The organism is Streptomyces sp. O3 (assembly GCF_054788135.1).
On record NZ_JBTVYK010000007.1, the window covers coordinates 1 to 57,671 of the forward strand.

Genomic DNA, 57,671 nt, shown 5'->3' on the forward strand with positions numbered 1-57,671 from the left:
GGGGGGTGCGGGGGGTACCGCGGCCCCGCGGCGAGGTTCCCCACCCGCGACACCATGGTGTCGATCATCCCGACCCCCGCCCGGGTTCGGGGGGGGGGGGGGGCCGCCCCCCCCCCCGCGGCCCCAGACTGCACCCGCACGCCCCGAGCCCGCTCAGCCCTGTGGACTACCGGCCGGTTGTGGACAACCCCGTCACCCGTACGTACTGCTCGCGCACCTCCCGGTACCGCAGCAGCTCGGCCGCCACCGGATCGAGCACCCGTGCCCGCCCGCACCCGGACGCCGCCTCTCTGAGCCGCCGCTCCGCCTCCAGCCCGTACCGCCTGGCCGGGCCGCGCGCCGCCATCTTGCAGGCCCACTCGACGCACGGGCCGCCCACGATCCCCGCCAGCATGAGCAGCACCGGCACACCGAGGTTCGGCGCGCAGACCCCGACGATCTGTCCGACCAGCCACAGCCCGCCCACCACTTGCAGCAGCGTCATCGACGCCTGCAGCAGCACCGCCATCGGCCACCAGCCGGGCCTCGGCGGCCGACTGGCTGGCGCCGCGTCCCGCACCGCCAGCTCGTCCAGCGCCTCGGGCAGCCCTTCGGCGCCCCGCGCCGCGGCGTCCCGTACGGACTGGCCCCACGGCGCGGGCAGACCGGCCGCCGCCTCGTCGGCCACGACGCGTACCGCCTGCTCCACCCGCTGACGTGCCGTCGGCTCCTCGTCGGCCGGGGCGGCGGGCGCCGTGCGCGGGACGCCGCCGCCGGTGCGCTGGGCCTCGTACCAGCGCCACAGCCGCAGCCACGGGGTGCCGCAGGCCTTGCCCGCGTTCCGGCGCCAGGCCCGCTCCGCCGCCTCGCCCGCGGCCGTGGCGCCCACCGCGTCGGCGAGCCGGTCGGCGAAGTCCTCGCGGGCCCGCTCGCTGAGGCCGACCCGCTGCCCGGCCGCGTACACCGGGCGCAGCCGGGCGGCGGCGGCGTCCAGGTCGGCCGAGATCCGGCGGGCGGGCGCGGCGCGCTCGGCCACGAACCGGCCGAGCAGGTCGCGGAGTTCGCCGACCCCGTCGCCGGTGAACGCGGACAGCGCGAGGACGGTGGCGCCTGGCTCGCCGTGCTCGCCGAGTGCGACGCCGTCGTCGTCGAGCAGGCGGCGCAGGTCGTCGAGCACCTGGTCGGCGGCGTCGCCGGGCAGCCGGTCGGTCTGGTTGAGCACCACGAAGGTGACCTCGGCGTGACCGGCCATCGGCCGCAGGTAGCGCTCGTGCAGGACGGCGTCCGCGTACTTCTCGGGGTCGACGACCCAGATCACCGCGTCCACCAGGGTGAGGATGCGGTCCACCTGTTCGCGGTGCTGGACCGCGGCCGAGTCGTGGTCGGGCAGGTCCACCAGGACCAGGCCGTCCAGGGGCGCGCCCTGAGCCGGGCTCTGCACCGGCCTGCGGCGCAGCCGTCCGGGGATGCCGAGCCGGTCCAGGAGGCCCGCCGCACCGTCCGTCCAGCTGCAGGCGAGCGGTGCCGCCGTGGTCGGCCTGCGCACGCCGGTCTCCGAGATCGCCACCCCGGCCAGCGCGTTGAACAGGGACGACTTGCCGCTGCCGGTGGCGCCCGCGATGGCGACGACGGTGTGCCGGTCGGAGAGCTCCCGGCGGGCCGCGGCCTGGTCGAGCACCCGCCCGGCCTCGGCGAGGGTCCGGCCGTCGAGCCGGGTGCGGGACAGGCCGACCAGTTCGCGCAGCGCGTCCAGGCGGGCGCGCAGGGGCGCGGCGTACGCGGTGTTCCCCTGCGGGCCGTGCGCGGCGGACGGGAGCCGAGACCGGAACTGGCCCTGGCCCTGGTCCTGGTCCTGGGACGGCGGCTGGTTCCCGGCGCCGTCGCCCGCTCGGCGGGCGATCAGCCCGTCGTCCCAGGCCCGTTCGCCCGCAGTTCCCTCCTGCGCGCCGCCCGCGACGCGCACGTGCTCCTCATCGGCGGCCACGCGTGCGTGCTCGTCGTCGCCCGTCGCGCGCGCGTCGTTCGCGGGCTTGTGCCCGCCGGTCTGGTCAGTGACGGCAGTCACCGCGTCACCTCTCCTTCTGCAGTACGGACAGCGCGGCGATCAGTTCGGCCTGGGGTTCGGAGTGGACCGCGAGGGCGTGGAGCGGGGCGAGCCTGCGGACCCGTTCGGCCCGCAGGACCTTCTCCACATACGAGGTGAGCAGGCGGCCGCCGCGGTCCCGCAGCCGCAGCGCGCCGTGCGCGCCGATCCGTTCGGCGAGCGTCTCGCCCGCCGAACGGGCCCGCCGCCCGCCCAGCAGGGCCGTGGCCAGGAGTGCCGCGACCGCCTCGCCGTCCGGGGGGTTCTCCAGGTCCCGGAGCTCGTCTTCCGCGTACTCCTCGATGACGCGCCGCCAGCGCCGTACGGCCAGGCCGATGCGGTGCTCGGCGCTCTCCTCGTCGGGCTCCCGGCGGGTCAGTTCCGGTGCCCAGGAGGCGGGTTCGTGCCGCCAGGCCTCGTCGACGCGCTCGTCGGCCGAGGACACCGCGCACACCAGCAGCGCCGCCAGGCTCTCCACCACGGCGTCCAGGAGTTCGCCCGCGCCGCAGTCCAGGGGGTAGCTGCGCCACCGGCCGAGCGCGCCGCCGGAGAGCACCGCTCCGGCCTGGAGACGGCCCCGTACGCGCGCGTGCTCGCTGGCGTACGCCTCCTCGACGGCCGTGGTCAGCCGTACGCCCGCCGCGTGCTGCGCGGACACGGCACTCGCCAGCGCGGGCATCCTGGCGCCCAGTGACTCGATGAGCCCGTTCGCGGTACGGAGCAGGGTCTGGGCCCTGGCCGCGGGCTCCTGGACGCGGTGGGTGAGCCAGGCGCGCAGCGGCGCGACCGCGGTGGAGGGCAGCAGCCCGCCGCCGCCGGTGGACTCCGGCAGCTCGGGGATGGTGAAGCGCGGGACCTCGCCGAGACCCGCCTTGGTGAGCAGCGCCGCGTACTGCCGTGACACTTCGGCGACGACCTGGTGCGGCACCCGGTCCAGGACGGTGACCAGGGTCGCGTCGTACTCCTTGGCGGTACGCAGCAGATGCCAGGGCACGGCGTCGGCGTACCGCGCGGCGGTGGTCACCATGACCCACACGTCGGCGGCGCAGATCAGCTCGGCGGCGAGCTGCCGGTTCTCCGCGACGAGCGAGTCGATGTCGGGCGCGTCGAGGAGCGCGAGCCCGCGGGGCAGGGTCGCCGCGGTCTCGATCCGCAGCACCCGCTCACCGGCCGCGCCGCCCGCCGCCCTCCCCTTCCCGGCGGCCTTACCGGCGGCCTTCCCGACTGCCTTACCGGCGGCCCGGCGGGGCGCGCCGCCCGCCTCCTCGGCCCCCGCGCGGGCCCCGCCCTCTTCCGACGGCTCCCGATGCGGCATCCACACCCTGGTGAGCTCGGGCAGCACCCGCAGCCCCGCGAACCAGTGGTGGTCGTCGGGGTTGCAGACCAGCACCGGGGTACGCGTCGTCGGCCGCAGCACCCCCGCTTCGCTGACCTGCCGCCCCACCAGCGAGTTGACCAGCGTCGACTTCCCCGCCCCGGTCGACCCGCCGATCACCGCGAGCAGGGGCGCTTCGGTCTGGCGCAGGCGGGGCACCAGATAGTCGTCGAGCTGTGCGAGCAGCTCGTCCCGGTCTACACGCGCGCGTGCGGCCCCGTCCAGCGGAAGCGGAAGGCGCGCGGCGGCGACACGGTCACGCAGGGTGGACAGAGCGTCGAGCAGCTGAGGCCGTACATCCAAGGTCACCACATGCGAAGAATGCCCAATTTTGGCGACATTCTGAAGGATATAACCGCCCCTGCGCGCCGATCGGACACTCGAGACATGCGGGGTGACTGGGGCGCAGGCATAACGACTGCACAACACCCGTGGCACGAGGTGCCGAAAGCGATGCGAGATTCGCACCTGCCTGCGATTATCGGGACCGCTTCACCGAACCTCCACACCGTGCCGCGGAGGCGAAGCACCAGGGACAGGGCCTCGGGAGCCCTATCCTGGTCCCCGGCAAAGCCCCGGACCGGCCACACCGGAACCCACCGGGCCACCTGCCACCGTCCGGCCCCCGTAGCTCAGTGGATAGAGCAGGTGCCTTCTAAGCACTTGGCCGCAGGTTCGAGTCCTGCCGGGGGCGCTTTACCGCGGATTACCGCGGATCACTTGTTCCGTCCGGCCGAAGCCGGCCCTAAGAGGCCCCTGGCGGCCGTCCGGCCCGAAAGCGGCCCGAAGTCTCGGGGCGGCCCCCCTCGGTAGGAAAAAGGGGGACAAATCGGCATTCGGCTTGCAGCCGTGATCGCGCCCAGATCATCCTTACCCTCATGTCTCTCGCCTCCGCGCTCGACGTGTCACACCTGCCCGACTACGCGTACGACTGGGCTCTGGTCGACGTCGAGACGTCCGGCCTGATCGCCCGGCGTGACCGGATCCTCTCGATCGCGGTGCTGACCTTCGGGCCGGACGGGACCCAGACCGACGAGTACTCCACCCTGCTGAACCCAGGCTGCGACCCCGGCCCCGTGCACATCCACGGCCTGACCGCGGAACGGCTGAGCGGCGCCCCGACTTTCGAGCAGGTAGCCGGACGGATCGGAGCGCTCCTGCAAGGCCGCGTCATGGTGGCGCACAACGCGCAGTTCGACTATGACTTTCTGGCCCATGAGTTCGCCCGCGCCCGGCTCTGTCTCCCGGTCACCCAGCGACTGTGCACCCTGGCGTTGAACCGGCGTGTGGAGCCGCCCTCCGTCGACCTCAGCCTGGCGTCGCTGGCCGCTCACTACGGCGTGCCGCAGACCAGCGCTCATGACGCGCTGGACGACACGCGCGTCCTCGCGGGGATCTTCCGGTCGTCCCTCTCCGAAGCCGCACGGCTGGACGTCCCGCTGCCGCTGGTGCCCTGCCCGCCCCGGCAGGATCCGCAGTTCGCGCCGAATCCGCCGAAAACTCCGTGCGCCTACCGGAACCCGGGCCGCCTGACACCCGGCGGTCCGCTCGTCCAGGGCATGAAGATCGCCATCACGGGCAAGACGGCCGTCTCACGGGCCGAGCTAGTGGCCCGATCCGTCGCCGCCGGCCTGAACATCATGTCGTCGGCCAGTCGGCACACCAGCGCTCTCGTCACCAATGACGCGGCCTCGGGCTCGGCGAAGGCACGGCGTGCGATAGCCGAAGGCGTCACGGTCGTCGACGAACACACCTTCCTCAAGCTGTTGGAAGAGGTGCGTCCCGGAACACCGCACGAGAATCAGCCACCGAAGAAGACCCCGGAAGCGACGAACCCGGAAGCAACGGCTCCGGAAGCGACGAACCCGGCCGCGCCGCCCACTACGCCGACGCCGTCCCCCGCTGCGACCGCAGCTGTCGCGGACGTGCCGACGCCCAGGCGACCCGAGCCCACGCAGTCCGCTTCCGCCAAGCCGTTCGGCCGTCGACGGGTCCTGATTCTGGGCGGCACCCACGAGGAGGCGTCCGCCGCCCGGGCCAGGGTCGTCGAGCTGGGCGGGGCCGCCGCGATCAACCTCTCGGCGAGCGTCACCGACGTCGTCCTCTTCCCCGGAGGCGAACTCGACCGCCGCATGGCCCGCGTCACCGCGCTGAAACTTCCGGTCCACGCGCACGGATGGCTCGGAGCCCCCACATCCGAACCGGCCGACGTCCCCGCCCAGGACAGGGCGATGACCGAGGTCCTGCCGCGCGGCGGAGTCATCGATCTCCCCACCCTTCCCACCGCCGACCACTGGCACGTGAGTGCCTCCTGGGCGCAACAGACGAACTGCGAGATCGACGTCGTCGCCTTCGTCCTCGACGAGGACGAGCAGGTCTCCTGCGACGGGGACTTCGTCTTCTACAGCGCGCCGGAAAGCCCCGACGGAGCCATCCGTCTCCTGTGCGACGGCCCGACCGAGCAGACCATCGCCGTCGACCTCGCGGCACTGCCTCCCGCCGCCCACAGGATCGCGATCGCCGCCGCCATCGACGGTACCGCCGCCTTCGGAGACATCGGAGCCGTCCAGATGACCCTCGCACCGGGCGTCGACGCTCCGGCCACGGCCCAGGCCACCCTGGACGCCGCCACCAGCGAACGCACCCTGCTCCTCGCCGAGATCTACCGCCGAGGCCCGCGATGGCGCTTCCGCGCCGTCGGCCAGGGTTACGACCACGGCCTGGAGACCCTCGTACGCGGATACGGCGTCGACGTGGCGTAACCCTCGTCCCGGTCAGCCGAGATCGGCCGCTCTGCATTCGAGTCGACTCGGCGCGCCGCGTGCGAGATCCTCAACGTGAACCGAACCGAGGAGACAGGTTGATCACGGAGTATCAGCAGCGTCGGCGTGATCGCTACCTCGGCGCCCCCGTCATGCCGGCCCCGGCGCCCTGGCAGCCGGTCCTGGACCACAGGATCCCCGTCGGCGGCCTGCTCGGCATCGGCTTCGCGGTCCATCCGGACACCGGACACGACCTCGTCATGGTCGTATCCCACGACGGACACGGACTCTTCGACGCGGTCACCGGCGAGAAGATCGCACGCGACCGGGACCCCGACCCCGCCACCAGCACCCCCGACGCGCACCCGGACCTCGCCTGCCCCGGCCTCGGTCCCGTCGCAGGCACCGAGATCCGCGTCGCCGGTCTCTTCGGCGGCGGTCTGCACAGCACCACCCCGGACGGCTGGACGGTGGACGTCGTCAGCCCCGACTGGCCCCGCCACCGTGTCATCCTCTCCGCCGACGGCGGAGCGAACAGCGGAGCGGCGGGGGACACCTGGTGGCACGTCTTCCACTCCGATTACTCAGAGCTGCGCACCGCCGGTTTCTCGCCAACCGGTCTCACCCTGGCCGTCGCGACCAGTAGCGACCTCACCCTCTGGACCCGCGCCCAGTTCCCCAGCGAGGGCTGAACGGCCACCATCTCGTTCGGGCGCCCCGCCGTCCGCGTCTCGGGGCGCTTCGGCACCGGGCCGCTTCGGCACCGGGGCGAGACGGGTCAGGCGCGGGTGCGGCGCAGGCCGAGCGCGATGAGGAGGGCCGAGCCGAGGACGATCGCCACGTCGATCGCGATCACGGTGTGCACGCCCTCCAGGAGATCCCCGGTGGTGGTCGCCAGCACGCCGAGCAGCGGGATGCCTACGGTGATGCCGATCTGCTGCGTGGACGTGACCAGGCCGGTGGCCAGGCCCTGCTCTTCGTCCGGCACGCCCGACGTGACGGTCAGGCCGTAGGAGATGATGGCGGCGAGGTGGCACACGCAGGCCAGGGCGAGGCAGACGACGGCCACCCACACACTCCACCCGGCGGTCCCGACGCCCAGCAGTCCGGCGCAGAACAGGCCCTGGCCGACGAGGGCGCCGACGAGGGTCGGGCCGCTCCCGAAGCGTCCGACGACCTTCGGGATGAAGCCGCCCGACACGGCCGCGGCCGTGCCCTGGACGCCGAAGACGAGGCCCGTCTGGAAGGCGGAGAGGTCCAGGACCTGCTGAAGGTACAGGCCCATGACGAAGACGACCGTGCTCATCATCGACAGGGTGACCAGGCCGCCCAAGTTCCCCCAGGCGACCGTCCGGCGGCGCAGTGTCGCCAGTGAGATCAGCGGATCCGCCGTGCGCGACTCGACCGTCACGAACAGCACGAGCAGCAGCACCCCGGCGATCAGCGCGGCGATCACGTCGGCACCGCCGAAGCCTCGGTCGGCCGCGGTGGACAGGGCGTAGATCACGGCGAGCAGTCCGGCCGTGACGGTGACGGCCCCCGGAACGTCCAGGCGGGGACGGCGGGGGTTCGTCGACTCGCGGAGCACACCCGGTGCGAGCGGCAGCACGATCAGCGAGAAGAGGGCCAGCAGCCCCATCGTCGAGCGCCAGCCGAGCGTGTCGGTGAGCACCCCGCCCAGCACCATGCCGACCGTGAACCCGAGGGAGAGCAGGGTGCCCGAGATGGACAGCGCGCGGTCGCGCTGGGGCCCCTCCGGGAAGGTGGTGGTCAGCAGCGACATGGCCGTGGGCACGATCGCGGCGGCCCCCACACCCTGAAGGGCGCGGCCCGCGAGGAACGAGGCCGGGTCCCAGGCGAAGGTGGCCAGGAGCGAGGCCGCGCCGAACAGCGCCAGGCCGGTGAGGAATATCCTGCGCCGCCCGAAGAGGTCGCCCGCGCGGCCGGAGACGAGGAGGAAGCCGCCGGAGGGCAGGGCGAACGCGGTGATCGCCCACTGCAGGGCGGCCGGGCTCATGCCGAGGTCATCCCCGAGCGTGGGGAGGGCCACGTTCAGTACGGAGAAGTCGAGCGCGACCATGAACTGCGCGGCGCACAGTACGACGAGGACGAGCGCGGACTTGGCCGGTGCGCCGGTGGCTTCGGGCGGGGCACCGTCGATGGCGGGGGCGGTCTCGGTGCTCTGGGTCATGGGTCCTGGCTTTCCAACGGAGTTCGGGAGGGGGAGGGAGCGGGGGCAGGAGCGGGAGGGAGCGGGGTGCGGGTGGGGTCAGCTCGGCGGGCGGGGGGCCAGTGTGTGGAACCCGCCGCCCGCGAAGACGAGGGCCGGGACCGTGGCCGGGCGGAGCGTCTCGCACCGCTCGACGCCGCCGATGACGATGATGTGGTCCCCGGCCTCGACGAGCCGGTCGAGTCGGCAGGCGAAATAGCCGACGACGCCGCTCAGCAGCGGGCCCCCGCCGGGCGCCCCGGCCGTCCGGACCCGGCCCTCGAACCCGGCCGCGCCCGTCGGGCGGTCGGGGTCGGCGAACCAGCGGGCCAGCGGCTCCTGTTCGGCGGCGAGGAGGTTGACGACGAACGCGCCGGTGGTCTCGATCAGCCCTCGGATGCGGGCGCCGGACTTGACCGAGAACGAGACGAGCGGCGGGGTGAGGGAGAGCGTGGTGAACGAGCTGACCGTCATGCCGTGCACGGCGTCGCCGGTCCCGCTCGTCACGACGGTGACGCCTGCGGCGAGACGGCGTGCGACGGAGCGGAGCTCCTCGCCGGGGCCGGCCCCAGAGGCGTCCCCGGACCTCTCGACCTCCCCGGACCGGACGGCCTCCCCGAACCGCGTGGCGTCCCCAGGCCCCAAGGCACCCTCGGACCGGACGGCCGGGTCCGCGTCCGGAGGCGCGGCACCCGCCGAAGATACGGCTGCGGTCGGAGGCGCGGCACCCGCCGAGGGCACGGCCGCGGTCGGGGGTGTGGTGGTCGTGGTGGTCGTGGTGGTCAGGACGCTGCCTCCGTCCGCGCGGGCAGCGGTGCCGCGCCGAGCAGCACCGCGGCGAGGTGGGAGACGCCCGCGCCGAAGAGCGCCAGCGTGCCGTCCTCCGGCTCGGTGTGCTTCCGCTCCGCCAGCCGGTCGGCGAGGTTGATCAGCGGGTCGCTGCCCAGGCAGTGCGCGATACGGCCCACGTTGCCCCGGAACAGCCGGTCGCCGCCGAGGCGGACGTCGCTGAGGTAGAGCTCCAGGACGTTGCCCGCGAAGTTGCTGGGCAGCACCGCCCGCACATCGCCGACCCCGCCCTCGTCCCGCCGCCGGGCCGCGAGGCGGGTGAACAGCTCCCGGTGGGCGGCGACGCGGGAGAGGAGCTGCTGTTGGGGGGCCGCGGCCTGGTGGAGGCGGGCGTCCGAGTGGTGGGCCATGCCCAGGACGGGCAGGCCGCTCGCGGTGGCGGAGACCAGCACGGACGCCGCCGCGTCGCTGGCGATCGCCGCTCCCCCCGCGACGATCCGCTGGCCGCCCGTCGCCTGGGCGGCCAGGTCGCCGGAGAGGACGAGCACCTGGCGAGCCGAGCCGTCGCGGACGTAGGAGGCCGCGGTGCCCACGGCGACCATGGCGGTGGCGCAGTCCATCAGGCCCGTGGTGACGGCCGTCGCGCGCGAGATGCCCGTCTCCTCCAGGAGTTCGGCGACATCGCGGTGGGCGGAGCGGTCCCCGGGCAGCGAGTCGGTGGCCAGCAGCACCATGTCGATCTCGGAGGCCGGTACGCCGGACTCGGCGAGGGTGCCGCGGACCGCGTGGGCCATCAGCTCGGTGACGGGGGCGTCCGACCAGTGGTACGTGTGGAACCCGGCGTCCGGGGCGGTGAGTTCGGCGGCGGCCTGGGGGTCGGCCAGCAGCTCCGGCAGCTCCGTCACGGGTTCGGCGAACTCCCCCAGTTCGTACGCGGGGGCGCACAGTCGTGCGGTGATCACTGATCCACCTCCCGCGCGGCGGCGGCAGCCAGCGCGGTGAAGCGCTCGGCCAGGCCGCGTACGGTCGCCTCGTCGTAGCGGGCGGTGTCGAACTCCAGCCAGCCCGTGACGCCTTCGGGACTCGGGTACACGGCCAGGGTGAGGTCGTAGCGGGCCGTCGCCTTGTCGAGGTCCGCCGAGGTCGCGAGCGCGCCCTGGATACGGCGTCGTTCGCTGCCGAGGTTGTCGAAGACGAAGACGGCGTCGAGGAGCGGATGCGTGCCCGTCGGGCACCGGACGCCCTCGATCAGCTCGCCCGGATAGGCGGCGTGCCGCAGGCCGGTCCGGGTGATGTCGCGGGCGGCCCGCAGCCGGTCGCGGTGACCGCCGTCGCCGGGGCCCCGCAGGCGTACCGGCAGGACGTTGAGCAGGTAGCCCACCACGTCGTGGCTGTCGGGGGAGGTCCTGCCGGTGGTGAAGGTGCCGAGCAGGACGTCGTCACGGCCGCCGAACTCGGCGAGCGCCGCCCAGGCGACGGCGAGCCACCCGGCGTAGGCCGTGGCGCCCTCGCGCTTCGCGCCCGCGGTGATCGCGTCCGCGACGGCGGCGGGCAGCGTGAAGCCGACGCGGGCCCCGGCCCGCGTGGTCTCGTCCGTGCGCGGGCGGTCGGTGGGCAGCGGCGGCGGGGCGTCCGCGGTCTCGGCCGCCCAGTAGGCCGCCGCCGCCCGGCCCTCGGGGCCGCGTACCCAGGCGTGCTGATCCGCGGCGAAGCGGCCGAAGGCACCGGGAGCACCGGGAGCACCGGAGGTGCCGGGAGCGCCAGAGGTGCCGGAGGTGCCGGGGGGCGCGTCCGCCTCGGTCTCGGTGCCGGTCTCGCCGAGCGCGTCGAGCAGGAGCTCGAACGACCAGGCGTCGAAGACCAGGTTGTGCACGGCGAACAGCAGCCAGGACTCGTCGGGGGCGGGCCCGTCGGCCAGGGTCACGCGCAGAAGCGGTCCGGCCGCCAGGTCGAAGGGCTCCCCCGCCTGGCTCCTGGCCAGGGCGTGCGCCTCGGCCTCGTCCCGGCAGCGGGCGCGTACCAGGCGGGGCGGCAGCGTGTCGTGGACGACCGGCCGCACGGTGTCGCCGTCGGTCTCGAAGGTGGTCCGCAGCGCCTCGTGGGACGCGGCGAAGGCGCGCACCCGGTCGGCGATCAGGTCGAGGTCGACGGCGGCGCCCGTGAGGTGGACGGCCTGGCAGACGACGTCGACGGGCCGGCCGCCCACCTGGTGGTGGGCGCGCCACAGCCGCCGCTGGCCCGGCGTGAGTTCCGGCCGCCGCCGGGCCGCGGGGAGCGCCGCGCGCAGCCGGGCGCGCTGCTCGGGGGTCAGGGCCGCGACGCGCGCGGCGAGGTCGCCCGTCACGCGTACCGCCTCCGCAGCTCGTTCAGGTGCTCCAGGCTCTGGACGACGAGGTCCTCGTCGACGCCGAAGTCGATGAGGCAGGCGATCTCGTCGACGCCCATGCCGTGGAAGCGCTCGACGACCGCGCCGCACGAGTCGGGGGTGCCGAGGAGCGCGCCCTTCTCGAAGTACTTGTCGAAGGCGAACTTGATGAGCTCGTCCTGGTCGCTCTGGGAGATGTCGCGGACGCCCGCGCCGGGGGCGAGGTTCTTCTTCTGCGAGTCGATGACGGTGAAGAAGGACCGCAGATAGTCGCTGAACGGCGGCCAGACCGTCTCCCTGACCTCGTCGAGGTCGGTGCCGATGAAGGTGTGCAGCATCAGCGTGACGGTGGTGGAGTCGCGGTCGTGCCCGTACTCCTCCAGGGTCTTGTAGTAGAGCGCGAGCTTCTCCTCCAGCTCCTCGTTGGTCATGTCGATGAGCGCGGTGAGGACGTTGCAGCCGAGGCGGCCCGCGGTCTCGAAGGTGTCCGCGCTCTTGGTGCAGGTGAGCCAGACCGGCAGCTCGGGCTGGACGGGCTGCGGGTGCAGCTCGACCTCGACGTGGTTGCCGAGGCCGTCCTGTACGTAGACGGGGGCGCCCTCCCACAGCTCGCGGAGCGTGGTCACGGCGTCGAAGGTGCGGGTGCGCCGGTCCTCCCAGCCGGAGGGGTTGATCGCGAAGTCGAGCGGGCTGAACCCGGTGGCCAGGGCGATGCCCGCGCGGCCGCGGGAGAGGTTGTCGACGACCGACCACTCCTCGGCGACGCGGATCGGGCTGTGCAGGGGCAGGATGACGCTGCCCGCGCGGATCTGCAGACGCTGGGTGGCCATGGCGAGGCCCGCTCCGAGCACGGAGGGGTTGGGGTAGAGGCCTCCGAAGCGGTGGAAGTGGCGCTCGGGGGTCCAGATCGCGGTGAACCCGTTCTCGTCCGCGTACTTGGCCGCTTCGAGGACGAAGCGGTACTTGTTCTTCTCGTCTCCCGAGAAGAAGATCAGGCTGAAGTCCACCGTCAGTTCCCCTGTTCCGGGCCGGCGGCGACCGCCGGGTCCGTGTCCGTGTCCGTGCCGGCCTCGGCGGCCAGCAGTCGTTCCAGTTCCTCCGGGTCCAGTGCGGCCAGCTCGGCCGTCAGTTCGGCGACCTCGTCGCCCTCGCCGTGCTCGCCGTGCTCGCCGTGCTCGCCGTGCTCGCCGTGCTCGTTCTCGCGGTCGTCGTCCTCGCGTGCGGCGTCGAGGCGCTCCTGTACGAGCGCGGCCAGCGCCCTCGGGGTCGCCTCGCCCAGCACGTCGGCCAGCGGCACCTCGACCGAGAACTGGGTGCGGACGTTGGACAGCAGCCGCACGATGAGCAGCGAGTCGCCGCCGTACTCGAAGATGTCCGCGTCGAGCGGCATCTCCGGGGCGCCGAGCAGCTCGCGGACGAGGGCCGCGACCTGCTCGACGTGGTCGCCCGCGGCCGGGTCCCCGTCGGTCTGCGCGCGGACGGCGGAGACGCCCTGCGTCGGCCGGGTGACCTGGTCGTTGCGCACCCACTGGTCGAGCCGGTAGTCGATGTCCCAGGTCGAGACCGCGACATGGGAGACGTCGCGCAGGGTGAGCAGGCGGCGGATCGTCTCCAGGCCCTCGTCGGGCTGGATGGCCTTGTCGTCCATGCTGCGGCCGATCGCGGAGATCGCCCGCTTCTCGTCCTGGTGGTGCTGCCACACGTCCCAGGCGGCGCTGAGCCATACGGTGCGGTCCAGGCCCCGGTTGGCGCGTTCGGCCGCCGCGTCCATGAAGTGGTTGGCGGCGCCGTAGCCGAGCAGCCGCAGGCCGCCGAGTATGCCGGCCAGCGAGGAGAGCAGCAGGCAGAAGTCCACCGGGTGGTCGGCGAGTACCTTCTCCAGGACGATCTGCCCGTGGGCCTTGGAGACGAAGTGCCAGCGGCACTGCTCGACGCTCGCCGCCGTGATGGCGCGGTCCCACTGCTCGCTGGGCAGGCCGGCGGCGTGCACGACGCCGTGGACGTCACCGAACTGGGCCACGACCTTCTCGAAGGCGGCGCGCAGCCCGTCCTCGTCCGCGACGTCGGCGTTGACGAGGAACGGGGCCGCCCCCTCGGCCTCCAGGCCGCGCAGCCGGGTGATCCGCAGTGAGGTCTCGTCGGTGGCGGGGTGGCCCGCGAGCCAGTCGTCCCAGGTCTCACGGGCGGGCAGCGGCTCGCGGGTGAGGAGCGCGAGGCGGGCCCCGCACTCGCGGTGCAGCCAGCGGCCGATGGTGGTGCCGATCTCGCCGAGGCCGCCGGTGATGAGGTAGACGCCGCCCTCGCGGAGCCGGGACGCGGCGTCGGCGTTCCAGTCGGCCCGGATGGGCGCCAGCTCGGCGATCCAGCGGGTCGCCCCGCGGAGGGTGACGGCGACCTCGGGGGCGCGGTGGCCGGCGAGTTCGGCGGCGAGGGTGCGCAGCGAACGCTCGTCGGGCTCGGCCGGCAGGTCGAAGTGGCGGGAGCCGATGTTGCCGTGCTCCTGGCCGATGACGCGTGCGGCCACGGCGAGGGAGACGCGTTCGGCGGCGGGGGCCGGTTCGGCGGTGCTGACCGCGTAGGCGCCGGCGCTGACCAGGTCGAGCTGGAGCGGCTGGGTGACGTCGTGGGCGCTGAGGCCCTTCACGAGGGCGATCAGGCTGTACAGGCCGGACCGCTGCGCCTCCTCGAAGCGCTCGATGCCGTGCTCGGGCGGCAGGGGCGCGGTCGACCAGGCGTGCACGACGCGGGCCGGGAACGTGTCCTCGCCGAGCAGGTCGGCGACGAGCCGGGCGTGATCCTCGTCGGATTCGGGGCGCACGGTCCAGACGTCGCCGTCGCGGTCGTACCGCTCGCCCGCGTACACGGTGTACACCCGGCCGGTGAAGGCGTGCCGGGCGAGCCGGGCGGCGGTGCCGCCCTGGTCGGCGGGGTCCTGGTCGGCGAAGAGGAGGACGGGCTCGTCGATCGGGCTCGGGGAGGTGTCGGGGGTGCCGACGGCCTGCCGCCAGACGGGCGCCGACAGCCACGCGTCGAGGGGGAGCTTGGGGACGCCCGTGCTGGGTGTCCCGGAGGCGCCGGAGACGGTTCCGGCGCCGCGGTCGATCCAGTAACGCAGCCCCTCGAACGGATAGGTGGGCAGCGGTACCCGGCCGCGGCTGCGGCCCGCGTGATGGCCCGCCCAGTCGACGGGGAGTCCGGCGGCCCACAGGCGGCCCAGGGCGGCGTGCAGGGCGGTCAGGTCGGCGGCGGCGTCGCGGCCGCGGGCCGCGGAGGTGACGACGGGGACGCCCGTCTCGCGGTCCGGGTGGCGGCGCGTGAAGGTGGCCAGGGTCTGGCCGGGTCCCACTTCCAGGAAGGCGTGGTCGCCGTCGGCGAGTACGGTGGCGACGCTCTGCGCGAACCGCACGGTGTCGCGGAGGTGCCCGGCCCAGTAGGCGGGGTCGGCAGCCTCGTCGTCGCGGATCCAGGTACCGGTCCGGTTGGAGAGGAACGGGATTCGCGGGCGGCCGAGTTCGACGGTCCGCAGGATCTCGGTGAACGGCGCGACGGCCGGGTCCATCATCGCCGAGTGGAAGGCGTGCGAGGTGACCACCTTGCGGTGGGCGACGCCGTCGGCGGTGAGGCGGGACGTCAGTTCGCGGATCGCCTCCTTGGGGCCCGCGACGGTGCACACGGACGGCTCGTTGACGGCGGCGAGCGCCACGGCGTCGTCGAGGTAGCGGGTCGCCTCGTCGGGCGGGAGCATCACCGCGAGCATGGCGCCGCCCGGCAGCTCGTCCATCAGCCGGCCGCGTTCGGCGACGACCCGCAGGGCGTCCTGGAGCCGGAAGACGCCGGAGAGCGTCGCCGCGACATACTCGCCGACGCTGTGCCCGACGAGCGCCGCGGGCTTCACGCCCCACGCCGTCCACTGCCGGGCCAGCGCGTACTCGACGGCGAACAGGGCCGGCTGGGTGAGCCGGGTGCGGTTGATGTCGTGCCGCTCGCCCCGGTGTCCGCGCAGCTCGGGGTAGAGCGCGTCGCGCAGGTCGAGGCCCAGGTGCGGGCGGAGCAGTTCGGCGCACTCGTCCAAGGCGTCGCGGAAGGCGGGCAGGTGCTCGTACCAGCCCTGGCCCATGCCGACGTGCTGGGCCCCCTGGCCGGGGAAGAGCATGACGACCGGCCGGTCGGCGGGCTCGCCCGAGTCCTGGTGGAGGTGGCGCGGGTCGCCGGACCTGAGGGCCCGGACCGCGGTGGCCCGGTCCGGGGCCGTGACCACGGCCCGGTAGTTGAAGGTGCGGCGGGCGGTGGCGAGGGTGTAGGCGGCGTCGCCGAGGCCGAGGTCGCCCGACGGGTCGGTGTCCTGCGGGGCGGTGGCCTCCAGGTGGTCGGCGAGGGCCGCGCGGGCCTTCTCCAGTGCCGTGGGCGACTTGGCGGAGACCGGGAGGACCACGACCGGGGCCGCCTGGGCGCGGGCGTCGGCGGCCTTGGCCGGGGCCTCTTCGAGGATCACATGGGCGGTGGTGCCGCCCATGCCGGCGGAGGTCACGGCGCAGCGCAGCGGGCCCTGGTCGTCGTGCCACGGTTCGGTGGCGGTGCTCATCCGGAACCGGGTGCCCTCGATGGGGAGTTCGGGGTTCCACTCGGTGAGGTGCGGGGTGGCCACCAGGGTGCGGTGGTGGAGCATGAGGACGCACTTGATGAGGCCGATGACACCGGCGGCGACGCTCAGATGCCCGAGGTTCGCCTTCACCGAGCCGACCGTGAGCGGCTGCGCGCCGTCCGCGGCGTAGGCCTGGGCGGCGGCGGCCAGTTCGATCGGGTCGCCCATCCGGGTGCCGGTGCCGTGGGCTTCCAGGTAGCTGACGCTGCCCGGTTCCACCCCGGCGACGGCGAGGGCCTCGGAGAGCACGGCGGCCTGCCCGTTGACGCCGGGTGCGGTGTAGCCGACGCGGTCGGCGCCGTCGTTGCCGACGGCGGAGCCGCGGATCACGGCCCAGACGGTGTCGCCTTCGGCGACGGCGTCGGCGAGGCGCTTGAGCACGACGACGCCCGTGCCGTTGCCGAAGACGGTGCCGTCGGCGGCGGCGTCGAAGGGGCGGACCGTGCCGGTGGCCGAGGCGATGCCGTCGGCCTCGTGGAGGTAGCCGGCCTCCTGCGGGAAGCGCACGGCGACACCGCCGGCGAGCGCGACGTCGCACTCCTCCGACAGGAGGCTCTGGACGGCGGTGTGGACGGCGACGAGCGAGGTCGAGCAGGCCGTCTGCACGGAGATGCTGGGGCCGGTGAGGTTGAGGTGGTACGAGACGCGGGTCGCGAGGTAGTTGGGGTCGTTGCCCATCAGCGTCGCGGGGTCCTCGCGCATCCGGGCGACGGAGCCCTGGTAGCCCTTCTCCCCCGTGAGCACGTTGTCGAGGAGGTAGGTGCTGGCCAGTGCGCCGGCGAAGACGCCGATACGTCCGTCGTACTGCTCCGAGTCATGGCCGCTGTGTTCCAGCGCGGACCAGGAGGACTGGAGGAAGAGGCGCAGCTGCGGGTCCATCCGCTCGGCCTCGCGTGCGCTGAGGTAGAAGAAGGAGGCGTCGAAGAGGTCGGCGTCCTCGATGGCGGCGGCCCGGCGCACATAGCGGGGGTCGGCGAGCGTGGCGGCCGGGACTCCGGCGGTGCGCAGGGTGTCCTCGTCGACGTCGGCGATGCGGTCGGCGCCGTCGAGCAGGGTGCGCCAGAGTTCCGCTTGGTCGCGGGCGCCGGGCGTCCGGCAGTCGAGTCCGACGACGGCGATGAGGCCGTCCAGGGCCGAGTCGTCGTGCTTCGCGTCAGTCACGGGTCCCTCCAGAGGCGGTGGTTCGGTCCGCGCCTGCGGCGGGACGGTTCGTGGGTTGGGGTGTGCGGGGCGGTGCCGTGCGCCGGGCCCGCGCGGTGCGTCGCCGGGAGCCGCGGGTCTCGCCCGCGGTGGCGCCGGAGGCCGTCGGGGCGTCGGCGCCGGGCGCGGCCGAGATCAGGCGGGCGAGGGCGCGGACGGTGGGCGCGCGGTAGAGGTCGGTCATCCGTACGCCGGGGGCGACGGTGCGGGTGAGGCGCTCGTGGACGGCGGCCATCCGCAGGGAGGTGCCGCCGAGGTCGAAGAAGTTGTCGTCGAGTCCGGTCACGGAGACGCCGAGCACGTCCTGCCAGGCGTCGGCGACGGCGCGCTGGACCGGGTCACCGCGCCGGACGCCGTGGCCCGCGGCGGATCGGCCCGCGGCGGGTCGGGGCGCGGCGGCGGTGAGCGGGTCCGGGAGGGCCGCCCGGTCGATCTTGTGGTTGGCGGTCAGCGGGAGCTCGTCCAGGAGCACATAGGCGGTGGGCACGGCGTGGTCGGGCAGGGTGCGGCGGAGCGCCGCGCGCAGCTCGGCCGGGGCGGGCCGGCTGCCCGTCGAGGGCACCAGGTGGGCGGCGAGCTGCCGTTCGCCGACGCGGTCGGTGAACGGCATGACGACGGCTTCGCGGATCGAGGGCAGTTCCTTGAGGGCGCTCTCCACCTCGCCCGTCTCCACCCTGATTCCGGAGATCTTCACCTGGAAGTCGCGGCGTCCGACGAGCAGCAGGGTGCCGTCGTCGAGCCGCCGGGCGAGGTCGCCCGTCCGGTGGGCGGTGCCGTCGGTCGCGGCCGCGGGCGCCAAGTAGGGGCTGATGACGACGAGTTCACCCTCGCCGGGCCCTTCGACGTCGTCACCCTCCGGGTCGACCAGCCGGACGGCGGTGCCGGTGACGGGCCGGCCCAGCGGGAACACTCCGGTGGGCGGGCGGTAGTCGGGGCCTTCGACGCGCAGCAGAGCGCAGGAGCACTCGGTGGAGCCGTAGGCTCCGGCGACCTGGCAGTGCGGGGCGAACATACGGCGGTACGAGTCGAGGTCGGCCAGGTGGAGGGTGTCTCCGCCGAGGGCCAGCATGCGCATGGCCGGCAGCCGGGTTCCTCGCGCTTCCATGGCCCGGACCAGGGCCCGGAACACAGGGAGGGTGGAGTGGTAGACGGTGATCTGTTCGTCGGCCATCCAGTCCAGCAGCCCGGTGATGCCCAGTGTCTTGAGGTCGACCGGGTAGAGGGCCGCGCCGTTGAGGAGGGCGGCGAACGTGTCCTGGACGGCCGAGTCCCAGCTGTACGCGGACTGCAGGGACAGCCGGTCGTCCGGGCCGACGCGCAGTCCGTCGGTCCAGGCCCGCGTGTGGTGCAGGACGTTGCGGTGCGGTTGGGCGACGGGTTTGGGCGTGCCGGTCGACCCGGACGTGTAGAGGACGTACGCCTCCGCGCCGGGCTCCGCGTGGACGGCGGGCCGCGCCTCGCGGTGGCGCACGAGTTCGCCGTAGGCGAGTACGGGGCGTCCTGCCGCGATCCGGGCGGCGGCGGCGAGTGAGTCGTCGCCCGCCACGACGGCGCGGACGCGGGCGTCATCGGCCATGAAGGCGAGCCGCCGCTCGGGGTAGGCCGCGTCGAGGGGCACGTACGACAGTCCGGCCGTCAGGGCGCCGAGGAGCGCGGCGATCATCTCCGCGCCGTGCGGGAAGAGCAGGCCCACGCGGTCGCCCGGACGCAGCCCGGCGTCGGCGAGCGCGACGGCGACGCGGGCGGCGCGGTCTCGGGTGTCGCGGTAGGTCCAGCGGACCTGGGGGGTGACGACGGCGGGCCGGTCGGCGTGGGCGGCGGCGATCTCCAGAAACCGGTGGACGAGGGTGCCGGCTCGTTCGGCCTCGGGGAAGGGACGGTGGCCGGTGGCGGGTGTGGCGGGTGTGGCGGGTGTGGCGGGTGTGGCGGTCACGGTGTCTCCTTCCGTTCGGCGGTGGTGCGGGGGTGGGGGTGGTGGAAGAGGGCGGCCGGGTGGGGCGGCCGCCGTCTGAGTTCCGTGTAGGCCTCGGCGGCTTCGTCGAGGGTGAAGCGGGGCAGCTTCATCGCGGCGGGCGTGAGGGCCCCGGACGCGACCAGGTCGAGGGCGCGCTGGAGGTTCTCGGTGACCGTGTGCTCGCCGGCGGCGGGGGTGACGTGGGTGAGGCCGCGGGCGTAGGACGGGTCGCGGTATCCCGCGCCGCAGCGGGCGGCGTAGCGCACGTCGAGGTTGCCGAGTTCCACGCTGAAGTCGATCCGGGCGGAGAACCGGCCGACCCCGACCAGCCGGGGCCGTCCGGGAGCGGCCGCGGCCCACCGGGCGGCCTCGGCCACGGCGTCGCTCATGTCGCCGGTGCCGCAGAGCATGACGCGGCGTCCGCCGACGTCACCGGCGGGCGGGACTTCCGGCACCCGCCCTAGGCGGTCGGCGGTGGCGAGGCCGAGGGCCTCGGCGGTGGCGAGCCGGTCCTGCCGGAGGTCGAGCACGCGGACCCGGCAGCCGCGGGCGGCGGCGGTCTGGGCGACGAGGAGGCCGACCATTCCCGCGCCCACGACGGCGACCTCGTCATCGGGTGCGAGGCCCGCGCGGTCCACCGCGTGCACGGCGGTCGCGGCGAGGTTGGCGACCACGGCGTCCGCCAGGTCCGTCCCGGCGGGCACCGGTCGGCACAACAGGTACGGGACGGTGACGATGCCGGCGTGCACGGCCTCGCCCCAGCCCATGGCGATGACCTGGTCGCCCGGAGCGAATCCGGGGGTGTCGGGGCCGGTGGACTCGACGGCGCCGGCGGCGCAGTAGCCGAGCGGGAAGTGCTCGCCGGTGCGCGCCGAGCGGTCCAGGTAGTGGAGCTCGGTGCCGGGGCTGATCAGGGTCCACTGGGCGCGGATCCGGAGCTCGCCGGGGCCCGGCGCGGGACGCGCCGTCTCCCGTACGACGGGGAGCGCCGCCCCCGCGGCGGCCAGCTCCCGCGTGGCGAGGGCGGCGGGCGGCGGGGTCACGCGTTCTCCCCGTCGGCCGGGGCGGCGATCAGTTGTTCGTCTGGGATGATGTCCAGCTCCTCGCGGTAGTGCGGCAGGGGGCCGAGCGGGACGGGCTTGCCCGACTCCTCGTAGGAGGCCCTGCGGTTGCGTTTGCGTTCGAGGCCGAGGTTGAGCCCGGCCAGGTCGACCGGCCGGTGGGTCAGCAGGCCGCGGGCGTAGCCTTCGGCCATCGCCTTGCGGCCGGTCTCGGTGCGGATGAAGACCCGCCCGTGTTTGTCCTGGTCGCCGCCCTGCACGCTGGCGGCGAAGATGTTCGGGTCGCCGTCGCTGACGCTCACGTCGGCCAGGCCCGACATCCAGTCGCCGCAGGACAGGCAGCGGTGGGTCTTGTTGCCCGCGAAGTCCCTGACGGCCTGCCAGAACGCGACGCGGTGGTCCGTGCCGTCGGCCGTGCGGATGCCGATGTCGCCCGGATAGTCGCCTTCGCGGTACCTCAGGCGCACCACCGACTCCAGGGGCACTTCCGCGCGTTCGGTGATGACGGCGGCGGTGCCCTCGGGGCGGGTGCTGGAGGAGCAGGCGGGCTCGACGAGCAGGATCACGTGGTCGCGGGCCCAGCGGCCGGCCGCGGTGTCCATGGCCTGGAGCTTGCGCATGGCCTGGATGTGGCAGGCCACGCCGGACATCGCGACCTTGGCGTCGGGTTCGTCGAGCATGACGGTGCGCAGCGCGCCCAGGTACGGGGCGAGTTGGTACGTGGACTGGGCGGTCTCGGCGAGTGCGGCCGGGTCCCGGACGAGGGCCGGGGCCGCCCGCCAGGGTTCGTCGGGGTCCCGGCCCATCGACAGGACGACGGTGACGTCCAGGGCGGCCATGGCCGTCTGGAGGAGGGCGGTGAGGCTGCCGCCGCTGGCGGACGCCTCGAAGACGACCGGGTCGAGGGAGTGGCCCGCGACGACCTCGTCGAAGACGCCGGTCCACCGCTCTCGGGGCGTGCGGGTGCGGCCGAAGAGGCGTTCCTCGGTCGCCGGGGTGCCGGGGTCGGCGCCGGGGCAGACGGTGAGACAGTCGGTGCACGCGCCGCAGTCCGACGCGGTCCAGGATTCGGCGGTGAGTACGGGGGTGAGCCCGTCGAAGCCGATCACCCCGGCGGGGCAGGCCAGTTGGCAGGCCCCGCACACGGTGCACAGGTCGGGTTCGAGTACGTCCTGCGCGAGCTGCTGGAACGTCATGCCGGTCAGACCTCCACGGCGTCGGCGGCGGACACGGCGGCGGCGTCGGCGGCGGACACGGCGGCGGTGAGCGACTCGATCAGCCGTCGGTACTCCGGTTCGTCCAGGAGCACCGGCGGGATGATCTTCACGGTGGCTCCTTCGGGGCCGCCGCCGAAGAGGAGCAGCCGTTCACGCAGGGCGTGCCCGGTCACGGCGCGGGCGAGGGCCGGGTCGGGGTGTCCGTCGCGTACGCAGTCGAAGGCGGCCAGGCCGCCCACGGCGCGCACCGAGGCCAGCCAGGGGCGCCGCGCGGCCAGTGCGGTCAGGTCCTGCTCCAGCCGTGCGCCGAGCTGCCGGGCGCGGGTCGCGAGGTCCTCGTCGGTGACGACGTCGAGCACCGCGGCGGCGGCCGCGCAGGAGACGGGGTGGCCGGAGAACGTCGACGTCTGCACGCCGGCGGGCAGCGCGTCGACGAGGTGCCGCTCTCCTACGACGGCGCCCACCGGGAAGCCGTTGCCGAGGGTCTTGCCGAGCAGGGTGAGGTCGGGGCGCTCCGTCATGAGCTCGGCGGTGAACACGCGTCCCGCCCGGCCCAGCCCGGTGTAGATCTCGTCGAGGATCAGCAGCGCGCCGCGGGCGTGGGCCTGCCGGGCGATCTCGTCGAGGAGTTCCGGGGCGACGGCGAGGACGCCTTCGGTGACCTGGACGGGTTCCAGGACGACGGCGGCCGTGCCGCCGAGCCGGTCCGCCCGGTCGAGGGCCCGCGCGAGCCCGGCGGCGAACCGCTCGGCGTCGTCGGCGCGCGGGGCCCGCGGGTTGGGCAGTTCGGCCGTCACGACCAGGGCGTCGGGCAGCTCGCTGTAGGTCTTGAACTCCGGCCTCCAGGTCAGCGCGAGCGCGCCGGCCGTCTTGCCGTGGTAGCCGTGCCGGAAGGTGACGACGGCCCGGTGTCCGGTGGCGGCGCGGGCGATCTTGAGCGCGGACTCGACGGCCTCGCCGCCGGTGGCGGTGGGGAGCACCGCCGCGTCCCGGTACGGGCTCAGGCGCGCGATCCGGGAGACCATGCGGGCGCGGGCGTCGGAGGAGAGTTTGCACCCGGTGTGGGTCAGCCGCGTCAGCTGGTCGGCGGCGGCGGCCGTGACGGCCGGGTGCTGGTGCCCGAGGGTCGCCGCGCCGCTGCCGGATGTGGCGTCGAACCAGGGCGTTCCCTCGGCGGTGTACAGCCAGGGGCCGGAGCCGGTGGCGAACTCCGGTCCGAGCACGGTCCCGGTGGAGCGTGCCTCGGCCGCCGGGGCGGTCTTCACTTCGGTCATCGCTCGGTGTCCTCGGTGTTCTCGGTGTCCTCGTGGATCCTGGCGCCGACGGCACGCTGCACGCCGACGAAGTCGGGGAAGGACGTGCGGTGGCAGCCGCCGCCCAGGACGGTGGTACGGCCCGGCAGGCTCATCGCGACCGTGGCGGCGGCCATGGCCAGCCGGTGGTCCTCGAAGGCGGGTACGGGACCGGCCGTGAGGGGGGCTCCGCCCTCGATGAGCAGGCCGTCGTCGGCGACGTCGACGCGTGCGCCGAAGGCGGCGGCCAGCCGGGCCGTGGTGGCCAGTCGGTCGGTCTCCTTGAAGCGGAGTTCCTCGGCGCAGCCGATCCGGGAGGTGCCCGGCAGCACGGCCGCGACCATGGTGAGCAGCGGCACCTCGTCGATCAGGGCGTGCAGGAGGGCGGGTTCGCCGACGTGCACGGCGTGGACGCCGTCGAGGCCGCCGCGGGCCACGAGGGTGCCGACGGGTTCGCCGCCCGCGGTGATGCGACGGTCGGCGTACGCGATGTCGGCCCCGGCGGTGCGCAGGACGTCGAAGAAGCCCAGCCGGGTGGGGTTGAGGCCGACGTTCGGGAGTCGCAGTTCGCCGCCGTCGCCCCAGAGCAGGTGCGCGGCGAGCGGGTAGGCGGCGAGCGAGGGGTCGCCGGGGATGTCGATGACCGGGGGTATCGCGTAGCCGCCGCCGTCGCAGACGACAGTCCGGTCCCGTTCGGTCAGGCCCGCGCCGAAGGCGGCGAGCATGCGTTCGGTGTGGTCGCGGGAGCGCACCGGGTGCCGGACCGTCACCGGCAGCCGGGCCGCCACCGCGGCGAGCAGCACGGCGGAGCGGGCCTGCGCGCTGCCGACCGTGAGTTCGACCGTGCCGGGGCGGTGTACGGGGCGTTCGATCAGGACCGGCAGCCGACCGGGCTCGCCCAGGTAGCGGATGCCCGCGCCGAGTGCGACGAGGGGTTCGACGAGCCACTCCATCGGCCGGTGCCGCAGCACCTCGTCGCCGTCGACGACGGCCGTGGCGCCGGTGCCCGCGAGGAGGCCGACCAGCAGCCGGGCGGCCGCGCTCGACCCTTCCGTCTGGAGGTACGGGACGTCCTGGGGCCAGGCGGTGACGCCCCGGTGGGGACGCCGGGGCTGGGGGACGGGGGCCGCCCCCTGCCGGATCGTCAGGGTGTCGCCGCCGGCGCCCGTGCCGTCCGCCTCGACGGTCAGGCCCAGGGCGCGCATCGCGGGGAGCAGTGCGCGTACGGCCCCGCCGAGGTTCGCGTCGCGGATCGTGACGGTGGCCGGGGCTCCGGGCAGCAGTGCGGCGAGCAGCGCGCGATGGGTCACCGACTTGTCGCCCGGAACGCTCACTTCGAGCGGTGCGCCGCCCGGCACGGCCCGGCCGCCGTCCACTTCGAGGTTCGCCGATGTCGTGGCCGGCATGGCGAACTCCTGGACCTCTGGCACGGGCGACTCCTTGGCAGCCGGAAGGGTTTTCTGACGTGGCGGCGATCAAGCTGCCACGCCGGGGCCGGTCTGCCACAGGGCAATCGGATGGCCGTCTGGTGCCGTGTCCCCTAGCGGACACCTCGACAGATGTCTCACGATGTGACACAAGGGTGTTCTATGGGCGGACTCTGTCCGGCTGCGGCTATGGCCCCGGCCGGACAGCCTCCCGGCGTGGACAGGCCGTCACGGGCGCATTGGAATGGGCCTCTCCCAGCCGCACGACATCTTCGGGGGCCCCATGACCATCGATCCCGCACCGCCGCCGGTCCGGCTGCCCGCCGTCGCGCCGCCGCTCACCGACGGGGTGGTCTGGCTGCGTCCGGTACGGGTCCGCGACGCCGCCGCCGTGGCCCGCGCGGGCGACGATCCGCAGGTGGCCCGCTGGACGCCGTTCCCCTCTCCGTTCACGGAGGCGGACGCCGAGGAGTGGATCGCCTCCCGGTCCGCTCGACAGACGGTGGACTGGGTGGTGACGGACCGCGAGGACGGCGCCGAGGTGCTGGGCTGGGTCGGTCTGCACGACGTCGACGCCGGGCAGCGGCGGGCCGAGCTCGGGATCTGGCTCGCCGCCGGGGCCCGCGGGTCCGGGACCGGGCGGCGGGCCATCGCCCTGCTCACCGAGTGGGGGTTCCGCGAGCTCGGCCTGCTGCGCATCGCGGCGCTGTGCCTGAGCGGCAACGCGGCCGGGCGGCGTGCGATGGCGGCGGCCGGCTTCGTACCCGAAGGGGTGCTGCGCGCGTACGAGGAGGTCAAGGGCGTCCGCTACGACACCGCCATCCTCGGCATGGTCCACCCGGACCTGCGGGACCGCTGACGCCGGACAGGGCCTGGATCCCAGAGAGCGCGGACTCCCAGAGGGCGCGGACTCCTAAAGGGCGCGGACTCCTAGAGGGCGCGGACGAACGCGACCCGGTCGAAGCCGGGTCCGTCGTAGTCGGGCTGGAGGGGACGCCCGTCGAGTTCTTTCGGGCCGGGCTCGGCGGTGAAACCCATGCGCGTGTGGAACCGGTAGGAGTCGGCGTTCGCCGCGGACGTGACCGAACGCACCACGCTGCTGCCGCGGTTGCGGCTCAGCTCGAAGAATTCCCCGTAGAGGCGCCGGCCGAGTCCACGGCGCTGCCACTCGGGAGCGACCCCCACGAAATGAATGTAGCTCTCGTTCGCGACCGACTGGGAGTGGAATCCGATCAGGAATCCCACTATCTCCCCGTTCTCCTCGGCCACAAAACTGCTCGACGTAAAGTGCTGAAAGTACAGCCGGGGCAGCAGAAGGGCGCGCTGCGCACTCCCCGCACTCCCCTCGAACTCACCCCACCAGTGATCGAGGACACGAAGGACCCGCGGGTGGTCGTCGACGACCGGCCGCCTCAACTCTATTCCGCTCAGCATCACTTGCGACATGCCCGGAAGTTACCACAGGGCGGAAAACGGGCCGGAAAGACGGCTCAGGACCGCATTCCAGTTGCGGACATGTCCGCTGACGGACAAGGCCCGGCGCTGTACAGCCCTGACTCCGCACGGAAATATCGGGCCTCGAATTCCCTCGCCATCGAAGGTCTCTGGAGATTCACTATGCTGGGCTCACCGCTGTCCGCGGCAGCCGAGGTCCACGACAGACTGCGCGCGGCAGGAGTCGCCCTCAGCCTGGAGGACGGGGCACTGCGCTACTCGGCTCCGCCCGGAGCGCTCACCGATGACCTCCGCGCCGCCGCCCGAGGCTGCCGTGACGGTCTCGTGGAGCTGCTGCGTTCCCGGCAGGACCGCCCCGCGGACACCTGGCGGTTCACCGCCGATGCGGAGGCGGCCGGGGAGCCCTTCCCGCTGACCGATCTCCAACAGGCCTACCTCGTCGGGGAACAGGACTTCTACGACCATCCGGCCCCCGCCGTCTTCGTCCACGAGTACGGCTTCCCCGCCGGGTCGGCGCCCGACGCCGACGGCCTCGACGCCGCGTTGACCCTGCTGTCACGGGCCCACGGCTCCCTGCGGCTCGCGGTCTCCCCCGACGGGACCCAGCGTGTGCTGCCCGCCCCGGACGGGCCCGTCGTCCCCGTGGTCGACCGCCGGGACCTCTCCGCCCTGTCCGCCGGGGCCGCGGAGAGCGAGCTGCTCGCCCTCCGCGCGCGTCTCGCCGCGGACCTGCCCAGCCATCAGGCGGGCCGCCCGTTCCTGATCCGCCTTGTGACGCTGCCCGACGGCACGGCCAGGCTCCAGATCGCGCTGCGGCTCATCGCCTTCGACGGTGTGACGACCCAGCTCTTCTTCACCGAGCTCGCCCGGTGCTGCACCGACCCCGGCTATGCGCCCCAGGCCGCGGCGCTGTCGTTCCGGGACTACGTGACCGGCCTTCAGGAGCGGCGCGCCACGGACGCCCACCAGGCGGCCCGCCGCTACTGGGAGCGTCGCTCCCGTGAGCTGCCGCCCGCTCCGGCGCTGCCCGCCCGTGCCCACGGCACCGGACGGCCCAAGGACGCCGAGCGCCGGGGCGTCGCCCTCAAGCGACTCAGCACCCGGCTCGACGCGGCAGCCTGGGGGCGCTTCCGCGAGCACGCGGCGGCCTGCGGACTGCCCGCCGGAACCGCGCTCTTCACCCTTTTCGTCGAGGCCCTCCACCGCTGGTCGGACGGGGCCGCCGGAGCGCTCACCGTGCTCGCGTCGCACCGGCCGGGCAACGATCCCGGTCTCCAGCGGGTCTGGGGCAACGCCAGCACCACCGTGCTGGTCGGCTACGGCGCGGCGGAGCCCGGAACCTCCTTCGCGGAGCACTGCCGCAGGTCTCGGGGCGGCCTGTACGCCGACCTGGCCGCGCTCGAGGTCTCCGGGGTCGAGGTGGGCCGCGCCCTCGCCAGCCGTGCCGGGGGAGGGAGCCCGGTTCCCGTCGTGTTCACCAGCGGCCTCGACCTGGTCGACGGCGCGCCCGGCGGCTTTCTGCTCCCGCTGCCCGGAGCCCGCCTCGTGCACAGCTCCATCAGCACGCCGCAGGTGCTGCTCGACCACCAGGTGTACGAGGAGGCGGGCGAGCTGGTCTGCAACGTCGACTACGCCGAGCACGCCTACCCGCCCGGTGTGATCGAGGAGCTGACGGCCTACCACCACGCCCGCCTCCAGGCGCTCGCCGGATCGGAGGACGCCTGGCACGACCGGGGACCGGCGCCGCTCCCCGACGGGCAGCTGCTGACGCGGCGGCGGGCCAACGACACCGCCGTGGAGCTGCCCACGGGGACGCTCCACTCGTTCGTCCTGGAGCACTGCCGTACGGCCCCCGAGACCCCCGCCGTGCACGACGCGGAGGGGACGGCCACGCGCGCCGAGCTCAACCTGGCGTCGGGGCGGCTCGCTCGCCGGCTGGCCGCCGTCCTCGCTCCCGGCCAGGCCGGGTCGCCCGCGCTCGTGGGCGTCCGTGTGCCGCGCGGGCGGGCCCAGTCGACAGCCGTGCTGGCCGTGCTGCGGGCGGGGGGCGCGTATGTGCCGATCGACCCCTCCTGGCCCGCGGCGCGCGTGAGCACCGTACTGCGGCACAGCGGCGCGCGGGCGCTGATCACCGCTGACTGGCCGGACACGGCCCAGGCCGTGCCGGAGGGGGTGGCGGCGATCCCGTACGCCGACGACGCCCCGCACGCCGACGACGCCGACGACGACGACGACGACGTCGACGACGTCCATGACGCCGACCGCACCGGCGGTCCGCTCGACCGCACCGCCTACGTCATCTACACCTCGGGCTCGACGGGCACCCCGAAGGGCGTCGTCATCTCGCACGCCGCCGTCGTCAACACGCTCCGCGACCTCACCGGCCGCTTCGCCCTGACCGCGCGCGACAAGGTGCTGGCCGTCTCCTCGCTCGCCTTCGACCTCTCCGTCTTCGACCAGTTCGCGCTGCTCGGCTGCGGCGGCGCCGTCGTGTGTCCCCCGGAGAGTCCCGTACCCGACCCGGAGGCCTGGGCCGCGTGCGCGCATCGGCATGGGGTGACCGTGTGGAACTCCGTTCCCGCCCTGCTGTCGCTCACCCTGGAGTACCTCGGGGAGCGGGCGCGCGAACTGCTCGCGTCCCTGCGGCTGGTGCTGCTCAGCGGCGACTGGGTGCCGCTCCCGCTCCTCGAACGGCTGGCGGACGTCTGCCCGGACGCCGAGGTGATCGCGATGGGCGGGGCCACCGAGGCGTCCATCTGGTCGAACTGGTTCAAGGCCGCGGAGCAGCCCGCGGACTGGCAGAGCGTCCCCTACGGGACCCCCCTCGCGAACCAGACCATGCACGTCCTGAACCGGGAGCTCGCGGACGCCCCGTCCTGGGTCCCCGGCGACCTCTACATCGGCGGCGCCGGCGTGGCCACGGGCTACCTCAACGACGCCGAGCGCACCGCGGCGTCGTTCTTCCCCCACCCCGTCACGGGCGAGCCGCTCTATCGGACGGGCGACCGGGCCCGGTACCGCGCCGGGGGCGTGCTGGAGTTCCTCGGGCGCGCGGACCATCAGGTCAAGATCAACGGGTACCGCGTCGAACTCGGCGAGATCGAGACCCAGTTGGCCCGTGTCGCGGCGGTGGAGTCCGCCGTCGCCCTGGTCGACACCTCGCGCGGCGAGCCGTTCCTCGCCGCCTTCGTCGTCCGGCCGGGGGACGGCGACGCCCCGGACGCCCGCGCCCGTCCGGCCGTCGCCGCCGCCGACCAGGCGGAGCTGCGGGAGCGGCTCGGTGCGGTGCTGCCCCCGTACATGGTGCCCGCCGCCGTACTGGAGCTCTCCGAGCTGCCGCTCAGCGGCAACGGCAAGGTGGACCGCAAGGTCCTCCTCGCCCTCCTCGCCGAGGCCGCCCCGGTCGACGGTCCGTCGGATCCGGGCTCCGGTGCGCCCGCCGTGGCGGCGGCCACCCCGCTGGAGGAACGGCTTCTCGCTCTGTGGCGGGAGCTGCTCGGACCGGCCGCCAGCGGGGTGGACGACGACTTCTTCGCCCGCGGCGGCAACTCCCTGACGGCGGTGCGGCTGTTCCGCGCCGTCGAGGCCGCCTTCGGCCGTCGGCTGCCGCTGGGTTCGCTGTTCCGCCACCGGACGGTACGGGCCCAGGCGGCGCTGCTGGCTGACACGGCGACCCGGACCGGGGAGAGCGGCCTGCTCACCGTGCTCGGCGGCACCGGCGGCCAGCGGGTCGTGTTCGTCCACCCGGTCGGCGGTGACGTGCTGTGCTACCAGGAGATCGTGGACGCCGTGACGGCCCGCGACGGCGGAGCCGACCGCGCCACCCTGTACGGCGTGCGGGCCTCGGGGCTGCATCCGGGCGAGCCGCTCGCGGGCAGCGTCGACGCCATGGCCGAGCAGTACGCGCGCACCCTCCTGGAGGAGCTGCCGGACGGTCCGCTGCATCTCGTGGGCTGGTCGATGGGCGGGACGATCGCCCTCCACCTGGCCGGGCTGCTGGAACGGGAGGGCCGGGCCGTGTCGTCACTGACCACGGTCGATTCGTTCACCGGACGCGGCGACGGCTTCGCTCCCGGCCTCGCCGCACGCCTCCGCGGCTTCTTCGGCGACCTGACCGGGCGGCCCGTCCCGGCGTCGCGGCTCGCGCCCGAGGCGGAGAGCGCGTCCGAGGCGGAGAGCGCGCCCGAGGCGGAGAGCGCGCCCGAGGCGGAGAGCGCGTCCGAGGCACGGCGGCTGACGGACGCTCATGACACGCTGGTGGCGGCGGGGCTGCTGCGACGCCCGCTGGAGGAAGGGGAGTTGTCCCGTCTCTTCGCGGTGTACCGCAACAACTCCGCACTGCTGGAGCGGCACACGCCGACCGCCTGGCCGGCCACCAGCACCACCAGCGCCCCCGACGCCGGTCGGCCGTCCCCGGCCTGGCTGCTGATCCGCGCCGAGCGCACGGCGCGGGACGCGTTCCCCTCGCTGCTGCCGCTCGACCAGGTGCTGCCGGGCGCCGGGCGGCTCGACGTCCTGGCGGAGGACCACTTCTCCGTCGTACGAGGAGCGGGCGCGGCATACGTCGCCGACCGCATCGCCTCGGTGACCGGGGCCCCCAGGCCCTGTCGTCAAACGACAGGACCCAGCCCGTCCGAACCGACCCTTGACCAGGACCACGCATGAAACTGCTCGCCACCGAGCGCGCGCTGCTCGACCGGGTGCTGCCCGGCTTCGACGCGAAGCTCGCGGACTGGGGTACCGCCGTCGCCGAGGACCCGTCGACCGGGGCGGTCGAGGCCTTCCGGGCCGCCGGGGGCGGAAACCTGCTGATCCCCGCCGCCCTGGGCGGTGCCGGTCTGGGCTGCCGCGACGGCGTCCGGCTGCAGCGGGCCGTCGGCAGCAGGGCCCCGTCCCTGGCCGTCGCCTCGACGATGCACCACTACAAGGTGGCGTGGCTGGCCCACTGCGGGGACCAGTCGGCCGCCGGGCCCGTCCTGCGCCGGATCGCGGCGGAGCGGCATCTCGTCGCCTCCTGCGGCGCGGAGGGGAACATCGGCAAGAGCGTGTTCACGCCCGGCATCGAGGTGACGGCGGCACCGGGCGGCCTGCTGGTCTCCGGGACCAAGCAGCCCTGTTCTCTGACCCGTTCGCTGGGGCTGATGTCGCTGTCGGCGGCCGGTCCGGCCGGCAGCCCGTACCAGGGGCAGCTGCTCATGCTGATGCTTCCCGTCGCCGCGGGGATCGAACGGCGGCCCTTCTGGGGCAGCCGCGTCCTGCGGGCGACGGAGACCGACGCCCTCGTCCTCGACCGGGCGTTCGTCCCCGAGGACATGATCATTCCCGTCGGCGATCCCACGGCCGCGCCATGGCGGTTCACCTCCAACCTGCTCTGGTTCCAGCTGCTGATCACCGCCGCCTACCTCGGCGTCGCCACCGGGCACGTGGAGCGGCTCTGCGCCGGGGAGCGCGGCACACCGGGCGACCGCGTCGCGGCCCTGGCCCCGCTGGAGACGGCCGCGGCGGCCCTCGACGCGCTGGCGTCGGACCTCGACGCCCGCGTCGCCCAGGGCACGGCCCCGGACAGCGGCCCGGACGGCGGCCCGCACGACAACCCAGACGACCCGGACGGCGACGACGCGCTCGGGCGGGCGCTGCTGGTCCGGTACACGGCGCAGCGCGCGATCGCGGAGGCCACCGACCGGGCGCTGGAGCTTGAGGGCGGCATGGCGTTCGGGTCGGGCGGGCCGGGGTCCGAACTGCTGCTGGCCAGCCGCGCGCTGGCCTTTCACCCACCGGCCGACGCGGCCGTGCGCGAGCCCCTGGACCGCTGGCTGCGCGGCGGCGGTCTCACCCTCGTGTGACCGCCCGTCCAAACGCCCGCCCCTCCCCCGCTCCCGCTCCCCCCGTATCTTCCCGACCCTTCGAGGCGCCTCGGCAGGCGCCGCATGAGGAGACCCGATGATCGTCCTCGGCCTTCACTTCGGCCACGACGCCGCCGTCAGTGTTCTGCGCGACGGGGCGATCGCCTCGTACGTGCTGCGCGAGCGGCACACCCGCGTCAAGCACGCGGCGACGCTCGACGCGGCCACGGTCCGCCGCGCCCTCGCCGTCGCCGGTGTCGGCGCCGCCGACGTGGACGCGGTGGCCGTCTGTTCCACCCAGGGCGTCGAGCTGATCGCCGACGATCCTGAGGCGCTGTCGGTGGAGTACGCCACGGCGGACCCCTTCGGCCGCCCCTGCGGCCTCCTGGAGGAGGAGCCGGACGCCGCCTCCCGGCGCGGCGGCGGGGAGTTCCTCGACTTCCTCTACGACGAGGGGCTGGCCGCGACCTGGCTGGGCCGGTCGTACGCCAAGCTGTTCCCCGAGCACACCGGCCTGGAGCGGTCCGCGATCCGTGCCACGCCGTGGATCGACGACTACGTCAGCGATCCGTCCTGGACCGGCGACCGCGGGTTCGCCGCGATCGCGGAGACGCCCGCGGCCCCCCAGGACCGCCTGCGGTACGGCTTCCACCTGCCCGTGCGCGTACGCCTGGACGGCGTCACCCTCTCGGGGTACGCCGTCCACCATCACCTGGCGCACGCGGGGTCCGTGTACTACGCCTCCGGCTTCCGGGAGGCCGCCGTCCTGACGCACGACGGCTACGCGGAGGGCGAGAGCTACCACAGCGGCATGTACTACCTGGGCCGCGGCGAGGCCCTGTACCCGCTCGCCCCGCACCACCTGGGTCTGGGCGGACTGTACGACCGGGTCGGCGCCGCGCTGGGCCTGGGGGTCGTCGGCCCGGCCGGCAAGCTCATGGGGCTTGCCGCCTACGGCCGCCCGCGCTTCTACGCGTCGCGCTTCCTCGGCAACCACCACGACCTGCGGGGACGGCTCCGTACGGACGTGGCGACGGCGTGGCTGCGGCACTGCCGCCGCGAGGCGGAGCGGCTCGGCTACGACCTGGCCCCGTACGGGGATCCCCGGCAGGCCACGGCTCCGGTCAACGCGGACATCGCCGCGAGCACCCAGAAGCTGTTCGAGGAGGTGCGCATGGAAGCCGTCCGCACCCTGCACGCGTCCCTGGGCGCGGCGGGCGTGACCGTCGCCGATCTGTGCCTGTCCGGGGGCACGGCGCTCAACTGCCCGTCCAACAGCCAGGTGGCGCAGGAGGGCCCTTTCCGCCGCGTCTTCGTCGAACCGGCCTGCGACGACGGCGGCATCGCCACCGGCGCGGCCCTCGCCGTGTACCACTCGATCCTCGGACACCCGCGGGCGGAGCCGTCCGGTGACGGACCCGTGTTCCCCTCGCCCTATCTGGGCGCGCCCGCGTCGGCCGACGACGTGGCGGCGGCCGTGCGGGCCGTCGGGGACGCCGTCGTCGTGGAGCGGCTGGCGGACGCCGGGCAGGTCGCGCGGCGCGCGGCGGACGACCTCGCCGCCAACCGCGTGGTGGCCTGGTTCGAGGGCGGCAGCGAGGCGGGCCCGCGCGCGCTGGGCCACCGTTCGATCATGGCCGACCCTCGGGACGCCGGGAACTGGGAGCGGGTGAACAGGATCAAGGACCGTGAGGCGTGGCGTCCGTTCGCGCCGGCGGTGCTCGCCGAGCACGCCGCCGACTGGTTCCGGGACGTGCCGCTGCCCTCCCCGTACATGCTGTTCAACGCGACCGTGCGGCGGGCGGAGGTCCCGGCCGTCACGCACGTGGACGGAACGGCGCGCATCCAGACCGTCGACGCGTCCGCCGGTCTCTACCACGCGGTGATCGCGGCCTTCCACCGCCGTACCGGGGTGCCGGTGGTGATGAACACCTCCTTCAACGGTCCGGGAGAACCGATCGTCGAACTGCCGGAGGAGGCGCTCGCCCTCTTCCTCAAAACCGAGCTGGACGTCCTGTACCTGGACGGCCTGCGCGTCACTCGGGCCTGATCCGACCCTGATCCGACCGGCCGAGAGGAAAACCCATGGACATCACGGACTGCCCGACACCCGCCGCCCGCTGGAGCGGCGACGTGCTCGCGGTGGGCGTCTTCGCCGATGACGCCCCGCTGCTCGACCGGCCGTGGCCGCGCGACCTCGACGCGGCCCTCGACGGGGCGCTGCGGCGGCTGTCGGCGTACGGCTCCTTCGGCGGCGGCGGGGACGAGCTGGTCGTCGGGCCCGGTGCGCCCGGACGGTGCGAGCGGCTCGTGCTGTTCGGCCTGGGCCGCCCCGAAGAGGTGACCCCGCATACCGTGCGGCGGGCCGGTGCGGCCGTGGCCCGGACTCTGACGTCCGGTCCCAACCGGCGGGTCGCGGTCGCGCTGCCGTCCTGGCGGGCCGGTGACCTGGACCTGACCGAGCATCTGGCGGAGGGGCTGAGCCTCGCCGTGCACTGCGGCAGGTGGAACGTCCTCAAGGACCGGTTCCGCGCGGACTACGGGTCCGACCTGCCGCGGGAGCCGGAGACCGTCGAGCTGCTCGGCAGCGGGGCCGCCGGCGCGGTGCTCCGCGCCGCGGAGGCCTTCACGGACGCCGTCGTCCGGGCGCGTGAGTACGTCGCCGCGCCCGCCAACGTCATCACCCCGGCCCGGCTGGCGGACGAGGCGTCGGCGCTGGCCGCGCACGAGGGGTTCGACGTCGAGGTGTGGGACGCGGGCGAGGCGCGGGAGCGGGGTCTGACCGGTTTCGCCGCCGCCGTCGCGGGCAGTGCCGACCCGGCCCGCCTCATCCGGCTCCGCTACCGGCCCGACGTCTGCGAGCTGCCCCCGGTCGCTGTGATCGGTCTCGGCCTCACATACGACGACCGGGGGGTGGCGCGCTCCGGCGGCGCCGTCGAGGGCGCGAAGAAGTACATGGCGGGGGCCGGGGCCGTGCTCGGCGCCGCGGCGGCGCTCGCCACGCTCGGCGGACGCCGTGAGACGCATCTGATCCTGCCGGTCACGGCCAAGGCGGCGGGGCCGGGCGCGCTGCGCGTGGGAGACCTCGTCACGACCGCGTCCGGTGCGACGGTGGAGGTGAACCACGAGGACGGGCACGGGCGGCTGATGCTGGCGGACGCCCTGCATCTGGCGGCCGGTCTCGGCGCGCGGTCCGCCGTCAGCGTCTCCGCGCTCGGGCTGCCGGTCGCCGCCGCGCTCGGCCCCAAGGCGGCGGGCCTGTGGAGCACCGACGACGCGCTCGCCGCGCGGCTGACCGACGCGGGCCGGGCGGCGGGCGAACTGCTCTGGCCGCTGCCCTTGGTGGAGGAGTACGGGGACGAGCTGTGGGCCCCGTTCGCCAACAGCAGGGTCGCCGGTCCGCGCGCCGGGGACGGCGCCACGGCCGCGGCCTTCCTCCAGCGGTTCGCACCCCCTTCCTGGGCGCATATGGAGATCACCGAGCCCGCCTGGTCCCCGCGGATCGACGGCTACTACAACGCCGGCGCCACGGGCTTCGGCGCCGGAACCCTCGCCCGCTGGCTGTGCGGGCGCTGACCGCCGTCCGTCCCCGTCCCCCGTCCCTGGAGCCGCCGTGTACGTACCCGACCTGTACCGCGCCGAGGAGCTGGCGCTCCATCACGAGGTGATCGAGCGCTATCCGTTCGGGATGCTGGCAGCCGTGGTGGACGGCCGCGTCCACGGCACGCATATCCCGTTCGTCCTCGACAAGGGGCCCGAGCACGGGCCGAACGGGAGGCTGCGAGGCCATCTCGCCCGAGCGAACCCGGTGGTCACGGCGCTCCACGCCGGCGAGGAGCTGATGGTCGCCTTCGTCGGCCCGCACTCCTACATCTGCCCGGACGACTACGCCTCCGAGCCGCACTTCCCCACCTGGAACTACGCGGCCGTGCACGCGTACGGCCGGCCTCGGGTGATGACGGGGGACGAGGAGCTGCGGCAGCTGGAGGACCTGATCGCGAACGAGGAGGCGCGGTTCCTGCCGAAGGAGCCCTGGGTCCTGGACCGGGCTCCCCGTGAGCTCGTGGAGAGTTTCCGGAGCAGGATCGTCGCCTTCGAGCTGCCCGTGGACCGGCTGGACGGGATCGTGAAGTTCGGCCAGAACAAGCGGCCCGAGGACATCAGGGCCCAGATCTCCTCGTTCCGCGCCCGCGCCGCCGACGCGGCGGCATCGGCGTCCGCTGTCGCGGACCGTATGGAGTCCCACAACACCGAGAAACTGGCACGCCAGTCCCCGATCAGAAAGGCGCAGTGAAGCCATGCCCGGAGCTATTGATTCCGCTGATCCCGCTGATTCCGCTGTCTCTCGTACTCCCGAGGACATTCGGGAGATCCGGGAGAGGCTGTCGGCTATATGGCGGGATCTTTTCGGAGAGCCCGATATGCGCATCCGTGAGGACGACGACTTCTTCGCGCTGGGCGCCTCTTCGCTGCTGGCCATGAGAATGGCGGGGGCCGTGTCCGCCGCGTTCCAGGTCGAGGTCGGCATCGTCGCCGTGGCCGAGAACTCCACCCTCGCGGGGCTGGCCGGACATATCGCGGGCCTGGCCGCGGAGAGCGGTGCATGCGAGGAGGGCGAGCTGTGACCCGGTCCCGGCGGCCCCGGAGACGGGGCCGCCGGGACCGCGCGGCGGTCCGGTCAGGTGGTGTAACCGGAGTTGAGGTCGACGTACCCTTCGGTCAGGTCGCAGCCGTAGACGGTGAACTCGCCGTCGGCGATGCCGAGATCGACGCGGATGACGACCTCGTCCCCGGAGAGGTACGCGCGGGCGCGCTCCAGCATGGCGTCGTCCGGCTCCTCGGGGAACATCTCCAGGTCGCCGTAGTGGATCCGCGTCCGGGCCGGATCGATGTCGAGGTCGTCGTCGAGTTTGCCGACGGCCATCGCCACCCGCCCCCAGTTCGGGTCCGCGCCGTGCACGGAGGTCTTGACCAGCGGGGAGTTCACCACCGCCTTGCCCGCCCGCTTGGCCTGGTCCGTGTCGCGGGCGCCGGTGACCCGCACCTCAAGCAGCTTGGCGGCGCCCTCGCCGTCCGAGGCGATGTTCCGGACCAGCGACAGCGCGGCCTGGTACAGCACTTCCTCGAACTCGGCCTCGTCCACCGGGCCCGCCAGGCCGTTGGCGAACACGGCCGCGGTGTCGCTGGTCGAGGTGTCGGTGTCGATGCTGAGCGCGTTGAACGTCTTGTCCATCACGCGCCGGAAGACGGCGTCGAGCCGGTCCGCTTCGAGCTGGGCGTCGGTGAAGAAGAAGGTCAGCAGCGTCGCCATGTTGGGCTCGATCATGCCGACGCCCTTCGCGATGCCCACGACCACCGCGTCGCCGCAGCGCAGATGGACGGACTTGGCGCGGGTGTCGGTGGTCATGATGGCGGCGGCGGCCGCCTCGAAGTCGGCGGCGGGCAACGGCGTCGGCGCCTTGGCGATGCCCTCGCGCAGGCTCTCGATGGGGTAGGGGCGCCCGATCACCCCGGTCGAGCCGATCACCAGCTCCTCGGGCCGGACTCCGGCCTTCTCGGCGGCGAGCCTGCGCACCTCCTCCGCGTGCGCGGCGCCGACCTTGCCGGTCGCCACATTGGCGTTACGGGAGACGACGACCATGCCGCGGCTCTGGTGCCGGGCGGTGTCCTCGCGGCTCAGGACCACGCTGGGACCGGCGAAGCGCGACTTGGTGAAGACCGCCGCGGACACGGCCGGGACTTCCGACACCACCACCGCGAAGTCGTGCGCGCTGTCCTTCAGTCCCATGTTGGCGGTGTACGAGCGGAATCCCCGCGGTACTGCCAGATCCATTATCGATCGCCTTCCCTCATATTTTCGACACGCACTCTCAACGCTGCATTAAAATGCCGTTTACAGCATACTTACATCCACGGAACGGCGGAGAACCGCGCGGGCTCAGAGGTTGTCGAGCCAGCCCCGAGCCATGGCCCGAGCGCCCGCCTGGAAACGGCTGTCGGCTTCGAGCCGGTCCATCACGTCGGTCATCAGCCGGCGCAGGGTACGGGAGGACACCCCGAGGCATCGCGCGATCGCCTCGTCCTTGTGCCCCTCGGCCAGCATCCGCACCAGGGCCCGCTCCCGCTCGTCGAGTTCGGACGCGGCCGCGCCGGAACCCTCCCGAGACCCCCGGTTCACCGACTCGCCGATCGGCGGCACCACGGCGCCGTGCACCCAGCAGTGCTCGAAGATCCGGAGGAGGACGTGGACGAGCTCCGGGCCCTTGAACTCCAGCGCGGCGAACCGGCCCTCGCGCGGGAGGGTGGAGGCGTATCCGAGCACGCCGTCCACCACGATCAGCCGCAGCGGCAGGACGGAGGCAACCCGCACCTCGGCCCCCGCTTCCTGCAGGTTCATCAGATGGGCCCGCCCGTAGGGGATGCGCACCATGCAGTCGAGGTGGATCGAGCGCATCGCCACACCGCGCTCGAGCACCTGCTGGTTCCGCTCCATGCTGTCCGTGAGCATGGCAGCCGAGAGCGGAGCGCCCGGATGCATGCTGAGGACCTCCTTGCGGGCCCGTGCGGCCGCGCCCTCCAGGGCGGAGATGACCTCGGCCTCGTTCTCCAGGAGGGTCACGCCGAAGGCGCCCCGGCCGGTCGCCTGAATGGCCATCAGGTTCTCGCTCAGCGCCGCGAGGACGGCCCGCCCTTCGTGCAGTTCCGCCAGTCGCCGCTGGAGCGACTCCTCCTCCCGCTCAAGCACCCGAGCGAGGGCGACCTCGGGCGGTGCGGGCGCCGACTGCGCGGAGTCCGACCGGACCAGCCCGCTGTCCGCCAGGAAGTCCATCGCGGAACTGAGCGCCTGCGGCTCCGCCCGGAGGTGCTCCTGGGCGTCCCGCAGGGTCGAACCGGGCGCGGCGACCAGAAAACGGAACAGATCCCGGACGGCGTCATCCCTCACGTTCCTCACTCAACACACTCCCCCACTAGCGCCACCCCTGACAGGGAGATCCTGCGTGATGCATATCTATGCATGCAAGCTCATACGAGGATCTTCGGTGAACGCCGCCCACTCCCCGGATTCTTCAGGGTCGCGGACCGGTTCCCACTCGATCCTCCATCGTCTCGGCATTCGAGACAGGAATGTCCATGTCCGCTTCCAGTCATGTCCTCTCACGGACACCGGCCGCCCTTGTACCGCCGTCCGCCGCCTGACCATGCTGGGGACGACCGCCGGGGGGCACGAAGACCGCCTCCGGCCGGATTTCATCCTTCCTGAGGGAGTCGATACACGTGAGTGCTGCACGTCATATGTCCGCGGGCGTCTCTTCGGGCTGGGCCCGCATGTGCCGGAACTCGGCCACGCTCGTGGCCGCGAGCGTGGCCGCGGCGGGACTGGTGGCGGGGTCGGCCGCACTCCCGTCGGACGACGCCCGTACCGCGCTCAGTCTTCAGCAGGCTCAACTCGTCGTGGCGGAATACGACTTGGCCTGGGGCTGACCGGCGCTCACCCGCACGACATTCCGATCTGCCCAGGGAGGGCTGCCACGTGTCACCGATCAGTACGCCGACGGCGAGCATGAAATGCGAAGTGCTGGCCGACGGGGTCGCCCTCGTCGAGTTCTCGCACGCGCACGAACAGAATCCGTTCAGCAGGGCGCGGATGCGTGAACTCACCGAGCTGATACTGGACCTGGACGCCGACGACGCCGTGGGCTGCGTGGTCCTGTACGGCGGCCCGGACCGTTCCTTCGGCGCCGGAGGCGACTTCAACGAGGTGTCGGAGTTCCACGGCGGCGATGAGGTCGACGCCTGGATCGACGACATCACCGCGCTGTACAGCACGGTCGCCGGCATCTCCAAGCCCGTCGTGGCCGCCATCGACGGATACGCGATCGGTGTCGGGCTGCAGATCGCCCTCTGCTGCGACCTGCGGATCGGCAGCCGCTCGGCCAAGCTCGTGATGCCGGAGTTCCGGGTCGGCGTCGCCTGCAACTTCGGCGGCTACATGCTGGAGACGGTGGTCGGCCGCGGCGTCATGCAGGACATGCTCTACACCTGCGAGGAGTGGCCGGCCGAGCGGGCCCTCGCCGACCGGCTGCTGCACGAGGTGACCGGCCCCGAGGAGCTGCTGGACCGGGCGCTCGACCGGGCGCGCCGCATCGCCGCCTACACCGCGGCCGCCGTCCAGTCGACCCGGCCTCGGGTGAACGGCCCCTTCGTCCGCGGTCTGCAGCAGGTGCGCGAGGAGGGCAAGCGGTCCCACCGTACGGCCTTCTCCGCGGGAGAGGCGCAGCAGCGGATGCGGCGGATCATCGGAAAGGCCTGACCACCGCGCCGGTGGTACGACGACGCCGGTGGCGGACGACGGTATCGTCGTCCGCCACCGGCGTACGCCCGTTAGGCCCGATCTCCCCGGACCAGGTGCCCGAGGACGAGCGCCTTCCATGCGCGGAGCCGGGTCAACGGGGTCAACCGGGTCCGCGGGGACGGGCGTCGGACGGAAGGAGCGGGGTCGGCCCGGCCCCCGTCGGGGGTGGATCCGCTCCTGGTGATCAGTCCGTTCGTCGGCGGCAGGATGGGATCGGTGGCGGGCACGGGACCTCCGGTCGGGAAAAGCGGGACGGGCGGCGGGCACGGGTCGGTTCCCGGCGTATGGGTCGGTTCCCAGCGGTATGGGTCGGTTCCCAGCGGTACGGGTCGGTTCCAGGCGGTACGGGTCAGTTCCAGGCGAGGAGCACGACGCTGCCCACGGCCAGCGCCACGCCGACGTGCTGGATCCCCCGGATGCGCTCCTTGAGCAGGATCCGGGCCAGCAGCACGGTGCTGATCGGGTACAGCGACGCCAGCAGCCCGATGACGGCGAGGCTTCCGCCCCGGACCGCGACGAGGAAGAGCGCGCTCGACCCCATGTCGAGCACCCCCGAGAGCAGGGCGAGCCGGGCGGGCCTGGCGGGCAGCGCCGGTGAGGTGCGCCGTACCAGGATGAACAGCAGGATCGCGGTGAGCGAGGCGCAGCGGGCCCACACCAGGGGCCACAGGCTGGTGTCGCTCGGCGTCTGGGCCAGGAAGACGAAGAAGGCGCCGAATCCGGCGCCGGCGAGCAGGGCCAGGGCCATGCTGCGCAGCAGCGTCCGCCGGTCTCCGGACGCCCCCGTGCCGTCGCCGCTGAGGGAGACGAGCAGGACGGCGGCGAGGGCGCACAAGACGCCGACGACGGCCAGGGCGGAGAGCCGGTCGCCGGTCAGGACACCGGCGACGACGGGCAGCGCGGCGGCCGCGGCGGCGGTGGTCGGGGCTACCAGACTCATCACGCCGCTGGCCAGGGCCCGGTAGAGCAGGACGGCGCCCGCGCTTCCGCACAGCCCGGCGAGCGAGCCCCAGAGGACCTCGTCCCAGCCGGTTCCCGACCGGGAGAGCAGCCCGACGAGGGTGAGCGCGGTGGCGAGCCCGGCGGCGTTCGACCAGACGACCACGACGACGGCGCGGGCTCTCTTGGCCGCGAGTCCTCCGACGAAGTCGCCTGCGCCGAGCACCATCGCCGAGGCGAGCGCCAGGAACAGGTTCACCAGTTACTCCTTGTGTGAAGAAGCCGGGGGCGGCCCGTCCGCGGGCCGCCCCCGGTGTGGATGCGCGGGCACGACAGGCCCCAGTGAGACAGGGTCTAGGGCCTGCTGGTCAGGTAGCCGCCCATGGTCCGGAAGAAGTCGACGCCGCGGTGCTCGACGCCGTCGTCCGTGCGCACCCGCTCCACGACCAGGCCGTACTCGCCCCCGCCGCGCGCGCCGGGGCCGCAGACGACGGCGACGCCCTCGCCCTCGGGGCGGAACACCCGGCCGACGGTGCCGCCGAGCCGCACGGCCGAGACCGCGGCGGACAGGATGCGGACGCGCTGGCCCTTGTAGTAAGCGAAGGCGTTGGGGTACGGGTCGACTTGGGCGCGGACCAGGTTGGCGATGTCCTTGGCCGACCAGTTCCAGTCGATCCTGCTGTCCTCGATGGACCGCTTGTGGAAGAAGGTCGCCTGTGCCGGGTCCTGCGGGGTCCAGTCGGTGCGGCCCGACCCGATCAGCTCCAGCGACTCCAGCACCGCGGGGGCGAAGAGGTCGATGGTCTTGTGGAACAGGTCGGTGACGGTGTCCTTGTCCTCCACCGCCACCCGCTTCTGCACCACGATGTCGCCGAGGTCGAAGTCCTCGTTCATGAAGTGCACGGTGACGCCGACCTCGGGCTCGCCGTTGATCAGCGCCCAGTTGAGCGGGGCGAAGCCGCCGTACCGGGGCAGCAGGGCGTCGTGGATGTTGATGGCGCCGTGGGTGGCGAGGGAGTAGATCTCCGGGGCGACCCAGCTGCGCCAGTCCGACGACACCAGCAGGTCGGGCTCCAGTTCCCGCAGCCGCTCGGCCACTTCCCCGTCGTTGGCGTACTTACGGGTCAGCACGGGGATGCCGTGGCGCTCCGCGAGAGCGGCGACGGAGTCGTTCCAGATGGCCTCGTAGGCGTGGTCGCTCGGCGGGTGGGTGATGACGAGCGGGACCTCGTGCTCGGACTCCAGCAGGGCCTCCAGGACCCGGTGCCCCCAGGTCTGGTAGCCCATGAAGACGACTCGCATGCGTGGGGCCTTTCCGGTCACGGCCGCGTGAGCGGCAGGGACCATACGTAGGCGAAGCCGGCGCCCGCCTTGTGGTCGAAGGTGTCGCCTGCCTCGTAGGTGGCGAGCGCACCGCTGTATCGCGAGTTCGGGGACTTCCTGCTGACCACCGTGCAGGAGCCCTTGCAGAGTTCCATGGTGATCTCGCCGTTGACCTGCGGTTGCAGGGTGGCGACGAAGCCGTCGAGGGCGCGGCGCAGGTCGGAGAACCAGTAGCCGTAGTAGGCGAGTTCGGAGTAGCGCAGGGCGAGGGCCTGCTTGTGGTGGAGCGTCTCGCGGTCCAGGACGAGCGCTTCGAGCTCTTCGTGCGCGGCCATCAGCACGGTCGCGGCGGGCGCCTCGTAGATGCCCCGCGTCTTGAAGCCGACGATACGGCTCTCGACGATGTCGACGCGGCCGACGCCGTGGCGGGCGGCCACGGTGTTCAGTCGGCCCACCAGCTCGGTGAGTTCCAGCTTCTCGCCGTCGAGGGTGACCGGCACACCGGCGGCGAAGCCGACGGTGACCCGCTCGGCCTGCTCGGGCGCGGACTTGGGGTCGGCGGTGAGCTGCCAGGCGCGGGCGGGCGGGGGCTGCTCGACGTCGTCCAGTTCACCGCACTCGATGCTGGTGCCCCAGATGTTGGTGTCGATGCTGTACGGGTTCTCCTTGGTCACCGACACCTCGATGCCGTGCTCCCGCGCGTAGGCGAGCTCCGACTCTCGGGTGGTCAGCTCCCAGTCGATGACCGGGGCGAGCACCTTCAGCTTCGGGTCGAGCGCGGTGACGCTGGTGTGGAAGCGCACCTGGTCGTTGCCCTTGCCGGTGGCGCCGTGGGCGACCGCGTCGGCGCCCTCGGCGTGCGCGATCTCGACCATCCGCTGGGCGATCAGCGGCCGGGAGAGCGGCGCCGCCACCAGGTACTTGTTCTCGTAGCGGGCGTGCGCCTGGAGGGCCGGGAGGGCGAAGTCCTTCAGGAAGCGCTCGGAGAGCGGTTCCATGTAGACCTTCGACGCGCCGGTGCGCAGGGCCCGCTCCTTGACGGCCTCCAGCGATTCCAGCTGGCCGATGTCCGCGCAGAAGGCGATGACCTCGGCGTCGTAGCGCTCCTTCAGCCAGTGCAGGGCGACGGAGGTGTCGAGGCCTCCGGAGTACGCGAGCACGATTTTCATGGGGTCTCCAGGGTGCGGTGGCGGGCGTGGGGCGGTGCCGTCGGGGTCACTGCGACGCGGGGGCGGGCAGCTCGGCCAGCGCGGTGTCGATGACCTTGGCGATCTCCGCGCCGTCGGCGACCTCGCGGGCGGCCCGCAGGGTGGCCTCGTGCGCGTTCTGGAACGTCCGCCGGGCGGCGTCCAGCCACGCGGTGTGGCCCTCGGCGGCGGCGCGCAGCTCGGCGCGGACGGCCTCGACGCTCTGCGGGGAGGTGCCGCCGGGGCTGGTGTAGCGGGTCACCGCGGTACGGGGGGCGAGGATGTGCGCCAGCACCGACTCCTCTACCGGGTGGCCGAGTTCGGCGAGGATCCGGGCGCCGGCGGCGGTGTCGCGCAGCGTCGCGTCTTCCTTGATCAGGGTCGAGACGAGGGTGCCGGTGATGTGGTGGGCCTCGCGGAAGGCGATGCCGCGTTCGGAGACCAGGTAGTTGGCGAGTTCGGTGGCGGTGGAGAAGTTGTCCCAGCACAGGTTCTCGCCGCGCTCGCCGTTGAACTTGAGGCCCTTGGTCTGGCCCGCGACGATGCGCAGGGTCGACAGGTAGGCGTCGATGGCGTGCCACAGGTACGGCTTGTCGTCCTGGAGGTCACAGCTGTAGCCGAGCGTCACGCCCTTGGCCATGGTGAGGAGTTGGACGAGGGTGCCGACGGTCCGGCCCGACCGGCCGCGGGTCAGCTCGGCGACGACCGGGTTCTTCTTCTGCGGCATGATCGAGCTGCCGGTGGCGTACGCGTCGGAGACCTCGACCAGGCTGTACTCGTGCCCGCTCCACATCACGATCTCCTCGGCCATGCGCGAGAGGTTGTTCCCTCCGAGCGCGAACGCCGACGCGGTCTCGATGAGGTAGTCACGGGCGCTGGTGGCGTCGAGTGCGTGGCTCAGGACGCCGCCGAACCCCATGAGGCGCGCGGTGAGTTCACGGTCCAGCGGGAAGGACGTCCCGGCCAGGGCGCAGGCGCCGAGCGGCGCTTCGTCGGTCCGGTCGAACGCGCCGCGCAGCCGCCGGACGTCGCGCAGCAGCATGCTGGCGTGGGCGGTCTTCCAGAATCCGACGGAGACCGGCTGGGCGGCCTGGCTGTGCGTGTAGCCCGGCAGGATCGCGAGCAGGTCCTCCTCCGGGAAGGCGAGCAGCTCCTCGATCAGCGCGAGGTTCGCGGCGACGGCGTCGAGCTGGACGCCGCGCAGATAGATACGGGCGTCCGTGGAGACCTGGTCGTTGCGGGACCGCGCGGTGTGCATATGGCCGCCGACCTCGCGGCCGAGGTCCTCGATGACCATCTGCTCGATGTTGAAGTGGACGTCCTCCAGCTCCGGGCGCAGCGTCAGTTCGCCGCGCTCGTGCCGCTCCCACAGCTTCAGCAGGGATCCGAGAATCGCGCGCGCGGTCTCCTCCGGGATGACGCCCTGGCGGCCGAGCATCAGCACGTGCGCCATGTCCTGCCAGAGGTCGGCGAAGACGAGACGGACGTCGACATCCGTCGTGAGGGTGTAGTCGAGGACGTCGGACGTGATGTCCTCGTCGAAACGGCCGCCCCACAACTTATCGGTCATGAATTTTCTTCCTTTGCCTTTGCTCCGGACCGGGTCCAGCCGTACTTCTCGGCTGCCGACAGCGAATTCGATCATCAGTCGGCGTCCGAAGCACTGTCCATGGGAGCCCCCTGGCCGTGTCGGGACGTGACCGGAAACGGCCAGCCCGCCGTGCGGCGCCGGGCTCACGGAAACGCTCATGATTGAGCCAACAACCGCTGTCGATCCGGGTGTTTACCCCGCTTCACCTGCATGTCTCGCCATGTGAACTGATCTTGTCCGGCCAGGTTCTCTGTGATTTCGTCACGTTGCCGTCGAGCCGATGCGCTGAATTCTCCCGCGCAAAAGGCCTTTTCCCGCATGGTTCCCGCGCGGTTCCCGCGTGGTTCCCGCGTGGAGCGATCCGTGAATGTTCACCGCCGCCCTTTTCCTCGTAAGGCGGGAAAGGAAGAAGGAGGTTCACCGTGAGCCAGCTGTACACCTCCTTCCTGGCCACGGCGCTCGCCGCGCCGCACGCCCCCGCCGTCGTCGGCCTCGACGGGGCCGTGTCGTCGTACGCGGCGCTGCTCGACGCGGTGGAGACCGCGGCCGAGCGGCTGACGGCCGAGCTCGACGGAGGCGGCGGGAGCGACGGGGGCGACAGGGGCGACAGGGGCGACGGGGGCGACGTCCTGGGGCTCGCCGTCGGCGACCCGGTCACCTTCGTGGCGCTCTATCTGGCCGCGGCGAAGCTCCATGTGGTCACGGTGCTCCTCGACAGCCGGCTCTCCGCGCGGGAGCGGGAGCGCGCCTGCGCCAGGTTCGACCTGACCTGGCTCGCCGTGGACGGCCAGGGCCCGGACGACGGGCCGGGCTCCTTCCGCCTCACGCCCGTGCCCGATGCCTCCGCGCACCGCGAACGGGCCAGGGACGGCTACCAGTCCGGGGACTTCGTCGTGCACTGCACGTCCGGCTCTACGGGCGAGCCCAAGGGCATCGTCATGAGCCAGGCGGCCATCGCGGCCCGAGTCCGGCTGTGGGGCGGTGAGCTGGCGCTCTCCGCGTCGGACGTGGTGCTGTGCGCGCTCCCGCTGTCGCACTGCCACGGCATCGACATCCTGACGCTGCCCGGACTCCTGAGCGGCGCGACGGTGGTGTTCGCGCGGGGCGACCGGCTGACCGGGCGGGGACTCGCCCGGCTCGTCGAGGCGCGGGGCGTCACCGTGGTGAGCGGGCTGCCGGTCATGTACCGGATGCTCACCTCGGCGCGCGGGGCGCCCCCGGCGGCGCTGCGGACCCTCCGGCTGGCCATCGCGGGCAGCGCACCGCTCGGGACGAGCACCCAGGAGGCGTTCCTGGAGCGGTACGGGCTGCCGCTGCGGCAGGTGTACGGCCTGTCCGAGATCGGCGCCATCTGCTTCGACAAGGGATACGTCGGCAAGAACTCCGTCGGCACGCCCATCGCCGGGGTGGAACACCGGCTGGAGCCGATAAAGCCGATGGAGCCGATGGAGGGCAGGGACGGGGACACGGAGACGGAGCCCGCGGACGTCCGCGAGCTCTGGGTACGCGGCCCCGCGCTCGCCCGCGGCTACTACCGGGACCCCGCCCAGACCGCCGAGATGTTCCCGGACGGCTGGCTGCGGACCCACGACCTCGTCCGGGCCGACGAGGACGGCTGGTACGTACTCGGCCGCCGGTCGGGCTTCATCAACGTCGCCGGGCACAAGGTCGGCCCGCTGGAGGTCGAGGCCGCGCTGCGGGAGTGCCCCGGAGTGCGGGAGAGCGCGGTGGTCGGCGTCCCCGACCCCGCGACCACGGAGCGGGTCGCCGCCCTTCTCGTCCTCAGCCCCGGCGCCGACCTGGGCGCGGTGCGGCAGCGGCTCGCCCGGCTGCTGCTCTCCCACCAGCTGCCGCAGCGGTACGAGCTCACCGCCGCACTGCCGCGCACACCGCTCGGCAAGACCGACTACGCCGCCGTCAGGGAACTCATGCGCACCGAGGAGAGGAACACCGAATGACCACCGGCCTGAGCGAGACGAGCGCGCTCACGGACGCGCGGGAGCGGCTCGACGGCGTGGCGGACGGACTCCACGCCGCGCTGGCGGCGGGCACGACGCGGGACTACGAGCGGGACGCGGGCCCGGTGTTCGCGCTCCTGAAGCGGACCCGCGCCACGGCGATGCTCATTCCGGCGGAGTGCGGCGGCGGGGGCAGCACGGCCGAGGCGGCGGTGCGCTTCCAGGTCGCGCTCGGCTCGGCCGCCCCGTCCGCGGCCATCGCGACGACCATGCACCACTACAAGATCGCCGCGCTCGGGCAGGTGGCGGCCGCCGGCGACGAGGGCGCCCGGACCATCCTCCGGGACATCGCCCGTGACGCCCGGCTCATCGCCTCCGGCGGCGCCGAGTCGACCCCTGGCCGGGACTTGGGCAACCTCGGCAGCCAGGCGGTGCGCGACGCCGCGGGCTACCGCGTCAGCGGGCTCAAGCGGCCCTGCTCGCTGTCCCGCAGCATGGACATGCTGTCGCTGATGGTCGAGCTGCGCGCGCCGGACGGATCGCCCGACGGCTTCGCCCAGGCGTTCGTGGACGCCGGGGCCGAGGGCGTGGAGCGCGAGCCGTTCTGGCACAGCTCCCTGTTCCTCGCGGCGGAGAGCCACACCGTGCGCCTGTCGGACGTCCGGGTGCCGCGGGCCCGCGTCTTCCCCCTGCGGGGCGAGAGTGGCCGACGCTTCGCCGTCGACTGCTACAGCTGGTTCCAGCTGCTGATCAGCGCCTCGTACCTCGGGGTCGCCCACTGTCTGGCGGGGGCCGCGCCCGAGGGCCGACGACTCGGCTCGCGCGGCTGGACCGGCGCTACGGCGGAGCTCCGCGCCCTGGAGTCCGGGCTGCTCGACGCGGCCCGCGCGACCGACGCCGGCGCCCCGGCCGGAGACCGGCTCAACCTGGCGGTGGCGGCGCGGGACCGGGTCGAGGACGCGATCGGCGGGATCGGCGGCCGCCTGCTGCGGGCCGCGGGCGGCGCGGCCTTCGCCCGTTCCTCGTTCCCCGCGCTCCTCGCCGGCGGTCTGAACGCCCTCGCGTTCCACCCGCCGCAGCGCGGTGCCCGTGACGGCATCGGCCTGGAGTCCCTGGACCCCGATCTGAAGGACCGCGACTGATCATGTACACCAAAGAGCAGTTCAGCCTCCCGCTGCCGGCCATGCGCGACTTCGTTCGCGCCAAGTCGTTCGGCGTGCTGGCCACTTACCACGCCGGTGAGGTCTTCTCCTCGCCGCTCCCGATCGACCTGCGCGAGACCGAGGACGGCGAGCTGTTCGTCGCGGGACATGTGGCTCGGGCCAACGGCATGTCGGCCGTCTTCGGGACCGGGGCCCCCGCCACGATCACCGTGCTCGGCCCGGACACCTACATTCCCGCCGAGTGGTTCGGCACCCGCAGCCGCATCCCCACCTGGCTCTACTGCGCGGTGGAGATCTCCGGGCGGCTCGAACTCAGCGACGACGCCCGCAAGCGCGCCGATGTCGAGGTGCTGATCGACCGGCTCCAGAAGAGCACGGTCGACGGCTCGACCTGGACCCTGGACGAGATCCCCGCGCACCTCTCCGGCGAGTATCTGAAGCACATCGTCGGCTACCGTCTGCGCGACCTCCGCCTCACCTCCTGCTTCCGGCTGAACCAGGGCAAGGGCGGCACCGAGAACCTGGCCGACGCGCTGCGCTCCGGCGGCGACAGCGCCCGCCACGCGCTGGCGGAGCTGGCCCTCACCCCGCCCACCGCGGAACCGGGTCGTCCGGTCTCATGAGCGCGAAGGACCGGCTCGGCCGACTGCTCACCCTCCCCCCGAGCGACCGGATCGCCGTGGACTGGTGCGGGGAGCGGCTGACGTACGCCGAACTCACCGCCGCCGTCGACGACCTGACGCGCGCCCTCGATGCGCGCGGCGCGGCGGGCACCCATGTGCTGGTGCTCGGCCCGCTGAGCCCGGCCTATGTCGTCGGACTCCTGGCGGCGCTGCGCAGCGGCGCCGTCCCGGTTCCGGTCGACGCGGGCCTGGAGACCGGCCAGTACGCGTGGGCCGAGCGCATCGCCGCGCCGTCGGCCGTCCTGAGCAGCGACGTCTCCCCGGCGGCGCACTACCGGGGCGTCGGCACTCCGGACGAGCTGCTGCTGGAGGCCGCCACCGGCCGTGTCCTCCTCGACCTCCCGGCCCGCCGCCGCACCCGTCCCGTCCGCCGCCACGCGGCCCGCGACGCCGGTTACCTCATCCCCACGTCCGGTTCGACGGGCGCCCCGAAGGCGGTGGTGGGCAGCCGCACCGGACTCCACGCGTTCCTGACGTGGTTCGTGACCGAGTTCGACCTCCGGAGTACGGACGTCTGCGCCGCCGTCACCCGTGTGAACTTCGACCCCTCACTGCGTGAGCTGCTGGCCGTCCTGGCCGTCGGCGGCCGGCTCGCGCTGCCCGGCCCCGACGCCCAGCTGGATCTGCGGGCCCTCGCGGACCACCTGGTGCGCAGCCGGGCGACCCTCTCCTTCCTCGTCCCCTCGCTCGCGCGGCGGATCGCCGATGTGCTGGGCGCTCAGTCCGCGCGTCTCGACCAGCTGCGCCTGGGGTTCTTCGCCGGTGAGGTGCTGCCCGCGCGGGTGGTCGGAGCGTGGCGCGCGCTCGCCCCCGCCGCCGAGTTCGTGAACCTGTACGGCATGACCGAGGGCACCCTCGCGCAGCTGTTCCGGCGGGGCGTCCGGGGCGCGGGGGACGGTCCGCGGGAGGGCGTGCCGGTCGGGTCCGCCCGTCCGGGCGTCTCCGTCACCATCGACCGGCCCGACGCGGACGGCCGCGGCGAGGTGCTCATCGCCTCGGCCGCGCCCGCGCTGGGCACCCTCGCCGAGGACGCCGGCGGGGAGTCCGGGGCGTTCCGCGTCACGCCGATGGAACCGGTGCTGCGCACTGGTGACAGCGGATACCTCACCGCTGGCGGCCAGTTGGTGGTGGCCGGCCGACTCGGGAACGACCTGAAGGTCTCCGGCAGGCGGGTCTCGTACCACCGCCTCGTCGACGAGGTCGAGGAACTGCCCGGCGTCCGGCAGTGCGTGGTGGTCGACCGGCAGGGCCCGCGGGCCTTCCTCGCCGTCGACGATCCCACCGCCGCCGGGGCGGCCGAGGCGCTGCGCGCGGCGGTGGAGCAAACGGCCCGGCGGCTGCGGCTGCCCCGGCCCGCTGTCCATCTGCGCGGCGCTTTCCCGCTGTTGCGCAGCGGGAAGGTGGACCGGGTGGCGCTGGCCGCGTCGGCCGATGACGCACCGGCCGCTGCGGCTGAGGCCGTCGACGCCTCGACCGCGGACGGGGCCGTGGACGTCGCCGGGACCCTGCGCGGCCTCCTCGGCCTCGACACGGCTTCCGCTTCTTCTTCCGTCTCCTTCGTCGACGCGGGGCTGACGTCGCTGGACATGATGGAGTTCGTCCTGGAGGTGAACCGGCGGTTCGGGGTGGACCTCTCGGTCCGGGACTGCTTCGCCCACCGTGACATCGCGTCCCTGAGCCGGGCGATCGAGCTCGCCCGCTCTCCGGCCGCGTCCGCCACCACGGCCACGGACACCGCCACGGACCCTCAGGCCCGCCCCGACGCCCCCGAGGAGCCCAGCGAGTCCGGCTCGGTTCCGCTGTCGACACGTCAGCAGGCCTATATGGCCCTCTGCATGGCGGACGGCAACGCCAACTGGTGCAACATCTCTCGGGAGATACGGATCGCGGCGACCGTGTCGCGGACCGACGTGGAGAAGGCGGTCGACGCGGTCGTCGCCCGCCACGACGCCCTCAGGCTCTCGCTCACGGCGGACTGGAAGCGCCAACTCCACCGCGAGGCCGCCGAGGTGCGCTGCCCGGTCACGGTCGCCCCGGCCGGGGGCGGACACCGCACACGGGTCCAGGAGGCGCGGGTCAAGGCGGTGGCAGAGCCGATCGACCCCACCGGGCCCGCTCCGCTCAGGGTGGTCGTCGTGCCGGGCGACGGCACGACCTCCGTCCTCGTCGTCGCGCACCACCTGTTCGTCGACGGACTGAGCCTGGATCTGATCGCCGACGAGATCCGCCGCCTGCTGTCGGCGAAGCCCGTCGGCCCCGCCCCGGCCCCGCGCGGCTTCAGGGACTACTGCCGGGCGACCGAGCGCGCCGCGCACGCGCCGGCCCCGGAGGCCGCGTACTGGCGGAACCTCCTCGGGGGCCTCCGGCAGACCGAGCTGCCGGAGGCCGCGGGCGAGGACGCGCGCGCCGGAGAGCTGGTGTCGCACCCGTTCGGCGTCACCGGCACTCGGGCCGCCCACCGGATCGCCCAGGCGCACGGGGTCTCGGTCTTCGCGGTGGTGCTGGCCGCCTTCGAGCGGGCCGTCTCCCGGACCTTCGGGCTCGGCCCGCTGGCCCTCGTCGTTCCCGTCCAGGCACGGCAGGGCGCGCGGACCGGCACCGCGGGCATGTTCACCAGCCAGCTCGTCGTCCGCGGCCAGGGCACCGGGGAACTCCCGGACCGCGCGGGCGAGTTCGCCCGGCAGCTGGAGGACGGCACGGCCCACAGCGCCTGGGAGTTCGACCAGCGGGCCGAGGAGCTGGGTCTCGCCGACGCGGAGTGCTTCCCCCTGTCGACGGTGCTCTTCAACCAGCACCCCAAACCACGCGGCCTGCGCGCCCGCGAGCTCGGGGCCTGGCGGCCCCGGCCGCTGGGGCGGGCGCTGCGCTACCAGTTGCAGGGCGAACTCCAGATGTCGGCGGGCGAGATGGCGCTGACCTACTACTACCGGCGGGGCATCGCCGCCGACCGGCCCGACGTGATCGACCGGGTCCACGCGGACGTCCTCGCGGCACTGTGCGAAGCGGGGGCGGATCCGCATGCGGGGGCGGATCCGCATGCGGGGGCGGATCCGTACGCAGGGGCGGATCCGTACGCAGGGGGAGAGTCATATGCAGGAGGAGAGCCGCATGAGCGATGAGACGGCCACGCCCACCGACGCCGAGGCCCGGCTGCTCGTCCACCGGGCGGGCCGGACGCCGGTGTACGCCTACAGCAGGCCGGTGCTGCGCGACGCCGTCGCGCGGGTCCGCGCGGCCTCGCCGCCGGGGGCCGGTGTCTACTACTCGCTGAAGGCCAATCCGTACCCCGGAGTCGTCAACACGCTGGCCCCGCTGGTGGACGGCTTCGACGTCTGCTCGCTCGCCGAGATGGAGACCGCGCTGAGCACCGGCACACCGCCGGACCAGGTGCTGTTCACCGGCCCGGCGAAGTCCCGTACGGAGGCGGCGGCGGCGCTGGCCGCCGGTGTCGCGGTGACGGTCGAATCGCCCCGGCAGGCCGTCCTGTTCGCGGACGCGGCCCGCGATCTCGGGGTGACCGGACGCGGGGTGATCCGGCTCAACACGCCCTATCCGGCCCGGACACCGGACGCCGAGCCCACTCCGAACCAGTTCGGCGTGGGCGACGAGGACCTGGCCGACGTGATCGGCGTCCTGCGCGCCTCGCCGCTGTCGGTCAGCGGACTCCAGCTGTTCTGGGGCTCCCAGTACAGCGACCCCGAGGTCATCCTGACCACCCGGAAGGCGGTCACCGAGCGCGCCAGGGCGTGCGCCGAACGGTTCGGCCTCGCCCTCGACTTCGTCTCGATCGGCGGCGGCATCGCGACCCGGTGGCGCGACCGCGACCCCGCCGTCGACTGGGCCCGGCTGGCGGAGGCGGACACCGGCCTTCCCGCGCGGGGCGACCGGCTGCCGCTCGTCTGCGAGTACGGCCGGTCCATCGCGGGCCCGGCGGGCAGCCTGCTGACCACCGTCCTGGACACCAAGACGATCGGCGACCGCCGGTACGTCATCGTCGACGCCGGGATGAACGACATCCTCCTCGCGAGCCGCCTGCTGTCCGGAGGCGACCGGGGAGAGCTCCGCGTCCGGGTGGTGGGCGGGGCGGACCGCCGGCACGTCCCCCATGTGTATGTGACGGGGCCGCTCTGCTCCCAACTCGACGTGCTCGCCGAGGACATCGAGCTGCCCGAGGTGACGCCCGGCGACCTGCTGGTGTTCCCCGGCGTGGGCGCGTACGGACCGAGCTTCAGCCCCGGCGGATTCCTGAGCCGCGACAAGGTGAGAGAGATCGTTTTCTGACATGAGTGACACCGTCATGAGTGACACCGTCCCGCGGGATCCCGGTGACGGCCGCGTACGGGAGCCGCTGAGCCCGATCCAGCGCGCCTATCTGATCGGCGGCCAGGACGGCCTCGAACTCAGCGGACCCGCCCGCTACTACCTGAGCTGCGACCTGAGCCCGGACAAGGCGGCCGGGGTCGGCGCCCGCCTGCGCCGACTGGTCCGGGCCAACTCCGTGCTCCGGCTCAGCAAGGCCGCCGACCTCTCCCTGACACCCCTGCGCGAGGACGTCGCGCGGGACGTGGACGCCGATGTCCGCTGGGTCGACGACGCCGGCTTCGACGCCGCCGACGACGAGGTCCGCCGCGCCTGCGTCTCCGACGCGTTCGCGTTCGGCGACTGGCCGCAGTTCGAGGTGTCCGTGGTGCGCTCGGCGCACCGCGCCAGGCTGCACCTGGTGTACTCCCTGTGGCTGATGGACGCGGCGTCGCTCGGCGTGTTCCTCGCCGAGCTGGTGACGGACCGCGACGGCGGGGAGGGGGAACCCGCCGTCGCCGACCGCGCCCCGCACGGCACGCCCGGCGGTCCCGGCACGCCCCGCCGGGACCGTTCCGCACGCGACGAGCGGTTCTGGCGTACGCGGGCGGCGGCGCTTCCCGACGCCGCCGAACTGCCGCTGCGGCCCGGCTGGCGGTCCGTCGGCCCGGCGGTCTCCCACCGTATGGTCACCCTCGACCCGGTCACGGCGGCCCGGATCGACACGTTCGCGAGCAGCCACGGGCTCACCCCGTCGATGGTCTACCTCGCGGCCTACGGTGCCGTACTCGGGCGACTCGGCGGCGGCTCGGCCCACACCGTCACCGTCCTGCACTCGCGGCGCACCGGCCCCGTGTCCCCCGACTCGCTCGGCAACCAGGGCAGCACCATGCCGCTGGAGGTGCCCGGAACGACCGGGCAGAGCTTCGCCGAGATCGCCCGCGCGGTCCAGAGCCGGTATCTCGCCCAGGCCATGCACGGCTCGCTGAGCGGCGCCGAGATCGCCCGGCTCGCCGACCCCGCCGCCGACCTGCGACGGCTCGCCCACCCCTTCGCGTTCACCGCGTTCGACGTCGACGGCTCGGGCGAGGCCGCGCTGGGGCTGCGCCGCCGCTGGGATGACGTTCAGCTGCGGGTGCCGCAGGTGCTGATCGACCATCAGGTGGCCAGGGAGTCCGACGGCACGGTCCGGCTGGGCTTCGACTGGCGGACAGAGGCCTTCGACGCCGGATTCGCCGAGGACTTCGTGGCGCGGTGCGAGGAGTTCGTCCGCGAACTCGCCGCGTCCGGCGAGCACGGGACCCGCCGTCCGGCCCGCTCCCCGGCGTCCGCGCCGCCGCGCACCGCCACCGCGGCTCCCACCGTGCCCCGCGCCGCGCACCCCGTCACGCACCCTGTCGCGGTGTCCGCCGGGGGCTGTGCCGACACCCTCCACGGGCGCGTCCTGCGGTGCGCGGCCGACCGGCCCGACGCGCCCGCCGTCCACGACGAACAGGGCGCCCTCAGCTACGCGGAGCTGGTCGGACAGGCCCACGCCGTCGCGGGGTCGCTCCTGGACGCCGGTGCGCGCACCGGTGACCGGGTCGCCGTCCACCTGCCACGGGGACGCGGCCAGGTCGTAGCGATGCTCGGCAGCCTGCTCGCGGGCTGTACGTACATCCCGCTGGACCACGGCGCCCCGGACGGACGCCTCGACAGCATCGCCCGCCGCGGAGCCGTGCGCTTCGCGGTCACCGAGGGACGGCCGACAGCGGACGCGCGCTGGACCGAGCGCGGGGCGCGCCCCCTGCCGCTCCTCGCGGCCGGGGTGTCCGCGGCCGGGGACCCGCGGCCGCTCGTCGCACCGAGCCCCACCGCCTATGTCATCTTCACGTCGGGCTCGACCGGCGAGCCGAAGGGCGTGGTGATCTCCCACGCGGCGGTCCTCAACACGATCGACGCGGTCAACGAGGAGTTCGCCGTCACCGAGGCGGACCGGGTGCTCTCGGTCTCCTCGGTCGGCTTCGACCTCTCCGTGTACGACGTCTTCGGCCCGCTGGTGCGCGGCGGCTGTGTGGTGCTCCTCTCGGAGGAGAGCGCCAAGAGCCCCGCGCGGTGGACGGAGCTGATCGACCGCCACGGGGTGACCCTGTGGAACTCCGCGCCCGCGCTGGCGTCCCTGCTGGCCCAGGAGCGGGCGGCCCTCCCGTCGGTGCGGGCCTTCCTGCTCAGCGGCGACTGGATTCCGCTGAAGCTTCCGGCGGCGCTGCGGCGGCTGGCGCCGGAGGCCGAGGTCGTCTCGCTCGGCGGCGCGACCGAGGGATCGATCTGGTCCGTCTTCCACCGCGTCGGGGAAGCCGACGGCGACGGCCGGTCGATCCCGTACGGCAGGGCCCTGCCCGGCCAGGAGATCCTCGTACTGGACGCCGAGCGCGAGGTGTGCCCCGACTGGCAGATCGGTGAGATCCACATCGCCGGCGCCGGCGTGGCCGACGGCTACGCCGACGACCCGGTGAAGACCGCGGCCGCGTTCTCCGACGACCCGGTGTACGGGCGGCTCTACCGCACCGGCGACCGCGGCCGCCGCCATCCGGGCGGGGTCGTCGAGTTCCTGGGGCGCACCGACAGTCAGGTGAAGCTGAACGGGCACCGCGTGGAGCTGGGCGAGATCGAGCACCTGATCGAGAAGACGCCCGGCGTCGGCCGGTGCGCCGTGGCCGTACGGGACAGGGGCCGACGCAAGCAGCTCGTCGCCTGCGTCACCCTCGCCGAGAGGGCGGCGGACGGCTGGCGGCAAGGCGTGCTCGCGGCGCTCAGGAACGCCGTACCGTCCTACATGATCCCCGAAGCGCTGCTGGAGCTGGACGAGCTTCCGCTGAACGGCAACGGGAAGCTGGACCGGCGCGCGCTCGACCGGCTCCCCTGGAACGACACCGCCGACACCGCCGAGGCCGCCGACACCGACGCGCCGACCGAGCGGGACGTGCTGAGCCACGAGGTCTCGGCGTGCTGGCAGGAGGTGCTGGGCGAGGCCCCGCGCGGGGAGTCCTTCTTCGCCGCGGGCGGGAGCTCGTACGACGCGATCCGGCTGCTCTCGGTCCTGCGGAGCCGGTACGGACACGACGTGCCGTTCGGGGAGTTCATGGCCGCCCCGACCGTCGCGGGCCTGGCCGCCCTGTGCCGTCGGCCGCGCGCGTCGGGCGGCTCGGGGATCTGGACGTACCAGCCGCGTTCCAGCGCCGCGCCCCGGCTGCGGCTGGTCCTCTTCCCGCCGGTGGGCGGCGGGGTGTCCTGCTACGCGGGGCTGGTCCGGGAGCTGGCTGGCGACATCGACGTACACGTGGTGGGCATCGACGCGCCGCTGGAGGAGGGCGCCGACGGCGGCGGCACGCTGTCCGGGCTCGCCCGGCGCTGTCTCGCGGAGCTGGCCGACCGGGTCCCGTCCGACGGGGTGCCGTCGGTGTTCGCGGGGTGGTCGTTCGGCGGCGCGCTGGCCTATGAGGCCGCGCGTGTCTCGCGGACGCCGGTGGCGCGCGTGGTCGTGATCGACACGCCCGTCTCCCCGGCGTCCCGCGGCGGCGACGGAACCCCACCCGACGAAACCGCCGCCGACGGGGCCGGTCAGGCGCTGCTCGACGGCTTCCTCCGGGACATCCGGGAGACCAGTGGCGTACGGCTCGACGCCGGGCAGGTGACGTCGGACCCGGTGCTCGACACCAGGTTCGCGGTCTACCGGCGGAACATGACCCTGCTGCACGGCTGGGACCCGGCCCGCTCCCCCGTCCCCCTGGTGGAGTTCCGGGCCGGGAACGACCCCGCCGAAGCCGACCCCGACGCCTGGGGCCGGATCGCCCGCCGCACCAGCGGCCCGGCGCTGACCGGCGGACATTTCGACGTCTTCGACGACGCCAACGCCAAGCGGGTCAGGGACGCGATCGAAGGAGTGAAGAGTGTCGATGACCTCGACGACCGGTTCTGACATACGTACGGCGGTCCTCGCGGAGCTGGCCGCCCACGGCTGCCCCCCGCTCGCCGATCCCGGCGCGGATCTGATCGGCCACGGGGTCAACTCGGCCGCCCTGATCCAGATCCTGTCCGCGCTGGAGGACCGGTTCGACGTCGACCTGGACCTGGAGGCCCTCTTCGCCGCCCCGGTCACGGTGTCCCGTCTGGAGACGGAGATCACCCGCGTCGCCGGAGCCCCCGGCCCCACCGGCCGGGCGGATTCCGCACCACCCACGGAAGGAACCAACGATGTCCGCAACCGATGACTACCAGCGGCTGACCCCTTCGGGCATGGGCGCGCTCGTCCCCTGGGCCCCCGGCGACGCCGTCGAGGACCTGGCCGCGCGCGCCAAGAAGGCCGCGCTGGCGAGCGGCTGCGTCCTGGTCCGGGGCGTCGAGCTGGACGAGGACGCCTTCAAGCTCCTCGTGCGCTCCCTCGGCGACACCGTCGACCACAAGTTCGGCGAGGGGCAGGCCGACCTCCTCAAGCTCAACGCCTCCCGCGACAAGGAGAAGGTGGTGACCGGCCGCGGCCCGC

39 protein-coding genes and 1 tRNA gene (1 of these 40 running past the window's edge) are annotated in these 57,671 nt (G+C 73.6%); 20 read left to right on the forward strand and 20 right to left on the reverse strand.

Translation table 11 applies throughout. The annotated features are described in order from the left end of the window. Nucleotides 1–166 precede the first annotated feature (166 nt). Together ACX6XY_RS05760 and ACX6XY_RS05765 are read right to left on the reverse strand one after the other, a co-directional pair. Nucleotides 167–1,942, reverse strand: a complete 1,776-nt coding sequence (locus ACX6XY_RS05760) for a YfjP family GTPase (RefSeq protein WP_460327279.1) — start codon at nucleotides 1,940–1,942, stop codon at nucleotides 167–169. Nucleotides 1,943–2,048: 106 nt separating this feature from the next. Then, nucleotides 2,049–3,749: a dynamin family protein gene (locus ACX6XY_RS05765; protein ID WP_460327094.1), complete on the reverse strand. Its 1,701-nt coding sequence runs from the start codon at nucleotides 3,747–3,749 to the stop codon at nucleotides 2,049–2,051. A gap of 309 nt (nucleotides 3,750–4,058) precedes the next feature. Here ACX6XY_RS05765 and ACX6XY_RS05770 point away from each other — a divergent pair. The 3 genes from ACX6XY_RS05770 to ACX6XY_RS05780 all read left to right on the forward strand — a co-directional run bounded on the left by ACX6XY_RS05770 (nucleotide 4,059) and on the right by ACX6XY_RS05780 (nucleotide 6,891). Next, nucleotides 4,059–4,131, forward strand: a tRNA-Arg gene (locus ACX6XY_RS05770). 184 nt (nucleotides 4,132–4,315) lie between these two features. Continuing rightward, on the forward strand, nucleotides 4,316–6,199 hold the full coding sequence (locus ACX6XY_RS05775) for a TerD family protein (protein ID WP_460327096.1): 1,884 nt from the start codon (nucleotides 4,316–4,318) through the stop codon (nucleotides 6,197–6,199). Between the two features lie 98 nt (nucleotides 6,200–6,297). Further along, on the forward strand, nucleotides 6,298–6,891 hold the full coding sequence (locus ACX6XY_RS05780; RefSeq protein ID WP_460327098.1) for a hypothetical protein: 594 nt from the start codon (nucleotides 6,298–6,300) through the stop codon (nucleotides 6,889–6,891). Between the two features lie 86 nt (nucleotides 6,892–6,977). Here ACX6XY_RS05780 and ACX6XY_RS05785 read toward each other — a convergent pair whose 3' ends face one another. From ACX6XY_RS05785 to ACX6XY_RS05835, 11 genes are all read right to left on the reverse strand, one after another. Next, nucleotides 6,978–8,390 (reverse strand): MFS transporter, encoded by a 1,413-nt coding sequence (locus tag ACX6XY_RS05785; RefSeq protein ID WP_460327100.1) that lies wholly within the window; start codon nucleotides 8,388–8,390, stop codon nucleotides 6,978–6,980. 78 nt (nucleotides 8,391–8,468) lie between these two features. Further along, nucleotides 8,469–9,149: a flavin reductase family protein gene (locus ACX6XY_RS05790; RefSeq protein WP_460327102.1), complete on the reverse strand. Its 681-nt coding sequence runs from the start codon at nucleotides 9,147–9,149 to the stop codon at nucleotides 8,469–8,471. A 41-nt stretch (nucleotides 9,150–9,190) separates the two neighbouring features. After that, nucleotides 9,191–10,159 (reverse strand): acyl carrier protein, encoded by a 969-nt coding sequence (locus ACX6XY_RS05795; RefSeq protein WP_460327104.1) that lies wholly within the window; start codon nucleotides 10,157–10,159, stop codon nucleotides 9,191–9,193. Next, nucleotides 10,156–11,541 carry a condensation domain-containing protein gene (locus tag ACX6XY_RS05800; protein ID WP_460327106.1) on the reverse strand — a complete coding sequence of 462 codons (1,386 nt, stop codon included), beginning with the start codon at nucleotides 11,539–11,541 and terminating at the stop codon, nucleotides 10,156–10,158. The genes ACX6XY_RS05795 and ACX6XY_RS05800 overlap by 4 nt, the downstream gene beginning before the upstream one ends. Then, a complete protein-coding gene (locus ACX6XY_RS05805; RefSeq protein ID WP_460327109.1) occupies nucleotides 11,538–12,569 on the reverse strand; it encodes a MupA/Atu3671 family FMN-dependent luciferase-like monooxygenase in 1,032 nt (343 codons plus the stop codon). Before ACX6XY_RS05805 ends, ACX6XY_RS05800 begins: the two co-directional genes overlap by 4 nt. A 2-nt stretch (nucleotides 12,570–12,571) precedes the next feature. Further along, entirely contained in the window at nucleotides 12,572–17,365 is a 4,794-nt protein-coding gene (locus tag ACX6XY_RS05810; RefSeq protein WP_460327110.1) for a beta-ketoacyl synthase N-terminal-like domain-containing protein, read from the reverse strand. After that, nucleotides 17,358–19,337, reverse strand: a complete 1,980-nt coding sequence (locus tag ACX6XY_RS05815; protein ID WP_460327112.1) for a non-ribosomal peptide synthetase — start codon at nucleotides 19,335–19,337, stop codon at nucleotides 17,358–17,360. Before ACX6XY_RS05815 ends, ACX6XY_RS05810 begins: the two co-directional genes overlap by 8 nt. Further along, nucleotides 19,334–20,401: a 3-hydroxyacyl-CoA dehydrogenase NAD-binding domain-containing protein gene (locus ACX6XY_RS05820; RefSeq protein WP_460327114.1), complete on the reverse strand. Its 1,068-nt coding sequence runs from the start codon at nucleotides 20,399–20,401 to the stop codon at nucleotides 19,334–19,336. The genes ACX6XY_RS05815 and ACX6XY_RS05820 overlap by 4 nt, the downstream gene beginning before the upstream one ends. After that, nucleotides 20,398–21,615 (reverse strand): Coenzyme F420 hydrogenase/dehydrogenase, beta subunit C-terminal domain, encoded by a 1,218-nt coding sequence (locus ACX6XY_RS05825; protein WP_460327116.1) that lies wholly within the window; start codon nucleotides 21,613–21,615, stop codon nucleotides 20,398–20,400. The genes ACX6XY_RS05820 and ACX6XY_RS05825 overlap by 4 nt, the downstream gene beginning before the upstream one ends. 5 nt (nucleotides 21,616–21,620) lie before the next feature. Next, nucleotides 21,621–22,910 carry an aspartate aminotransferase family protein gene (locus tag ACX6XY_RS05830; RefSeq protein ID WP_460327118.1) on the reverse strand — a complete coding sequence of 430 codons (1,290 nt, stop codon included), beginning with the start codon at nucleotides 22,908–22,910 and terminating at the stop codon, nucleotides 21,621–21,623. After that, nucleotides 22,907–24,358: a 3-phosphoshikimate 1-carboxyvinyltransferase gene (locus ACX6XY_RS05835; protein WP_460327120.1), complete on the reverse strand. Its 1,452-nt coding sequence runs from the start codon at nucleotides 24,356–24,358 to the stop codon at nucleotides 22,907–22,909. The genes ACX6XY_RS05830 and ACX6XY_RS05835 overlap by 4 nt, the downstream gene beginning before the upstream one ends. A gap of 280 nt (nucleotides 24,359–24,638) precedes the next feature. On the opposite strand from ACX6XY_RS05835, the gene ACX6XY_RS05840 reads away from it, so the two are divergent. Beyond that, nucleotides 24,639–25,214, forward strand: coding sequence for a GNAT family N-acetyltransferase (locus tag ACX6XY_RS05840; protein ID WP_460327122.1), 576 nt, complete (start codon nucleotides 24,639–24,641; stop codon nucleotides 25,212–25,214). Nucleotides 25,215–25,285: 71 nt separating this feature from the next. Here ACX6XY_RS05840 and ACX6XY_RS05845 read toward each other — a convergent pair whose 3' ends face one another. Next, nucleotides 25,286–25,801: a GNAT family N-acetyltransferase gene (locus ACX6XY_RS05845; protein ID WP_460327124.1), complete on the reverse strand. Its 516-nt coding sequence runs from the start codon at nucleotides 25,799–25,801 to the stop codon at nucleotides 25,286–25,288. Between the two features lie 171 nt (nucleotides 25,802–25,972). Here ACX6XY_RS05845 and ACX6XY_RS05850 point away from each other — a divergent pair, with 171 nt between their 5' ends. The 6 genes from ACX6XY_RS05850 (at nucleotide 25,973) to ACX6XY_RS05875 (ending at nucleotide 36,278) form a co-directional block, all read left to right on the forward strand. After that, the gene (locus ACX6XY_RS05850) at nucleotides 25,973–30,475 is read left to right on the forward strand and encodes a non-ribosomal peptide synthetase (RefSeq protein WP_460327126.1); all 4,503 of its coding nucleotides are present in this window, start codon (nucleotides 25,973–25,975) and stop codon (nucleotides 30,473–30,475) included. After that, a complete protein-coding gene (locus ACX6XY_RS05855; protein WP_460327128.1) occupies nucleotides 30,472–31,653 on the forward strand; it encodes a hypothetical protein in 1,182 nt (393 codons plus the stop codon). The genes ACX6XY_RS05850 and ACX6XY_RS05855 overlap by 4 nt, the downstream gene beginning before the upstream one ends. Before the next feature lie 97 nt (nucleotides 31,654–31,750). Continuing rightward, a complete protein-coding gene (locus tag ACX6XY_RS05860) occupies nucleotides 31,751–33,703 on the forward strand; it encodes a carbamoyltransferase C-terminal domain-containing protein (protein WP_460327129.1) in 1,953 nt (650 codons plus the stop codon). Between the two features lie 35 nt (nucleotides 33,704–33,738). Further along, nucleotides 33,739–35,229 (forward strand): leucyl aminopeptidase family protein, encoded by a 1,491-nt coding sequence (locus ACX6XY_RS05865; protein WP_460327131.1) that lies wholly within the window; start codon nucleotides 33,739–33,741, stop codon nucleotides 35,227–35,229. Between the two features lie 37 nt (nucleotides 35,230–35,266). Then, on the forward strand, nucleotides 35,267–35,947 hold the full coding sequence (locus tag ACX6XY_RS05870; protein ID WP_460327133.1) for an FMN-binding negative transcriptional regulator: 681 nt from the start codon (nucleotides 35,267–35,269) through the stop codon (nucleotides 35,945–35,947). Between the two features lie 4 nt (nucleotides 35,948–35,951). Beyond that, nucleotides 35,952–36,278 carry a phosphopantetheine-binding protein gene (locus ACX6XY_RS05875; RefSeq protein WP_460327135.1) on the forward strand — a complete coding sequence of 109 codons (327 nt, stop codon included), beginning with the start codon at nucleotides 35,952–35,954 and terminating at the stop codon, nucleotides 36,276–36,278. A 53-nt stretch (nucleotides 36,279–36,331) separates the two neighbouring features. On the opposite strand, the gene argJ is transcribed toward ACX6XY_RS05875, so the two are convergent. Next, a complete protein-coding gene (gene argJ / locus ACX6XY_RS05880) occupies nucleotides 36,332–37,486 on the reverse strand; it encodes a bifunctional glutamate N-acetyltransferase/amino-acid acetyltransferase ArgJ (RefSeq protein WP_460327137.1) in 1,155 nt (384 codons plus the stop codon). A 105-nt stretch (nucleotides 37,487–37,591) separates the two neighbouring features. Continuing rightward, a complete protein-coding gene (locus ACX6XY_RS05885) occupies nucleotides 37,592–38,596 on the reverse strand; it encodes a helix-turn-helix transcriptional regulator (RefSeq protein WP_460327139.1) in 1,005 nt (334 codons plus the stop codon). 332 nt (nucleotides 38,597–38,928) lie between these two features. On the opposite strand from ACX6XY_RS05885, the gene ACX6XY_RS05890 reads away from it, so the two are divergent. Beyond that, nucleotides 38,929–39,135, forward strand: coding sequence for a hypothetical protein (locus ACX6XY_RS05890; protein WP_460327141.1), 207 nt, complete (start codon nucleotides 38,929–38,931; stop codon nucleotides 39,133–39,135). Between the two features lie 49 nt (nucleotides 39,136–39,184). Continuing rightward, nucleotides 39,185–39,964, forward strand: a complete 780-nt coding sequence (locus tag ACX6XY_RS05895) for an enoyl-CoA hydratase/isomerase family protein (RefSeq protein ID WP_460327143.1) — start codon at nucleotides 39,185–39,187, stop codon at nucleotides 39,962–39,964. 391 nt (nucleotides 39,965–40,355) lie between these two features. Here the strand turns inward: ACX6XY_RS05895 and ACX6XY_RS05900 are convergent, their stop codons facing one another. The 4 genes from ACX6XY_RS05900 to argH all read right to left on the reverse strand — a co-directional run bounded on the left by ACX6XY_RS05900 (nucleotide 40,356) and on the right by argH (nucleotide 45,025). After that, nucleotides 40,356–41,204 carry an EamA family transporter gene (locus ACX6XY_RS05900; protein ID WP_460327145.1) on the reverse strand — a complete coding sequence of 283 codons (849 nt, stop codon included), beginning with the start codon at nucleotides 41,202–41,204 and terminating at the stop codon, nucleotides 40,356–40,358. A gap of 95 nt (nucleotides 41,205–41,299) precedes the next feature. Beyond that, on the reverse strand, nucleotides 41,300–42,247 hold the full coding sequence (locus ACX6XY_RS05905; protein ID WP_460327147.1) for a methionyl-tRNA formyltransferase: 948 nt from the start codon (nucleotides 42,245–42,247) through the stop codon (nucleotides 41,300–41,302). A 17-nt stretch (nucleotides 42,248–42,264) separates the two neighbouring features. After that, the gene (locus ACX6XY_RS05910) at nucleotides 42,265–43,437 is read right to left on the reverse strand and encodes an argininosuccinate synthase (protein ID WP_460327149.1); all 1,173 of its coding nucleotides are present in this window, start codon (nucleotides 43,435–43,437) and stop codon (nucleotides 42,265–42,267) included. A gap of 46 nt (nucleotides 43,438–43,483) precedes the next feature. Then, nucleotides 43,484–45,025 carry an argininosuccinate lyase gene (argH, locus tag ACX6XY_RS05915; protein WP_460327151.1) on the reverse strand — a complete coding sequence of 514 codons (1,542 nt, stop codon included), beginning with the start codon at nucleotides 45,023–45,025 and terminating at the stop codon, nucleotides 43,484–43,486. 443 nt (nucleotides 45,026–45,468) lie between these two features. On the opposite strand from argH, the gene ACX6XY_RS05920 reads away from it, so the two are divergent. The 8 genes in view from ACX6XY_RS05920 to ACX6XY_RS05955 are tightly spaced (at most 2 nt apart) and all read left to right on the forward strand, a layout consistent with a single transcriptional unit that may run on beyond the window. Further along, the gene (locus ACX6XY_RS05920) at nucleotides 45,469–47,004 is read left to right on the forward strand and encodes a class I adenylate-forming enzyme family protein (protein WP_460327153.1); all 1,536 of its coding nucleotides are present in this window, start codon (nucleotides 45,469–45,471) and stop codon (nucleotides 47,002–47,004) included. Next, nucleotides 47,001–48,146: a hypothetical protein gene (locus ACX6XY_RS05925; protein ID WP_460327154.1), complete on the forward strand. Its 1,146-nt coding sequence runs from the start codon at nucleotides 47,001–47,003 to the stop codon at nucleotides 48,144–48,146. The genes ACX6XY_RS05920 and ACX6XY_RS05925 overlap by 4 nt, the downstream gene beginning before the upstream one ends. Nucleotides 48,147–48,148: 2 nt before the next feature. After that, nucleotides 48,149–48,790, forward strand: coding sequence for an FMN-binding negative transcriptional regulator (locus ACX6XY_RS05930; RefSeq protein ID WP_460327156.1), 642 nt, complete (start codon nucleotides 48,149–48,151; stop codon nucleotides 48,788–48,790). Next, on the forward strand, nucleotides 48,787–51,969 hold the full coding sequence (locus tag ACX6XY_RS05935; RefSeq protein ID WP_460327158.1) for an AMP-binding protein: 3,183 nt from the start codon (nucleotides 48,787–48,789) through the stop codon (nucleotides 51,967–51,969). Before ACX6XY_RS05930 ends, ACX6XY_RS05935 begins: the two co-directional genes overlap by 4 nt. Continuing rightward, the gene (locus ACX6XY_RS05940; protein WP_460327159.1) at nucleotides 51,959–53,131 is read left to right on the forward strand and encodes an alanine racemase; all 1,173 of its coding nucleotides are present in this window, start codon (nucleotides 51,959–51,961) and stop codon (nucleotides 53,129–53,131) included. The genes ACX6XY_RS05935 and ACX6XY_RS05940 overlap by 11 nt, the downstream gene beginning before the upstream one ends. A gap of 1 nt (nucleotide 53,132) precedes the next feature. Then, a complete protein-coding gene (locus tag ACX6XY_RS05945; protein ID WP_460327161.1) occupies nucleotides 53,133–57,107 on the forward strand; it encodes a non-ribosomal peptide synthetase in 3,975 nt (1,324 codons plus the stop codon). After that, nucleotides 57,085–57,399 carry an acyl carrier protein gene (locus ACX6XY_RS05950; protein ID WP_460327164.1) on the forward strand — a complete coding sequence of 105 codons (315 nt, stop codon included), beginning with the start codon at nucleotides 57,085–57,087 and terminating at the stop codon, nucleotides 57,397–57,399. Before ACX6XY_RS05945 ends, ACX6XY_RS05950 begins: the two co-directional genes overlap by 23 nt. Next, nucleotides 57,383–57,671 carry the 5' portion of a TauD/TfdA dioxygenase family protein gene (locus ACX6XY_RS05955; RefSeq protein ID WP_460327166.1) on the forward strand. 536 nt of this gene lie beyond the right edge of the window, so the window shows 289 of its 825 coding nt (coding positions 1–289); the start codon lies at nucleotides 57,383–57,385; its stop codon lies beyond the right edge, outside the window. Before ACX6XY_RS05950 ends, ACX6XY_RS05955 begins: the two co-directional genes overlap by 17 nt.

What these genes read in the sequence shown, in the direction of transcription:
- ACX6XY_RS05935 (WP_460327158.1), top strand. Translation starts at nt 48,787, where the DNA reads ATGAGCGCGAAGGACCGGCTCGGCCGACTGCTCACCCTCCCCCCGAGC.
- ACX6XY_RS05860 (WP_460327129.1), top strand. Translation starts at nt 31,751, where the DNA reads ATGATCGTCCTCGGCCTTCACTTCGGCCACGACGCCGCCGTCAGTGTT.
- ACX6XY_RS05845 (WP_460327124.1), bottom strand. Translation starts at nt 25,801, where the DNA reads ATGTCGCAAGTGATGCTGAGCGGAATAGAGTTGAGGCGGCCGGTCGTC.
- ACX6XY_RS05850 (WP_460327126.1), top strand. Translation starts at nt 25,973, where the DNA reads ATGCTGGGCTCACCGCTGTCCGCGGCAGCCGAGGTCCACGACAGACTG.
- argJ (WP_460327137.1), bottom strand. Translation starts at nt 37,486, where the DNA reads ATGGATCTGGCAGTACCGCGGGGATTCCGCTCGTACACCGCCAACATG.
- ACX6XY_RS05925 (WP_460327154.1), top strand. Translation starts at nt 47,001, where the DNA reads ATGACCACCGGCCTGAGCGAGACGAGCGCGCTCACGGACGCGCGGGAG.
- ACX6XY_RS05940 (WP_460327159.1), top strand. Translation starts at nt 51,959, where the DNA reads ATGAGCGATGAGACGGCCACGCCCACCGACGCCGAGGCCCGGCTGCTC.
- argH (WP_460327151.1), bottom strand. Translation starts at nt 45,025, where the DNA reads ATGACCGATAAGTTGTGGGGCGGCCGTTTCGACGAGGACATCACGTCC.
- ACX6XY_RS05950 (WP_460327164.1), top strand. Translation starts at nt 57,085, where the DNA reads ATGACCTCGACGACCGGTTCTGACATACGTACGGCGGTCCTCGCGGAG.
- ACX6XY_RS05905 (WP_460327147.1), bottom strand. Translation starts at nt 42,247, where the DNA reads ATGCGAGTCGTCTTCATGGGCTACCAGACCTGGGGGCACCGGGTCCTG.
- ACX6XY_RS05825 (WP_460327116.1), bottom strand. Translation starts at nt 21,615, where the DNA reads ATGACGTTCCAGCAGCTCGCGCAGGACGTACTCGAACCCGACCTGTGC.
- ACX6XY_RS05840 (WP_460327122.1), top strand. Translation starts at nt 24,639, where the DNA reads ATGACCATCGATCCCGCACCGCCGCCGGTCCGGCTGCCCGCCGTCGCG.
- ACX6XY_RS05910 (WP_460327149.1), bottom strand. Translation starts at nt 43,437, where the DNA reads ATGAAAATCGTGCTCGCGTACTCCGGAGGCCTCGACACCTCCGTCGCC.
- ACX6XY_RS05945 (WP_460327161.1), top strand. Translation starts at nt 53,133, where the DNA reads ATGAGTGACACCGTCATGAGTGACACCGTCCCGCGGGATCCCGGTGAC.
- ACX6XY_RS05865 (WP_460327131.1), top strand. Translation starts at nt 33,739, where the DNA reads ATGGACATCACGGACTGCCCGACACCCGCCGCCCGCTGGAGCGGCGAC.
- ACX6XY_RS05855 (WP_460327128.1), top strand. Translation starts at nt 30,472, where the DNA reads ATGAAACTGCTCGCCACCGAGCGCGCGCTGCTCGACCGGGTGCTGCCC.
- ACX6XY_RS05875 (WP_460327135.1), top strand. Translation starts at nt 35,952, where the DNA reads ATGCCCGGAGCTATTGATTCCGCTGATCCCGCTGATTCCGCTGTCTCT.
- ACX6XY_RS05785 (WP_460327100.1), bottom strand. Translation starts at nt 8,390, where the DNA reads ATGACCCAGAGCACCGAGACCGCCCCCGCCATCGACGGTGCCCCGCCC.
- ACX6XY_RS05775 (WP_460327096.1), top strand. Translation starts at nt 4,316, where the DNA reads ATGTCTCTCGCCTCCGCGCTCGACGTGTCACACCTGCCCGACTACGCG.
- ACX6XY_RS05830 (WP_460327118.1), bottom strand. Translation starts at nt 22,910, where the DNA reads ATGACCGAAGTGAAGACCGCCCCGGCGGCCGAGGCACGCTCCACCGGG.
- ACX6XY_RS05930 (WP_460327156.1), top strand. Translation starts at nt 48,149, where the DNA reads ATGTACACCAAAGAGCAGTTCAGCCTCCCGCTGCCGGCCATGCGCGAC.